Source organism: Nocardia sp. NPDC049149 (assembly GCF_043197455.1).
Taxonomy (GTDB): domain Bacteria; phylum Actinomycetota; class Actinomycetes; order Mycobacteriales; family Mycobacteriaceae; genus Nocardia.
Genome location: NZ_JBICTD010000012.1, coordinates 228,066 through 285,354 on the forward strand (window position 1 = coordinate 228,066; position 57,289 = coordinate 285,354).

At 67.9% G+C, this 57,289-nt stretch carries 52 protein-coding genes and 1 riboswitch (1 of these 53 running past the window's edge); of the genes, 17 read left to right on the forward strand and 35 right to left on the reverse strand.

Features of this window, described 5'->3' with window-relative positions; genetic code table 11:
- The 9 genes from hisH to ACGFNJ_RS37740 all read right to left on the reverse strand — a co-directional run.
- Positions 1-366 carry the 5' portion of an imidazole glycerol phosphate synthase subunit HisH gene (gene hisH, locus ACGFNJ_RS37700; protein ID WP_393459838.1) on the reverse strand. Its footprint begins 270 nt before the window's first position, so only the first 366 of its 636 coding nucleotides appear in the window; the start codon lies at positions 364-366; the stop codon falls past the left edge of the window.
- Entirely contained in the window at positions 363-977 is a 615-nt protein-coding gene (hisB, locus tag ACGFNJ_RS37705) for an imidazoleglycerol-phosphate dehydratase HisB (RefSeq protein ID WP_141717813.1), read from the reverse strand. Before hisB ends, hisH begins: the two co-directional genes overlap by 4 nt.
- A 23-nt stretch (positions 978-1,000) precedes the next feature.
- A complete protein-coding gene (locus ACGFNJ_RS37710; RefSeq protein WP_393459842.1) occupies positions 1,001-2,131 on the reverse strand; it encodes a histidinol-phosphate transaminase in 1,131 nt (376 codons plus the stop codon).
- Complete coding sequence (gene hisD / locus ACGFNJ_RS37715; protein ID WP_393459845.1) at positions 2,128-3,465, reverse strand: histidinol dehydrogenase; 1,338 nt, start codon at positions 3,463-3,465, stop codon at positions 2,128-2,130. The genes ACGFNJ_RS37710 and hisD overlap by 4 nt, the downstream gene beginning before the upstream one ends.
- 158 nt (positions 3,466-3,623) lie before the next feature.
- Positions 3,624-5,198 (reverse strand): serine/threonine-protein kinase, encoded by a 1,575-nt coding sequence (locus tag ACGFNJ_RS37720; RefSeq protein ID WP_393459848.1) that lies wholly within the window; start codon positions 5,196-5,198, stop codon positions 3,624-3,626.
- A gap of 156 nt (positions 5,199-5,354) precedes the next feature.
- Complete coding sequence (locus ACGFNJ_RS37725) at positions 5,355-7,103, reverse strand: penicillin-binding transpeptidase domain-containing protein (protein WP_393459851.1); 1,749 nt, start codon at positions 7,101-7,103, stop codon at positions 5,355-5,357.
- Positions 7,104-7,157: 54 nt separating this feature from the next.
- Positions 7,158-8,042 (reverse strand): arylamine N-acetyltransferase, encoded by an 885-nt coding sequence (locus tag ACGFNJ_RS37730; protein ID WP_393459854.1) that lies wholly within the window; start codon positions 8,040-8,042, stop codon positions 7,158-7,160.
- 69 nt (positions 8,043-8,111) lie between these two features.
- Positions 8,112-9,104, reverse strand: coding sequence for an alpha/beta hydrolase family protein (locus ACGFNJ_RS37735; protein ID WP_393459857.1), 993 nt, complete (start codon positions 9,102-9,104; stop codon positions 8,112-8,114).
- Positions 9,105-9,129: 25 nt separating this feature from the next.
- Positions 9,130-10,356, reverse strand: a complete 1,227-nt coding sequence (locus ACGFNJ_RS37740; RefSeq protein WP_393459860.1) for an MFS transporter — start codon at positions 10,354-10,356, stop codon at positions 9,130-9,132.
- A 103-nt stretch (positions 10,357-10,459) separates the two neighbouring features.
- Here ACGFNJ_RS37740 and ACGFNJ_RS37745 point away from each other — a divergent pair, with 103 nt between their 5' ends.
- The 3 genes from ACGFNJ_RS37745 (at position 10,460) to ACGFNJ_RS37755 (ending at position 12,630) form a co-directional block, all read left to right on the forward strand.
- Positions 10,460-10,807: an ArsR/SmtB family transcription factor gene (locus ACGFNJ_RS37745; protein ID WP_393459863.1), complete on the forward strand. Its 348-nt coding sequence runs from the start codon at positions 10,460-10,462 to the stop codon at positions 10,805-10,807.
- A gap of 111 nt (positions 10,808-10,918) precedes the next feature.
- Positions 10,919-11,404, forward strand: a complete 486-nt coding sequence (locus tag ACGFNJ_RS37750) for a tellurite resistance TerB family protein (protein WP_393459866.1) — start codon at positions 10,919-10,921, stop codon at positions 11,402-11,404.
- Between the two features lie 47 nt (positions 11,405-11,451).
- Positions 11,452-12,630 carry a winged helix DNA-binding domain-containing protein gene (locus tag ACGFNJ_RS37755; RefSeq protein WP_393459869.1) on the forward strand — a complete coding sequence of 393 codons (1,179 nt, stop codon included), beginning with the start codon at positions 11,452-11,454 and terminating at the stop codon, positions 12,628-12,630.
- Positions 12,631-12,637: 7 nt separating this feature from the next.
- Here the strand turns inward: ACGFNJ_RS37755 and ACGFNJ_RS37760 are convergent, their stop codons facing one another.
- From ACGFNJ_RS37760 to nadA, 4 genes are all read right to left on the reverse strand, one after another.
- Positions 12,638-13,642, reverse strand: coding sequence for an alpha/beta hydrolase family protein (locus ACGFNJ_RS37760; protein WP_393459872.1), 1,005 nt, complete (start codon positions 13,640-13,642; stop codon positions 12,638-12,640).
- 126 nt (positions 13,643-13,768) lie between these two features.
- Positions 13,769-14,629 carry a carboxylating nicotinate-nucleotide diphosphorylase gene (gene nadC, locus ACGFNJ_RS37765; protein ID WP_393459875.1) on the reverse strand — a complete coding sequence of 287 codons (861 nt, stop codon included), beginning with the start codon at positions 14,627-14,629 and terminating at the stop codon, positions 13,769-13,771.
- A gap of 139 nt (positions 14,630-14,768) precedes the next feature.
- A complete protein-coding gene (locus ACGFNJ_RS37770) occupies positions 14,769-16,328 on the reverse strand; it encodes an L-aspartate oxidase (protein ID WP_393459878.1) in 1,560 nt (519 codons plus the stop codon).
- A gap of 260 nt (positions 16,329-16,588) precedes the next feature.
- On the reverse strand, positions 16,589-17,650 hold the full coding sequence (gene nadA, locus ACGFNJ_RS37775) for a quinolinate synthase NadA (RefSeq protein ID WP_393459881.1): 1,062 nt from the start codon (positions 17,648-17,650) through the stop codon (positions 16,589-16,591).
- An 89-nt stretch (positions 17,651-17,739) separates the two neighbouring features.
- Here nadA and ACGFNJ_RS37780 point away from each other — a divergent pair, with 89 nt between their 5' ends.
- Positions 17,740-18,501, forward strand: coding sequence for an NUDIX domain-containing protein (locus tag ACGFNJ_RS37780; protein WP_393459884.1), 762 nt, complete (start codon positions 17,740-17,742; stop codon positions 18,499-18,501).
- 5 nt (positions 18,502-18,506) lie between these two features.
- Here the strand turns inward: ACGFNJ_RS37780 and ACGFNJ_RS37785 are convergent, their stop codons facing one another.
- The 7 genes from ACGFNJ_RS37785 to bioB all read right to left on the reverse strand — a co-directional run bounded on the left by ACGFNJ_RS37785 (position 18,507) and on the right by bioB (position 23,105).
- Positions 18,507-18,692 carry a hypothetical protein gene (locus ACGFNJ_RS37785; RefSeq protein ID WP_393459887.1) on the reverse strand — a complete coding sequence of 62 codons (186 nt, stop codon included), beginning with the start codon at positions 18,690-18,692 and terminating at the stop codon, positions 18,507-18,509.
- Between the two features lie 126 nt (positions 18,693-18,818).
- On the reverse strand, positions 18,819-19,940 hold the full coding sequence (locus tag ACGFNJ_RS37790; RefSeq protein ID WP_393459890.1) for a DUF6545 domain-containing protein: 1,122 nt from the start codon (positions 19,938-19,940) through the stop codon (positions 18,819-18,821).
- Between the two features lies 1 nt (position 19,941).
- Positions 19,942-20,445 carry a CUE domain-containing protein gene (locus ACGFNJ_RS37795; RefSeq protein ID WP_393459893.1) on the reverse strand — a complete coding sequence of 168 codons (504 nt, stop codon included), beginning with the start codon at positions 20,443-20,445 and terminating at the stop codon, positions 19,942-19,944.
- Positions 20,446-20,536: 91 nt separating this feature from the next.
- Positions 20,537-21,070: a DUF1353 domain-containing protein gene (locus ACGFNJ_RS37800; protein ID WP_393459896.1), complete on the reverse strand. Its 534-nt coding sequence runs from the start codon at positions 21,068-21,070 to the stop codon at positions 20,537-20,539.
- A gap of 93 nt (positions 21,071-21,163) precedes the next feature.
- On the reverse strand, positions 21,164-21,844 hold the full coding sequence (locus ACGFNJ_RS37805; RefSeq protein ID WP_393459899.1) for a DUF2567 domain-containing protein: 681 nt from the start codon (positions 21,842-21,844) through the stop codon (positions 21,164-21,166).
- Positions 21,844-22,053 carry a hypothetical protein gene (locus tag ACGFNJ_RS37810; RefSeq protein ID WP_141717815.1) on the reverse strand — a complete coding sequence of 70 codons (210 nt, stop codon included), beginning with the start codon at positions 22,051-22,053 and terminating at the stop codon, positions 21,844-21,846. The genes ACGFNJ_RS37805 and ACGFNJ_RS37810 overlap by 1 nt, the downstream gene beginning before the upstream one ends.
- Positions 22,054-22,079: 26 nt before the next feature.
- Positions 22,080-23,105 carry a biotin synthase BioB gene (bioB, locus tag ACGFNJ_RS37815; protein WP_393459902.1) on the reverse strand — a complete coding sequence of 342 codons (1,026 nt, stop codon included), beginning with the start codon at positions 23,103-23,105 and terminating at the stop codon, positions 22,080-22,082.
- Positions 23,106-23,262: 157 nt separating this feature from the next.
- On the opposite strand from bioB, the gene ACGFNJ_RS37820 reads away from it, so the two are divergent.
- Together ACGFNJ_RS37820 and ACGFNJ_RS37825 are read left to right on the forward strand one after the other, a co-directional pair.
- Positions 23,263-23,847: a TetR/AcrR family transcriptional regulator C-terminal domain-containing protein gene (locus tag ACGFNJ_RS37820; RefSeq protein WP_393459905.1), complete on the forward strand. Its 585-nt coding sequence runs from the start codon at positions 23,263-23,265 to the stop codon at positions 23,845-23,847.
- A 796-nt stretch (positions 23,848-24,643) separates the two neighbouring features.
- Positions 24,644-25,816, forward strand: coding sequence for a hypothetical protein (locus ACGFNJ_RS37825; RefSeq protein WP_393459908.1), 1,173 nt, complete (start codon positions 24,644-24,646; stop codon positions 25,814-25,816).
- A gap of 807 nt (positions 25,817-26,623) precedes the next feature.
- On the opposite strand, the gene ACGFNJ_RS37830 is transcribed toward ACGFNJ_RS37825, so the two are convergent.
- The 6 genes from ACGFNJ_RS37830 to ACGFNJ_RS37855 form a co-directional block, all read right to left on the reverse strand.
- Positions 26,624-27,784 carry an MFS transporter gene (locus tag ACGFNJ_RS37830; RefSeq protein ID WP_393460024.1) on the reverse strand — a complete coding sequence of 387 codons (1,161 nt, stop codon included), beginning with the start codon at positions 27,782-27,784 and terminating at the stop codon, positions 26,624-26,626.
- A 271-nt stretch (positions 27,785-28,055) separates the two neighbouring features.
- Positions 28,056-29,405 (reverse strand): LLM class flavin-dependent oxidoreductase, encoded by a 1,350-nt coding sequence (locus tag ACGFNJ_RS37835; RefSeq protein WP_393459911.1) that lies wholly within the window; start codon positions 29,403-29,405, stop codon positions 28,056-28,058.
- Entirely contained in the window at positions 29,402-30,172 is a 771-nt protein-coding gene (locus ACGFNJ_RS37840) for an ABC transporter ATP-binding protein (protein WP_393459914.1), read from the reverse strand. Before ACGFNJ_RS37840 ends, ACGFNJ_RS37835 begins: the two co-directional genes overlap by 4 nt.
- Complete coding sequence (locus ACGFNJ_RS37845) at positions 30,148-31,008, reverse strand: ABC transporter permease (protein ID WP_393459917.1); 861 nt, start codon at positions 31,006-31,008, stop codon at positions 30,148-30,150. Before ACGFNJ_RS37845 ends, ACGFNJ_RS37840 begins: the two co-directional genes overlap by 25 nt.
- A complete protein-coding gene (locus ACGFNJ_RS37850; RefSeq protein ID WP_393459920.1) occupies positions 31,008-32,102 on the reverse strand; it encodes an ABC transporter substrate-binding protein in 1,095 nt (364 codons plus the stop codon). Before ACGFNJ_RS37850 ends, ACGFNJ_RS37845 begins: the two co-directional genes overlap by 1 nt.
- Before the next feature lie 63 nt (positions 32,103-32,165).
- The gene (locus tag ACGFNJ_RS37855) at positions 32,166-33,335 is read right to left on the reverse strand and encodes an alpha/beta fold hydrolase (RefSeq protein ID WP_393459923.1); all 1,170 of its coding nucleotides are present in this window, start codon (positions 33,333-33,335) and stop codon (positions 32,166-32,168) included.
- A gap of 59 nt (positions 33,336-33,394) precedes the next feature.
- A riboswitch (cobalamin riboswitch) is annotated at positions 33,395-33,525 on the forward strand.
- 32 nt (positions 33,526-33,557) lie between these two features.
- Between ACGFNJ_RS37855 and ACGFNJ_RS37860 the strand changes: the two genes are divergently transcribed.
- Genes ACGFNJ_RS37860 through ACGFNJ_RS37870 form a run of 3 tightly spaced genes read left to right on the forward strand, consistent with a single transcriptional unit; the run spans position 33,558 to position 36,462 of the window.
- Complete coding sequence (locus ACGFNJ_RS37860) at positions 33,558-34,589, forward strand: FecCD family ABC transporter permease (protein ID WP_393459926.1); 1,032 nt, start codon at positions 33,558-33,560, stop codon at positions 34,587-34,589.
- Positions 34,586-35,404, forward strand: a complete 819-nt coding sequence (locus tag ACGFNJ_RS37865; protein ID WP_393459929.1) for an ABC transporter ATP-binding protein — start codon at positions 34,586-34,588, stop codon at positions 35,402-35,404. Before ACGFNJ_RS37860 ends, ACGFNJ_RS37865 begins: the two co-directional genes overlap by 4 nt.
- Before the next feature lie 32 nt (positions 35,405-35,436).
- Positions 35,437-36,462, forward strand: coding sequence for an ABC transporter substrate-binding protein (locus tag ACGFNJ_RS37870; RefSeq protein ID WP_393459932.1), 1,026 nt, complete (start codon positions 35,437-35,439; stop codon positions 36,460-36,462).
- Positions 36,463-36,520: 58 nt separating this feature from the next.
- Here the strand turns inward: ACGFNJ_RS37870 and bioD are convergent, their stop codons facing one another.
- From bioD to ACGFNJ_RS37885, 3 genes are all read right to left on the reverse strand, one after another.
- On the reverse strand, positions 36,521-37,195 hold the full coding sequence (bioD, locus tag ACGFNJ_RS37875) for a dethiobiotin synthase (protein ID WP_393459935.1): 675 nt from the start codon (positions 37,193-37,195) through the stop codon (positions 36,521-36,523).
- Between the two features lie 74 nt (positions 37,196-37,269).
- Positions 37,270-38,439 carry an 8-amino-7-oxononanoate synthase gene (locus ACGFNJ_RS37880; RefSeq protein ID WP_393459938.1) on the reverse strand — a complete coding sequence of 390 codons (1,170 nt, stop codon included), beginning with the start codon at positions 38,437-38,439 and terminating at the stop codon, positions 37,270-37,272.
- A 43-nt stretch (positions 38,440-38,482) separates the two neighbouring features.
- A complete protein-coding gene (locus ACGFNJ_RS37885) occupies positions 38,483-39,760 on the reverse strand; it encodes an adenosylmethionine--8-amino-7-oxononanoate transaminase (RefSeq protein WP_393459941.1) in 1,278 nt (425 codons plus the stop codon).
- A 162-nt stretch (positions 39,761-39,922) separates the two neighbouring features.
- Here ACGFNJ_RS37885 and ACGFNJ_RS37890 point away from each other — a divergent pair, with 162 nt between their 5' ends.
- The gene (locus ACGFNJ_RS37890) at positions 39,923-40,867 is read left to right on the forward strand and encodes a GNAT family N-acetyltransferase (protein ID WP_393459944.1); all 945 of its coding nucleotides are present in this window, start codon (positions 39,923-39,925) and stop codon (positions 40,865-40,867) included.
- On the opposite strand, the gene ACGFNJ_RS37895 is transcribed toward ACGFNJ_RS37890, so the two are convergent.
- Entirely contained in the window at positions 40,847-41,326 is a 480-nt protein-coding gene (locus ACGFNJ_RS37895) for a MarR family winged helix-turn-helix transcriptional regulator (RefSeq protein WP_393459947.1), read from the reverse strand. The two genes, ACGFNJ_RS37890 and ACGFNJ_RS37895, sit on opposite strands and share 21 nt — an antisense overlap.
- A 30-nt stretch (positions 41,327-41,356) precedes the next feature.
- On the opposite strand from ACGFNJ_RS37895, the gene ACGFNJ_RS37900 reads away from it, so the two are divergent.
- From ACGFNJ_RS37900 to treY, 3 genes are read left to right on the forward strand one after another with little or no spacing between them, the layout of a single operon-like run.
- Positions 41,357-41,905 (forward strand): cupin domain-containing protein, encoded by a 549-nt coding sequence (locus tag ACGFNJ_RS37900; protein WP_393459950.1) that lies wholly within the window; start codon positions 41,357-41,359, stop codon positions 41,903-41,905.
- Positions 41,906-41,964: 59 nt separating this feature from the next.
- On the forward strand, positions 41,965-44,085 hold the full coding sequence (gene glgX / locus ACGFNJ_RS37905; protein WP_393459953.1) for a glycogen debranching protein GlgX: 2,121 nt from the start codon (positions 41,965-41,967) through the stop codon (positions 44,083-44,085).
- A gap of 59 nt (positions 44,086-44,144) precedes the next feature.
- On the forward strand, positions 44,145-46,529 hold the full coding sequence (gene treY / locus ACGFNJ_RS37910; RefSeq protein ID WP_069164469.1) for a malto-oligosyltrehalose synthase: 2,385 nt from the start codon (positions 44,145-44,147) through the stop codon (positions 46,527-46,529).
- Here treY and ACGFNJ_RS37915 read toward each other — a convergent pair.
- Positions 46,482-47,657: a DUF2235 domain-containing protein gene (locus ACGFNJ_RS37915; protein WP_393459956.1), complete on the reverse strand. Its 1,176-nt coding sequence runs from the start codon at positions 47,655-47,657 to the stop codon at positions 46,482-46,484. The two genes, treY and ACGFNJ_RS37915, sit on opposite strands and share 48 nt — an antisense overlap.
- Positions 47,658-47,796: 139 nt before the next feature.
- Positions 47,797-48,411: an MspA family porin gene (locus ACGFNJ_RS37920; RefSeq protein WP_393459959.1), complete on the reverse strand. Its 615-nt coding sequence runs from the start codon at positions 48,409-48,411 to the stop codon at positions 47,797-47,799.
- A 152-nt stretch (positions 48,412-48,563) separates the two neighbouring features.
- Here ACGFNJ_RS37920 and ACGFNJ_RS37925 point away from each other — a divergent pair, with 152 nt between their 5' ends.
- Entirely contained in the window at positions 48,564-51,260 is a 2,697-nt protein-coding gene (locus ACGFNJ_RS37925; RefSeq protein WP_393459962.1) for an AAA family ATPase, read from the forward strand.
- 89 nt (positions 51,261-51,349) lie between these two features.
- Here ACGFNJ_RS37925 and ACGFNJ_RS37930 read toward each other — a convergent pair whose 3' ends face one another.
- On the reverse strand, positions 51,350-51,574 hold the full coding sequence (locus tag ACGFNJ_RS37930) for a hypothetical protein (RefSeq protein ID WP_393459964.1): 225 nt from the start codon (positions 51,572-51,574) through the stop codon (positions 51,350-51,352).
- A gap of 88 nt (positions 51,575-51,662) precedes the next feature.
- Between ACGFNJ_RS37930 and ACGFNJ_RS37935 the strand changes: the two genes are divergently transcribed.
- From ACGFNJ_RS37935 to ACGFNJ_RS37945, 3 genes are all read left to right on the forward strand, one after another.
- Positions 51,663-52,097, forward strand: a complete 435-nt coding sequence (locus tag ACGFNJ_RS37935) for a nitroreductase family deazaflavin-dependent oxidoreductase (RefSeq protein WP_393459967.1) — start codon at positions 51,663-51,665, stop codon at positions 52,095-52,097.
- 153 nt (positions 52,098-52,250) lie between these two features.
- Complete coding sequence (gene ilvA / locus ACGFNJ_RS37940; RefSeq protein ID WP_393459970.1) at positions 52,251-53,606, forward strand: threonine ammonia-lyase IlvA; 1,356 nt, start codon at positions 52,251-52,253, stop codon at positions 53,604-53,606.
- Positions 53,607-53,647: 41 nt separating this feature from the next.
- Positions 53,648-53,965 (forward strand): hypothetical protein, encoded by a 318-nt coding sequence (locus ACGFNJ_RS37945; protein WP_393459973.1) that lies wholly within the window; start codon positions 53,648-53,650, stop codon positions 53,963-53,965.
- Positions 53,966-53,976: 11 nt separating this feature from the next.
- Here ACGFNJ_RS37945 and ACGFNJ_RS37950 read toward each other — a convergent pair whose 3' ends face one another.
- Both ACGFNJ_RS37950 and treZ read right to left on the reverse strand, forming a co-directional pair.
- A complete protein-coding gene (locus ACGFNJ_RS37950; RefSeq protein WP_393459976.1) occupies positions 53,977-55,224 on the reverse strand; it encodes a serine hydrolase domain-containing protein in 1,248 nt (415 codons plus the stop codon).
- 160 nt (positions 55,225-55,384) lie between these two features.
- On the reverse strand, positions 55,385-57,109 hold the full coding sequence (gene treZ, locus ACGFNJ_RS37955; RefSeq protein WP_393459979.1) for a malto-oligosyltrehalose trehalohydrolase: 1,725 nt from the start codon (positions 57,107-57,109) through the stop codon (positions 55,385-55,387).
- Positions 57,110-57,289 lie beyond the last annotated feature (180 nt).

Sequence of the window (57,289 nt, forward strand, 5' to 3'; positions counted from 1 at the left end):
GCCCATGTGCGGCAGCACTGGCGCGGTCAGCCGCGCCACCGTGCCGGGCCATTCCGCGCAGCCCTCGGTTTCGACGCCGAATTCCACGCCGCGTTCGAACATGATCTGCATGCCGACGCAGATGCCGAGCACCGGGCGGCCACCGGCCAGCCGCTGGCCGATGATGCGCTCCCCCCGCACCTTTCGCAGCCCGGCCATGCATGCGGCATACGCGCCGACGCCGGGCACGACCAAGCCGTCGGCGGCCAGCGCGACCTCGTGATCGGCGGTCACCTCGACCTTGGCGCCCGCCCGGACCAGCGCGCGCTCGGCCGAGTGCAGGTTGCCGGAACCGTAGTCGAGCAAAGCGACAGACCGCAGGCTCACAGCGTGCCCTTCGTCGACGGGACGCCATGCACCCGCGGATCCCACTCCACGGCGGCGCGCAAAGCCCTTGCCACCGCCTTGAATTCGGCCTCGGTGACGTGGTGCTGGTCGCGGCCGTAGAGCACCCGCACGTGCAGCGCGATCCTGGCGTTCAACGCGATCGACTCGAAAACGTGGCGGTTCAGCACCGTCGAATACGGTGCGCCGGGCCCGGAGCCGGGGATGACGGCATGCAGCAGGTGCTCCGGTTCGCCGGTGTGCACGCAGTACGGCCGACCGGACACGTCGACCGCGGCGTGCGCCAAGGTCTCGTCCATCGGGATGTAGGCGTCGCCGAACCGGCGGATACCCGCCTTGTCGCCCAATGCTTTTCCGAGCGCCTGGCCGAGCACGATCGCGGTGTCCTCCACCGTGTGGTGTGCCTCGATCTCGATATCGCCCTCGGCGCGCACGGTCAGGTCGAAGCTGGCGTGGGCGCCGAGCGCGGTCAGCATGTGGTCGTAGAACGGGACGCCCGTGGCGATCTCGGTCTTGCCGGTGCCGTCCAGGTCCAGCTCGACGACGATGCTGGACTCCTTGGTGACGCGCTCCACCCGCGCGGTTCGAGTCATCTTTGCTTCCTCCACAGGTGGTTTCATCGAGGGGTGAGGTCGGTCTGCACCAGGAGCCTGCTGACCTTCAGCAGCTCGTCGTTCTCGGCGGCAAGGCCGATCGTGGTGCGCAGGTAGCCGGGGATACCGACATCGCGGATCAGCACGCCGTGGTCGAGGTAGTGCTGCCAGGTGGCCGCCGCGTCGGCGAAACGGCCGAACAACAGGAAGTTCGCGTCGCTGGGGATCACGTCGAAACCCATGTCGCGCAATGCGGCCGCGACCCGATCCCGTTGCGCGGCGAGTTCCGCGACGCTGCCGAGGGTTTCGTCGGCATGCCGCAGCGCCGCCCGCGCCGCCGCCTGGGTGACCACCGACAGGTGGTACGGCAGCCGCACCAGCAGCATCGCGTCGATCACCGCGGGCGCGGCGACCAGATAGCCGAGCCGCCCGCCCGCGAAGGCGAACGCCTTGCTCATGGTTCTGGTCACGACCAGCTTGGCCGGAAACCGGTCGATCAACGCGATCGCGCTCGGCTGCGCGGAGAACTCACCGTATGCCTCGTCGACGACGACGATGCCGGGCGCCGCCTCGAGGATGCGCGCCAGATCATCCGGCGAAATGCTGTGCCCGGTCGGGTTGTTCGGGCTGGTCACGAAGACCACGTTCGGCGAACGCTCCCCGATCGCGGCGACCGCGTAATCGATGTCGAGCCCGAAATCCGCCTTGCGCTCGGCTTCGATCCATTCGGTGTCGATGCCCTCGGAGATGATCGGGTGCATGGAGTAGGACGGCACGAAACCCAGTGCGCTGCGGCCCGGCCCGCCGAACGCCTGCAGCAGCTGCTGCAGGATCTCGTTGGAACCGTTTGCCGCCCAGACGTTGTCGGTGTCGACCGCGACACCGGTCTGCCTGGTCAGGTAGTCGGCGAGGTCGCTGCGCAGCGCCACCGCGTCCCGATCCGGATACCGGTGCAGATCGGCGGCGGCGGTGCGAATGGATTCGGCGACATCGTCGATCAGCGCCCGGCTCGGCGGGTGCGGGTTCTCGTTGGTGTTCAGCTGCACCGGCACCGTCAATTGCGGTGCGCCGTACGGCTTCTTGCCGCGCAGGTTGTCCCGCAGCGGTAGGTCGTCCAGGCTGATGTCCGCGCCCGGCACGGTCGCCTGGTTCATGACAGCGCCTCGAACCGCGCCTGCACGGCCTGGCCGTGCGCGGGCAGGTCCTCGGCATTCGCCAGTGCGACAACGTGACCGGCGACATCCTTCAGCGCCGCCTCGGTGTACTCGACGACGTGGATGCCGCGCAGGAACGTCTGCACGCTCAAACCCGAGGAGTGCCTGGCACATCCGGCGGTCGGCAGCACGTGGTTGGAGCCTGCGCAGTAGTCGCCGAGGCTCACCGGCGCGTAGGCGCCGACGAAAACGGCGCCTGCACTGCGCACCCTGGCCGCGACCGCGGCGGCGTCGGCGGTCTGGATCTCCAGGTGCTCGGCCGCATATGCGTTCACGACGCGCAGGCCCTGGTCGAGGTTGTCGACGAGCACCGTCCCCGACTGCTTGCCGCGCAACGCTTCCGACACCCGGTGCGCGTGCTTCACCACATCCAGCTGCCGCGTCAGCGCCGCGTCGACGGCATCGGCCAGCGCCGCGCTGTCGGTGACGAGCACGCTGGCCGCCAGCACATCGTGTTCGGCCTGGCTGATCAGGTCCGCCGCGACATGCACCGGATCGGCGGTGGCGTCGGCCAGAATCGCGATCTCGGTGGGCCCGGCCTCGGCGTCGATGCCGACCAGGCCGCGGCACAGCCGCTTGGCGGCGGTCACATAGATATTGCCAGGCCCGGTGATCAGGTCGACCGGCTCGAGCTGCGCGCCGTCGGTGTCGAGGCCGCCGTAGGACAGCAGGGCCACACCCTGCGCGCCGCCGACCGCCCACACCTCGTCGACGCCGAGCAGCTGCGCGGCGGCCAGGATCGTCGGGTGCGGCAGCCCACCGAACTGCGCCTGCGGCGGCGAGGCCACCACCAGCGAGCCGACGCCCGCCGTCTGCGCGGGCACCACATTCATCACGACGCTGGACGGGTACACGGCATTGCCGCCGGGCACATACAGCCCGACCCGCTCCACCGGAACCCACCGCTCGGTCACGGTGCCGCCGGGCACCACCTCGGTGGTTTTGTCAGTGCGCCGTTGATCGGCGTGCACCTTCCTGGCGCGCGCGATGGACTCCTCCAGCGCGGCACGCACCGCCGGGTCCAACTCCTCGAGCGCCTTGACCAGCTCGTTCGCTGGAACGCGCACGCTCGCCGGAATCACACCGTCGAACTGTTCGCTGTATTCCAGCGCCGCCGACACACCGCGATCCCGGATCGCCTCCACCACCGGCCGCACCTGATGCAGCACCGAGTCGACGTCGACTCCTCCGCGCGGCAGCGCGGCGCGCAGCTCGGCAACGGAAGGAGTGCGACCGCGCAGATCAACGCGGGCGAGCTCGATGCGGGATGTCATGTGGTGTCGATCCTTGTCCTCAGCTGAATCCGCAACAGGAAAGTTGCAGCTACCAGCCTATCGTCCGGACGCCACCGGTTATCCGCGCGGTCCGCCCACCCCGGCTACCCTGCGGCGCAACTCGGCCACGGCCAGGTCATCGCCCGCGACCGGCGTACTCAGGTCCCCGCGGCGAATCGGGTGTCGCTGTCGAGGAGCAGGCGGCCACCGGATTTGATCACATGCAGGGTCATCTTCTTGCTCTGCCCATCGACGACGAGGCTGGCCAATTTCACGTCGAGCGAGCCGTCCGAGTTGGAGCCTTCCGAGGAAAGCGTCCGGAAATCGTCGACCCCGTGCGTGCTCCAGTACTGATGGAAAGCCGCCTCGGTGCCATAGAGCTTCTGCGCCGCGGGCGTCAGCAGCGACCACGAATCGGTCGCTTTGTCCTTGGTGAGGTTGTTGTAGAAATCGACGACCGCCTGGTACGCGGGAGACTCGTCGACCTTGCCCTGGCTGGCTGTCTTGCCAGGGGTGCCGACCGACGCGCTGGTGCTCGGCCCCGCCGACACGCTCACCGACGGCGTATTCGCCTGGGCCGGTGACTGTGTCGTGTCTTCCTGGGTCATCGCGACGATGATCAGGCCGACGATCGCGATCACCGCGCCGATCGAGGCGCCGACGAGCACGGCCTTGCGCTTGCCGCCGGACTGGCGTGGCACGGGGCGCGAGTGGGCCGCAGTGCGCGGATGGGTCGCCGTGTTCTGCTGCTGCACCGGACGGGGTGCCGGGCGCGGGGCAGGCTGCGGGCGGTGCTGGCGTTCAGTCGGCTGGTGCATCGGAGCCGACGAAGGCGGCAGGGCGCGGGTTGCCGATTCGGCTGCGCCGTTGTTGTGGCGTCGGCCGAAATGCTCACTGGCCGGGACGAATCCGACCGACACCGGCGTGGGGCCCGAGTCGGCGAACGCGGCGAGGTGATCGAGCGCCATGCGCATGGTCGGGCGGTCCGCCGGTTCCGGGCTGAGCAGGTCGAGCAGGAAATCCGTTGCTGGACCGGCGTTTCGCGGCTCGCTCACCTGACCGTTGGCGGCCGCGTAGAGCACCGCGAGCGGGTTGGCGTTCGCGCCGTACGGCGGCTCGCCTTCCAGCGCGTGGAAAAGGGTTGCGCCCAAGGCGAATACGTCCGAGGCCGGAGTCGGGTCGGCGCCACGGGCCATCTCGGGGGCGAGGTAGGCGGCGGTGCCGCAGATCAGGCCGGTCTCGGTGAGCGTGGCATCGCCTGCGGCGCGCGAGATACCGAAATCGGTGATCTTCACGGTGCCGTGGTCGTCGAGCAGGATGTTGCCTGGCTTGACGTCGCGGTGCACGATGCCCGCCTGGTGCGCGGCGATCAGCGCGGACGCGACCTGCTCACCGATCCGCGCGACATGAGTCAGGGGCAGCACGCCCTGCGCCGAGAGCACACCGGCCAGGCTCTTGGATTTCAGGTACTCCATCACCAAACACGGGTCGCCCATGTGCTCGGTGATGTCGAAGACGACGATCGCGTTGGGGTGCTGGAATCGAGCGGCGTTGCGCGCCTCGCGAATCGCACGCTGCCGCACCACGTCCCGCTCGGCCTCCGGCAGGCTCGGCTTGATATGGATCTGCTTGACGGCCACCGACCGCTGCAGGCGCTCATCGATCGCACGCCAAACAACGCCTGTGCCGCCGCTACCAATCCGCTCGACCAGGCGGTAATGCTCCGCGATCAACTGACCGGTATCGATGGCGCCTACTCCGAACCTTCTCGAAATCGTGACATCCCGCATATTGCTTACAGACGCGGTCCGGGGACGAGTGTAGCTGGCCTTAGAACTTCCGTACGCGCCAGCACGGGCATATTCTCCGCCCAGATGGCCGCGGCGACGCTAGCGCCCCGCGCGCAGCATCCGTCCAGCCGCCTCGACTGCGGGGCCGGAACTGTTCGCGTCGTTGACGAAAACGGCAAACGCCAGGTCACCGGCGATGCCGACGAACCAGCCGTGCGCGTGCTTGTCGTCGATGAATTCGGCGGTGCCGGTCTTGCCGAGCAGACCGGGAATATCACGCAATTGGGTCGCGGTTCCGTTGGTCACCGTCTCTCGCATCATGGCCTTGACCTGGTCGGCAACGGTGGCGGGCAGCGGCGACGGCGTCCGATCGGGGGTGCCTGGCATGCCCTTGACGATCGCCGGGTTCGGCACCGAGCCGCGCGCGATGGACGCCGCGACCAGCGCCATACCGAACGGCGTCGCCGTCACCTGGCCCTGGCCGATCGCCCATTCCACCCGCTGGGCCGGTGTCTCGGCGGGCGGCACCTTGCCGGTCACGGTGGTCAGGCCGGGTGTGACGTAGTCGACGCCGAGGCCGAGCTGCGCGGCGGCATTCGTCAGCGCGTCGGCGGGCAGTTTCACCGCGAGCGCGCCCATGGTGGTGTTGCAGGATCGGGCGAACGCGGTGTGCAGCGGTACCTGACCGAGATCGAAGTTGTTGTCGTTGGGAATCTTGCGGCCTTCGATGTTCGCTTCACCGGGGCACGGCAGCACCGTGTCGGGCGTGACCGTGCCTGCCTGCAGCGCCGCGGAAACGGTGACCGTCTTGAAGGTGGAGCCTGGCGGATAGAGACCGGTGAGCGCGATCGGGCCTTGCCCGTCGGCGGCGTTGTTCTGTGCCATCGCAACAACATTCCCGGTCGACGGTTGCAGCGCGACGATCGTCGCAGGCTGGGTGATCGGCGCGAGCGCCGCCTCGGCCGCGTGCTGCAGATCGATGTCGAGGGTGGTCGCGATGTCGGTGGTCGGCTTCGGATCCTGGCCGCCGACCCGCTGGGTGCCGTCCTTGGTCTGCGCGCGCACCGCCCAGCCCGCGTTCGCGTCGGCGTGCTGCTGCCACAGCTCGGTGAGCCCCGAAAGGGTCGGCGCGGCAAGGGTTTTGTCGGTGACGAGCAGGCGCGTCTGCGGGGCGAGGGTGACGCCCGCGATGGCCGCGAGCTGTGCCTGGATCGGCGCGAGATCGGCGTCGCGCAGGCTGATCGGCGTGATCGGCTTGCCTTGCGCCGCAGCGAGATCGCTGTGCAGGGAGGCCGCGGTGATGCTGGGGTCGAGCGGCCCGAGCAGCGCGGCGAGCGCGGCGGTGTCGGCACCTGGACTCACGTTGACCAATGTGACCACCTGCTGGGTCATCAGGTCACCGCCGCTGGCGTCGAGGATGCGGGCGGGCTGCGGGTACACCGGGCTGTAGGTCAGCGGGCCTGCGCCGAGGCCGGGCGCGACCGTGTCCGGGTTCCACTTCACCTTCCAGCCGCCGTTGTCGCTCGCGGTGCCGACGGTGGTGTAGGTCCACTCGGATTTGCCGTCCTTGCCGAGCTTCCAAGTGGCGGCCAGCGTGAAGGTGTTCTTCTCGATCGAGCGCACGTCGAAGCGCACCTCCTTGCCGAGCCCGTCGTAGAGCTTGCCGAGGACGGCCGAGGCCAGCGCCGGATCGTCGGTGAGCGCGGCGGCCGCGGCGACGTCGTCGCGGTTCAGCGCGTCGGCGAACTGGCCAGCGACCGTGTCGGGCTGATCAGGGCCCGAGGAGCAGGCGGCAAGGACGAGCGCGGGTGCGGCGAACAGGACGAGGTACTTCCGGTGGGTACGCACCCAGCCGACTGTAATGGTGCCGCGACCAAGCGTGTCGCGGCACCGCCGAGCCGTTTAGCTGGGACTGACGAGATTGTTATGCCGCCATGCCCCATCCACAAGGGCCGCCGCGTCGGCCGGGTCGAGGTCGATATCGAACGTCTCGGCCAGGATCTTCGGCAGATCGGGCACTTCGATCTCGCGGACCTCGCTGGTGCCGTCCGGACGCTCCTCGGTCAGCGTGGTTCCGTCGATCGTCAGGTGCAGCTCCGGCAGGAACCGCTGCGCGTAGGGCCGGGTGGTGAACGGCGAGCGCGGCGAGGTGGAGACGAAGTGGTTGCCGACCGCGAAGTCGATGCGGTACTGCGGGTTCGTCGTGAAGGCGTAGCGCTCGATCCAGCCTTCCTTGCCGAACTGATGCAGCACCCACAGGTCGTTGTCCAACTCACCGACCGTGCGCTCCAGCCGGAACTGCCACTGGCCGAGCGCGAATTCGCCGAGGCCGGTGGTCAATTCGAACGGCGCGAGCGGGCCGGAGCCGAAGCCGACATCGCACAACCACACTCGATCGTCGTCATCGGTCGTCACCCGCAGCAGTGCGTGGGTGGCCGGTCGCAAGCCGGATTCCGCGCCCATGGTCACTCGCCCGCTCAGGGCGGTGATGCCGAAGCCGAGCCGCTCGAGCACGGCCGCGAACAAAGTGACGTTCTCATAGCAGTAGCCGCCGCGACGCCGGCGAACCAGCTTGTCCTGCAACGTTTCCAGGTCGAGTGGGATCGGCCTGCCGAGGATGATCTCCAGGTTCTCGAACGGGATCGACGTGGTGTGCAGGTACACCAGCTTGTGCAACGTCGCCACCGTCGGCGCACGGTCACCGTCGAACCCGATGCGCGTCAGATACGCGTCCAGGTCCACCTCCGCGCCGTTCCAGTGGTACGCAGGATCCGTCGGCTTCCCCATGTCACCCTCACTTCATCACTCGGTTGCCACCATAAACTCGCCGGGCACCTACCGTGTTCCCTGCGCCGGTCAGGCCGCGCATTTGGCGTTCGGCGGCGCGGGCGGTGCGGTGACAACGCCGCGAGCGACGTCGACCAGGTAGTCGCGATCCGGCCCTTCGGCCGGTTCGGTGCCGAGCAGCAGCCGCTCGACCACGCAGCCGCCCTCGAAGAAGGCCGGGCCGACGCTGTGGTCGCCGGGGACGACCGCGCCGTTCAGGTCGCGGCCGGTGACGATGGTGTACATCGAGGTCGGCTTGCCCGCGGCGAGCAGCCCTGCGCGCATCTCCAGGGTGGTCGGGTACGGGACGACATCGTCGCCGGTGCCGTGGATCAGGAACGCGCGCCGCACCTCCATCCGGTTGGCCAGCAGCGCGGGCGAGCGCTCGACGTAAGCCTGCGGGCACACCACCGGCGGGCAGCCGCCCGCGTCGCGCTCGATCTGCGCAGGCAGTTTCGGATCGATGATCGACGACCCGAGCCACATCGTGAAATCGTCTGCGGGACCGTAATTGTCGACCCAGTAGTCGAACAGTCCGCGCGGCCCATGTGCCACCGCGAGCCCGCTCATGATCCCGCCCTGACTCCAACCCCACAGCACAGTGCGCGCGATCGAGGGATGCTCACGTCGATACCACCGGGTCGATTCGACGATGTCACGCCACCCGGCCCACAGATTCCACTCGCCGGTGCGCCACACGCCGGTGTCCGACCGCAGATCCATCGAAAGCACGGGCGTTCCGGTGCGCAGCGAGATGGAGGTCAGATATCCCGCATAGTCGGAGGACGCGCCATCGTGCCCGTGCACCGCGACAAGCAACGACCCCGGCGTGAGATCGCCTGGCGCACACCGGTACGGCTCGTACACCCGCCCCGTCGCCTCCTCCCCGTCGACGGTCAGCGACACCGGCCGGACCGCGACCTGCGGCATGCACTCCGGTTCGGCCGCTGCCTGCGGCACGACCGCGCTGGTCACCGCCGTCAACAACCCCAACACCACGAGCAGTACCGATGCACGCTTCATCGTCGAATGATGACACGGAAGCCGGCTAGGTCCGCGCGGCCACCTGCCCGCCCGGCGCCCGTCGCACGACCAGCGCGCCACCGGCGACCGCGGCGGCGATCACGACGACCGCGAATGTCGTTGCCCCGCTGGTCATGCCGATGGCGTCGCTGAGGAAACCGGTGCTCAGCGGCAGGATGGCGGCCGGGAGGTAGCCGCCGACGTTCTGGGCGGCATTCGCCTCGGCGAGCCGGTCGGCGGGCACGCTCGCGCTGATCGCGGTCAGGCCGCCGAGTTGCCCGAGGCCCTGGCCGATGCCCGCGAGCACCGCGGCTGCCGCGAAGATCGGCAGCGAGGACAAAGACAACGACAGCAGCAAAGTCAGCATGCTCGCGACCGTCGCGCCCGCACCGCCGAGCAGGATGGCGCACACCCGCAGCCGCCGAACGGCGAACTGAATTCCGGTGGCGCCCAGAAACATCACGAAGGCCAGCGCGCCGGCGAGCATGCGGTTGCCGGTGCCGAGCACCTGTGTAAGCAGTGAGGGGCCGAGCGAAAGCACGAACGAGGTCGAGGTGATCCCCGGCGCGAAGACCGCGATGCCGAGCAGCACCGCCGTTCGCCCGCCCTGCGCTACCGAGGGAACCCTGATCCACGGTCCGCGACCACCCGCGCCTGCGGGCAGGTCCAGTCGGGCGACAACCACGAAAGCCGAAGCGAGCACCACGATCTCGACGACGAAGATGGTCACCGTCGGGCCTGGCACGGTCTCCGCCAGGATGCCCGCGAGCAGCGGCCCGAATCCGGCACCGAGGACCATCGCCGACGACGCCGCCAATGCCGCAAGCCTTTTCCGAGCGGATCCGCCGAGGTCGGTCACCGCCGCCATGCCCGCGGAAACCGTCGCGCCCACCGCAATACCGGTCAGCAGGCGCGCCACCGCGAGCACCACCACCGAACCCGCGGTGGCGAACAGCACGCACGCGAGCACCGCCAAGCCGATCGCGGGCAACAGCACCGGCTTGCGGCCGACCCGGTCCGACACCACACCCGCGACCAGCAGCGCACCGAGCAATCCCGCGATGTAGCTGGCAAAAATCGCCGTGAGCACACCAGCGGAGAAGCCGAGTTCGCCCTGCCACACCACATACAGCGGCGTCACCGCGTTGGACAGCACGAAAACCGCGAGCACCGGCCAGGCTGCCAACCACACGATGCCGTTCTTCGGCCGATCCGTGGTCGCGGATTCGCCTTCCGCAGTGAGCATCGCCATGCCATCCTCCTTGTTCGACTTTTCTCGTACTGATACGAATGAAGTCGAACTTAGCATCTAGTACGATAAAATACGTACTGAGCAGTCGAGCCAAGGAGACCCGATGCCATCGGCCACCCACGCGGCGGACCCGAACACCCGCCTGCCCGAACCGGACCGCGCCGACCTGCGGCTCGACCAGGTGCTCGCGGCGCTCAGCGATCCACTGCGGCTCACCATGATTCAGAAGCTGCTGCGGGAATCCCCCGACACCGACCGCTCGTGCGGCTGGTTCGGCATCGACCGCCCGAAATCCACCCTCACCCATCACTTCCGGGTGCTGCGCGAAGCGGGCGTGACCAGGCAGCAGCGCTACGGGCTCGAGCGCCGCAGCAAAGTCCGCATCGACGACCTCGATGCCCGCTTCCCCGGACTGCTCGACCTGGTCCGCGACTGGCAGTCCGCTGACTGATACCGAACCTGTTGCCTCCGAGACTGTTCGGCGCTCGGTCTGCTACCGTCCGGGTATTCGTCCTAGTTCGGGTGCCGCGCGCCTGCCCGAACCCTGCTCTGGGAGTCGGTCATGGCCTTCTTGCGCCGCCTGATGTCCAACGCCACCTTGATCAGCACGCTGGTGGAGAACGCGCCGAAATGGCAGGCGCAGTTGCTGGCCAAGAAGAACGATCTGCGCGGCGGCTCCTTCCGCGACGCGAGCATGGGCATCTGCGCGCTGGTCGCGGCGGCCGACGGGACCATCGACCAGGCCGAGCGGATGAAGGTGGCCAACCTCATCGCCGCCGATCAAGTGCTGCAGAACTTTCCGACCGACGAGCTGCGCGCCCTGTTCGACGACAACTGCAACCGCCTGACCAGCGACCCCGCGTTCGGCCGCGCGTATGTACTGCAGCAGATCGGCAAGGCCGCGAAGAAGCCGACCGAGGCGAACGCGGTCATCCAGATCGGCATCATGATCGGCAGCGCGGACGGCAACTTCGATCAGGCCGAGATCGCCGCCGTCCGCGAGGCCTGCCAGACACTGCGATTGAACCCACAGGACTTCGGGCTCTGACCCGCGCCATCGAACACGGTTCCGCAACGCGGGACTAGGCTTCGCCTATGCGTTCGATTGATGTCGCCGAGCGGCGGGCCAGGCTCGCGATCCGGCACCGGCTCACGCCGGCCACCCGGGCTGATCAGGTCACCGAGATCGCCCGATCGTTGGTCGCGTTGCATGCGACCGATCCGGCGACGGTGTTCCTTTCGGTCGGTGCACGCAGCGACACGCTCACCCCACCCGATATCGAGCAGGCACTGTACGACGATCGCACGCTGCTGCGGATGCTGGCCATGCGGCGCACCATGTTCGTCGTCCCGGTCGATCTGGTGCCGGTGCTGCAGTCGTCCTGCGCGGAAGCCTTGGCGCACAAGCAACGTCGCACTTACGGCAGGTATCTGGAGCTGGCAGGCATCGGCGACGGCGATGTGCAGAGCTGGCTCTCGGCCGTGGAAGCCGAAACCCACGACGCGCTGCTCGCCAAGGGCGCCGCCACCGGAGCACAGTTGAGCAAGGAAGTGCCTCGGCTGCGCACGCAGGTGAATCCCGCTCCGGACAAGGCGTATTCGAAGCCGACGAACATCACCACCTGGGTGCTGGTCACGCTCGGCTGTGAGGGCCGCATCGTGCGCGGGCGCCCGAACGGCAGCTGGTCGAGCAGCCAGTACACCTGGTCGCCGGTGGAATCCTGGCTGCCCGACGGTGTTCCGGCGATCCCCGCCGAGCAGGCGCGGGTCGAACTGATCCGGCAGTGGTTGCGCGCGTTCGGCCCCGCGCCGGTCTCCGACATCAAATGGTGGACCGGCTGGACGCTCGGCGAGGTGCGCAAGGCGCTCACCGATCTCGAGCTGGTGGAGGTCGACCTCGACGGCACCACCGGGCTGCTGCTCGCCGACGACACGGAACCCGTTGCGGCGCCGGAGCCGTGGGCCGCACTGCTGCCCGCGCTCGACCCGACGCCGATGGGCTGGCAGTCCAGGGACTGGTATCTCGGCCCGCACGCGCCGATCCTGTTCGACCGCAACGGCAATGTGGGGCCGACCGTGTGGTGGAACGGCCGCATCGTCGGCGGCTGGGCGCAGCGCAAGGACGGCGAAATCGTCTATCGCCTGCTGGAAGACGTCGGCGCCGACGCCATCGCGATGATCGACGCCGAGGCGGCGAAGATCGGCGCGTGGTTCGGCGAGGTCCGGCCCATTCCCCGCTTCCGCACCCCGCTGGAGCGCGAACTGACGGCGTGAGCCGCCCTCATCCGGCACACGTTGCGCCCGGCGGTGTTTCGGGTGCGGTGTCGATCCCGGCGAGCACATCGGTGTAGTACTCGCGAACCGCGCCGTCGGTCGGCTCGGTGTCCGCGAGCAACCGCTGCACCACGCAGGCGCTTTCGAACCAGACCGGGCCGATGCCGTGCGTGCCGAGTTGCACTGTGCCGTCCCGGCCGCGGCCGGTGACCACCGTGTACATCGACAATGGCTTGCCCGCGGCCTCGAGCGCGCTCTTCAGATCCAGCGAATGCTGGTACGGGACAATCGGATCGTGGGTTCCGGCGAGCAGGAAGATGCGCTCGGTATTCAGTTTCGCCGCGAGCGCCCTGGTCGAGCGGTCGGCATAGGCTTGCGGACACTCCTGGGGTCGGCAGTCGCCCGCGTCCCGCTCGATCTGCTGCACCTGTGGCAGGCCGAGTGCGTTGCCGAGGTTCCAGTAGTCGAGGGTGTTCGACGGGCCGTAGGTGTCGATCCAGTAGTCGAACAGTCCGGCGGGACCGTGTGCCACGGCAAGCCCGCTGGTCATCCCGCCCTGACTCCAGCCCCACAGCACGGTCCGGCCGATCGAGGGGTGCTCGGCCTGATACCACTGGGTGGCGGCGACGACATCGTGCCAACCGGCCCACGGATTCCACTCCCCCGGCTTCCACATGCTGTCGCCGCCGCGCTGGTCCAGCGTCAGCAGCGCGGCGCCGGTGCGCTGCGCCAGTGCGGCCATGATGTCCGGGTAGTCGGCGGCGTGCTCACTGAAGCCGTGTACCGCGACGATCAGACCGCGCGGCGCGAGATCGCCTGGGCTGCACCGATAAGGCTCGTAGGCCCAGCCGCTCGACCACTCGTCGTCGACGGCGAAGGTGATCGGTCGCGCCGCCACCTGGCCTGCCGCACAGTCCGATTCGGCCGCGGCCGTCGGCGCGCCTGACCAGGGCAGCGCCGACAACACCGCAATGGATACCAGCAGGGCAAGCAGTCGACACTTGCCGTTCATCGTTGGATCGTGACACGTGCTTGCGCGATTGTGCCGCGTATCAAGGAAAACTGAACACTGTTAAGCAATCGGGTAATTTTGAAAACAGACAACACGGTCTGTTCATCGACACCGGCCGCCGCAGTGCTACATGTCGAGCCCGAGATCGAGCACCCGCACCGAATGGGTGAGCGCACCGACGGCGAAGTAGTCGACACCGGTCCTGGCGTAGTCGGCGGCAACCTCGAGGCTGAGCCCACCCGAGGATTCCAGCTTGGTGTTCGGCGCGACGGCGTTGCGACGCTGCACGGCTGCCTGGGTCTGCCACAGCGGGAAGTTGTCCAGCAGCACCAGTTCCACGTCCTCGGCGAGCACGGCATCCAGCTGGTCGAGGCTGTCCACCTCGACCTCGCAGGCGATATCGGGCGCAAGCGCACGAACCGCCCGCAACGCCGCGACCACCGAACCCGCGGCGACGACATGGTTGTCCTTGATCAACGCGGCGTCGCCCAGACCCATGCGGTGGTTCACGCCACCGCCGAGGCGGACCGCGTACTTCTGCAATGCGCGCAGACCGGGCAAGGTTTTGCGGCTGTCCCTGATCTTGCAGTCGGTCCCCGCGACCTCGTCGACCCAGGCGGCGGTCGCGGTCGCGATGCCGGACAGGTGGCAGACCAGGTTGAGCATGGTGCGCTCGGCGGTGAGCAGTCCGCGCGTCGGTGCGACGACGGTCAGCACGGATTGCCCAGGGGCAACCCGGGTTCCGTCGGCAACCCGCCCGGCGACCTCGTAGTTCCCCGCGCCGATCACCTCGTCCAGCACCAGCAGCCCCACGTCGAGCCCGGCCACCGTGCCCGGCTGCCGCGACACCACCGACGCCTTGACCACCGCGTCGGCAGGCACGGTCGCCGCGGTCGTGATATCCGGCCCGTACCGCAGATCCTCATCGAGCGCCGTCCGGATGAGCGTCAGCACCTCATCCCGATCGAGCCCACTATCCAGACCCATCAACTCACTCCTCAGTTAGATACGCGCGCAACCACGCGCCCAGTTCGTCCATGCCCACGAGTGGCACATCATGGAGAGCTCTTCTCGCACTTTGCCGCAGCCATGTGCCACTCGTGCTCGACTATTCGCGTGCAGGCGCTCATGACGCCGCCTGTGGGTGACCGCGCTCGTCGAGGGTGAGCGAGATGCTGTGGCGGAGGCGGGGATCGGCGTCGGGATGGTCGGATCGGGTGTGGCAGCCGCGACTTTCGGTGCGGGCGCCGGCCGCGAGCAGCAGAGTTCGGGCGGCCAATGTGAGTGCGGCGTCCTCGATCCCGGCGATCCGTGCGGGCAAGGTCGACGCGGTGGTCGGCGGCGTGACGGCGTCCGCCAGCCGCTTGAGCGCCTCGGCGAGGCCTGCGCCGTCACGGACGACGGAGGCATGGGTGGTCATCAGCTCTTGCAGCACGTCGCGGTCCACGTACTCGGTTGCCCGGGTGGACACTTCGGTGACGCGGGTGTGCGCACCGAGCCGCTCGGCCGCCGCAGCGCCGACCCGTTCGCCGACGACGAGACCCTCCAGCAAGCTGTTGGACGCCAACCGGTTCGCACCGTGCAGTCCGGTGCGTGCGACTTCGCCTGCGGCATAGAGGCCGGGCACGGCGGTGCGGCCCGAGGTGTCGGTCACCACGCCGCCGCATTGATAGTGCGCGGCCGGCGCGACCGGGATCAGGTCGGTGCTCGGATCGAGACCGGCCGCCAGACACGAAGCAGTGATCGTCGGGAACCGTTGAGCGAAGCCATCGATCGCCCGAGCATCGAGATAGACGTGATCGGTGCCGAGCGCGCGCATGCGAGCCGCAATGGCCCGCGACACCACATCGCGCGGCGCCAGATCGCCGCGCGGATGGATGCCCGCGGTCACCGAATCCCCTTCGGAGTCCACGAGAATCGCGCCTTCGCCGCGCACCGCCTCGCTGATCAGCGGCCGCCGCCCCACGCCACCCGGGGTGTACAACACGGTCGGATGGAACTGCACGAACTCCAGGTCGGACACGCTCGCGCCCGCCCACAGCGCGAGCGCGATGCCATCGGCGGTCGCACCTGGCGGGTTGGTGCTCAGTGCATAGAGCTGGCCAAGACCCCCGGTCGCGAGCAGCACCGCAGGCGCGTGCACGACACCGAATCCCTTGTCGGACACCGCGAGAACGCCCTGCACACCGTTGCCATCGGTCAAGATCTCGCAGGCTGCCGCGCCGAACAGCACCGGCAGCCCGGCTGCGTTCAACGCCCGCTGCACCTCAGCACCCGTCGCGTCGCCACCCGCGTGGATGATGCGCCGGGTGCTGTGCCCGCCCTCGCGGGTCCGCGAAATCTGCCCGTCCCGGCCCAGATCGAAGACCGCTCCCAGATCGGTCAGCGCCGCCACCGCGGCCTGCCCGCCTTCGACGATGGATCGGACGGCGGCGGCATCACACAGCCCGGCACCGGCCGCCACCGTGTCCTGCACGTGGGATTCCACCGAATCACCGTGCGGCGCAACAACAGCGATCCCGCCCTGCGCATACTGCGTCGAGGTGTCGGTGGCGCCGCCTTTACTCAATGTCAGGACCCGCAGCCCCCGTAAGGACGCGGTGCGCGCCGCCGTCAACCCGGCAACGCCGCCACCGATCACCACCAGGTCGGCGTCGGCTTCCCACTCGATCGACATGTGGGTCATCTGCTGACCCCTCTCTGTGCGTTCGCGACAAGAGCAGGCGCAACGCGGCCGACCGGCGATCGGGCCTTACCGCTGCCGATCATCACGTCGGCCCCGGTGTCCCCCTCGATCGATATCGGAGTCATCCGCACACGCCTCTCTGCGCGTTCCACGGCGAAAATCGTTGACCGGGTGGCCGTCCCGGATGCACCGGGCCGACCGCGCCGCTCGCGTTCCCGCCGACTAACTGTCCGACCACCGCCACCAGGGCAGCGGTCGGGTCATTCACCACCGCCCGGAGTGCCGATCTCGATCATGCGTTGGACCGAGTTACGGCCGCGGGCTGCGGTTTCGGGGTCGACGTGGACCTCGTCACGGCCCTCGACCAGGCAGCGCAGCAGCGCGGCGGGGGTGATCATCTTCATGTATTTGCACGAGGCCCGGTCGTTGACGGCTTGGAAGTCGATACCGGGAGCGGCTTTCCGCAGCTGGTGCAGCATGCCGATCTCGGTAGCCACCAACACCTGAGTAGACCCACCGCCACGGCGCTGGCGTACCTCACGGGCGGCGTCGATCATGCCACCGGTGGACAGAATGTGTACCCGCTCGGCCGGGAACACGCCCTCCCCGGCCAGATACAACGCGGAGGTGGCACAACCACATTCGGGATGCACGAACAACTCCGCATCCGGGTGGGTGCGGGCCTGCTCGGTGAGCTCCTCGCCGTTGATCCCCGCGTGCACATGGCACTCACCAGCCCAAATATGCATATTCTCCCGGCCGGTGACCCGTTTGACGTGCGCGCCCAGGAACTGATCGGGCAGGAACAACACCTCACGGTCGGGGTCGATCGAGGCGACCACCTCCACCGCGTTAGAAGAGGTGCAGCAGATATCGGTCAACGCTTTGACTTCGGCGGTGGTGTTCACATACGACACCACCACCGCGTTCGGGTACTCGGCCTTCCACGCCCGCAACTCCTCAGCGCTGATCGAGTCCGCCAGCGAACACCCCGCCCGCTGATCCGGGATCAGCACCGTCTTGGCCGGGCTCAGGATCTTGGCGGTCTCGGCCATGAAATGCACACCACAGAACACGATCGTGTCCTCAGCCGCCTCGGCCGCGATCCGCGACAACGCCAGCGAATCACCCACGTGATCGGCCACGTCCTGAATCTCGGGCAACTGATAATTGTGCGCCAGAATCGTCGCGTTCCGTTCGCGAGCCAATCGCTTGACCTCCCGCGCCCACTCCGGAGTCGCCTCGACACCCGTGAACCCTGATGGCCCGTCGAACACCTGTCCCATCAGCGGAGGCGCCAGTTTCGCACCCATCGTCGCCATGATGGCTCCCTTCGTCGTGCGGTCGACTTCATGCCCCGTGCACTGCGCCGATTCGCACCCAACCAGGTTTTCGACTTATAATCGAAAACGTGCCCCATAGTAGCACCATCCACGAAACGCTCACCGCGGTGTTCCAGGTTCGCCGCTTCCCCGACAACGTCGCCGCAGGTCAACGACCCGCCGACGGCAAAAACACGATCATCGGCCGTTGCCCACCTGGACAATGGACCGAATTGGCGGTGCTGTTGTGGGAGCGCGCGCTCGACCCACAGAAGGGCACCTGGTCGCTCCCTGGCGGCCGTCTGCGCGACGACGAGGACCTCGACACGTCCGCGCGCCGCCAGCTCGCGGAGAAGGTCGATGTGCGCGAGCTGGCCCATCTCGAACAGCTCTCGGTGTTCAGCGCGCCCGATCGGGTCCCGGCGCCGCGGCGCATCGCCTCGGCGTATCTCGGTTTGGTCCCCCTCACAGCAGACCCGCAGCTACCCTCCGACACCGCCTGGCATCCGGTGTCCGCGCTGCCGGCCCGGATGTCGTTCGACCACGGGACGGTCGTCGACCACGCGCGCACCAGGCTTGCCGCCAAGCTCTCTTACACGAACATCGCGTTCGCGCTCGCGCCCGCCGACTTCACCATGTCCACGCTGCGTGAAATTTACTGTGCGGCACTGGGTTACGACGTCGACACCACCAACCTGCAGCGAGTTCTCTCGCGCCGCAAGGTGATCACCCCCACCGGCGAGACCCGAGCTCCCGGCCGAGCGGGTGGTCGTCCGGCCGCCGTCTACCGCTACACCGACTCCGGCATTCGAGTCACCGACGAATTCGCCGCATTGCGGCCACCGACCTGACCGACCTACGAGTCGATGGTGGCCTTGCGGTGCTTGCTCCCCCGTCGGTACCGCCGCTTGTTCGGCAACGGCTGCGCGGCATTGCTGCGCCGCAACGCATCCCGGCGCCGCCAGGCCACCAGATCCGCGCGCTCGCCTGCTTGCTCGCCAGCGAGGTCCGGCACGGATGCCGCCCGCTTGTCGTCACTCATTCCGGACCTCCCTTCTGCTCTGCGATCGTGTCCGGCCGCCAACGGTACGGGCGCGGATGCCGCCGTACCAGCGAATTTCCGCGCGCTGTCGACAACAACGCCGACCTCGTCGGCTATTCCGGCGACCTACTCCATTGTCCGCGCGTAGCCCGCGACCGCGCGAGCCCGTTTCCACTGCGCGGCAAGCGCGGTGAGCTCGTCGATCTCCGCCTCGACGTCACCGGCGGTGGAGGGCAGTGCGTAGGCGCTGCCGACGGGCGCCGCTCCGGCCGATTTGGCGCGACAAGCCTGGGCGAGTCGCACCGCGTAGTCGGCCACCGAGTGCGCGTCGCCGCGCTCACCTTCGGTGTACAGCGACAGCGCGCGCAGACAGTCCCTGATCTCGATCACGGTGCGGTGCAACAGGAATCGGCTACCGAGGCCGTCGACGACCGGGTCACGGTAGACGACTTCAGGACAGACGGCGGTCAGATCCGCCCACAGCGGAAGCAACCGTTTACGACTGCGCGAGGCCTCGTCGAGGCCGAGCCGCGTGGCTACCCGCAGCAGCGACGGCACGGTGAGTCCGAGTGCGATGACGGCAGCTTGATAGAGGAGGCTGTCGCGGTCACCCGCGGCGAGCACCGAGGCAAAGACTGTGTGCTCGTTGCGAACCAGGAACACCGCCGCGATCGGCGCCGCGCTGAACGCGATGAGGTGGATCAGCGGGAACAACGCGAGCCCCGCGTGCACCAGATACTCGCGGCCGTCGGGCTGCCTGCGCAGTTCCGCGAGACACACCTTCAGCATCAGGACGTCCAGCCAGACCGTCATCGGCAGCAGTGCCAACCAGAAACCCAGTTGGCCCCAACCGGTGACGTCCTCGATGGCCACCCCACGCGCGCGGGCTTCGGCGCCGCACAGGGACGCGGTCAGCGCGCTCGCGAGCGCGAGTCCGTGCACGAGCACCGGTCGATAGTCGCGCCCGAGCGCGGCGGCGAAGGTCAGCACATTGAAGCCGACGGCGGCGCCCATCAGGATCATCGCGAACTGGAAGTAGAACGCAGGCGAAAGTCCCGACAGCGTCACCAGCGCGCCCTGCAACGTCGGCTCGCGCATACCGCATGTCAGAGCGAGCATCCCGACCGCGAAGGTGGCGGCACGATCGATGGCCGTCGCGTGAAAGCTGAACACGCGCAACACAACCAGCAACCAGAGGTAACCGACCAGCGCGAGCGACAGCGCGGTCGGCCACGACGAGTGCAGCACGTCAGTCGAGGAACATCGTCCGACGGAACGGCGAACCCGGTGGCGCCGTGCGTGATTCGGACATCACCAGCGAGGCGAACAGCTCCGCCTGCCGTTCGGCGGCGTCGTCGTAGTCGCTGCGCTGCAGCACCCGCAGCACCGTGTCCGGATCAATATCGGGGAACAGGAGCTCGAGCGTGCCGCGCTGAGTGCGTGCCCCCGCGTCGGGGCCGTGGTCGAGCAGCAGATGCCCGATCTCGTGCAGCACAATATGATCCGCGTGGTAGCCGGAACTCTCCGCGTCGTACGCGATCACGATGTCCTCGGCCTGCTCGACCACCAGCCCGCACGGCAGCCCACTGCGGTCGGGCAGCGTGACCAGCCGAATCCGCTTGCCGACCAAGCCGGGAATCTGCTCCAGAAAGACGGTGAGATCCCACGGTTCCGGAACCACCAGCGCATCCCGCATCCGGCGTGCCTGCTCGACCATCGGATCGGCGCGGCGTCGCCCTATCCGTTCTCGCACGCCGAAACGGTACCGCAGCAAGGGTTGTGCACCGAGGCTCGTACCGCAGTCGTTACCTCCGAACACTCGCCACGAAAGCAACGCTGTGGGGTCAGGCGGTCTTCAGTTGCGGGTTCGGCGGCGGGGCCGTGGTGCGGCGAGTGAGCCGAGACGCGCTCCAGAAGGCCAGTTCCACGAACCAGAACAGCAGCAGAAATGTCTGTACGACGATCACCGGGACGGCAAGGAACACCACTGAGGGAACGGCTATCACCAGCCAGATCGCGATATCGCCGAGGCTCGCGCCGCGCAGCCCGCTCGCCAATCGCACTGCGGCCCACATCATCCAGCGGCGCGGCAGCGAGACGCCGAACTCGTGCAGGCAACGACGGAAGAGCCCGTCGGCGTCGACCGTGCTCACCACGTTGGTGTTGCGCAGGAAGTCGTGCAGGATGGCGGCCCTGGTGTAGGCGCCGTAGCGCGGCACCAGCCAGACCAGTGCGCGTGGCACTGAGGCGAAGTCGGTACGAAATCCGGCGGGGATCACGAATTCTTCGCTGTCACCCTGGTAAACGAGTGGGTTGACCACTCGCCAGAACTTGGCATCGAGCTCCTCGACGACCAGCCCGCTATCGACGAACGCCACGTCTCGTTCCTCTCTGAACGCACAGCGTGTCCCATAATTCTAGGCTTTTCCGGGACGACTGTACTGTCCTGCGGGCAACGGTTCGGCCAACGCTCAGCGACGGGGTCGAGACTCCGGCATCGAACCGGAACCGGCTTCCCTGGCCGGCTCGTACCCACCGTAAGGCCGACTGCCGCCGCCGGCCGGATACGGCGGCGAGGTCGCGTCGTCCTGCGGATACGCGCTGGCCCCGAATGCGCCTGCCCGATCGTAGATTCCGGCCGGCGCGACAATGCCGGTGCCGAGATGCTCCGACGGGTTCAGCGCCGCGAAGAACAGCATGACCAGCGACGCGATCAGCGGCTGCATGATCAGCGCGAGCCAACCGCTCACCTCGACCGGCAACGAAACGAACTGTCCGATCGGCGGATTGTGCGGCCGCGGATGCAACCACTCGGTGACCTGCTCGCCGAGCAGCTCCATCGCCACGGCGCCGAGGACGGACCCGAAGAACACCCCGGCCTGCATCAGCGGCCCGCGCACCGTGCGCCACCGCCATGCGGCCACCGCCGTCAACACGCCGACCACCGCGCCGAAGCACAGGAACATCGCCAGCCCGTCGAACTGGTGCGTGCTCTCGCCGGTCAGCAGCGCGCCACGGCCCTGCTCGACCACGAACAGCTGCTCGGTGGGCGCAACCAGTCCCCATCCGATGCCGGCGAGCGCGCTGAACAGCACGATGGCGACCGCGATCAGCACGGCCGCCCGTGCCTCACGCCGCAGTTGCGCGTCCACTAGCGCCGTTCCAGGCTGGTGGCGTCGATCACGCCGTGCCGGGAGCACTTGGCCCACCAACCGTCGGGGCTCACCTGCACGACCATCCGCCTGCCGCACTCCACGCAGAAGCGCGGCGGCTCGAGACCGAGCGCGGCGGCCGCGGGCACGGCGTCTTCGAGCCCGGGCACGATCCGCTTGCCGGTGAACGGGTTGTAGCGCTCGTCCATGTCCATGACACTACTCATGGGGGGTGTCACAAGGTTTCGTTGAGCGCCTTGATCGGCATCTTCAACTCGCCGAGCAGATCGAGATCGGCCTCGGCGGGCCTGCCGAGCGTGGTCAGGTAGTTGCCGACGATCACCGCGTTGATGCCGCCGAGGATGCCCTGCTTGGCGCCGAGGTCGCCGAGGGTGATCTCGCGACCGCCCGCGAAGCGAAGGATGGTGCGCGGCAACGCAAGCCGGAACGCGGCGACGGCACGCAGCGCGTCAGCGGCGGGCAGCACCTCGAGGTCACCGAAGGGGGTGCCCGGCCGCGGGTTGAGGAAGTTCAGCGGGACCTCGTCGGGCTCGAGCTCGGCCAGGTTCGCCGCGAATTCGGCGCGCTGCTCCAGGGTTTCGCCCATGCCGAGGATGCCGCCACAGCAGACCTCCATCCCTGCCTCGCGGACCATGCGCAGGGTGTCCCAGCGCTCTTCCCAGGTGTGCGTGGTGACCACGTTGGGAAAATAGGAGCGCGAGGTCTCCAGGTTGTGGTTGTAGCGGTGCACGCCCATGGCGGCGAGCTGGTCGACCTGCTCCTGGGTGAGCATGCCGAGCGAGCACGCGACCTGGATGTCGACCTCGTTGCGGATGGCCTCGACGCCTGCGGCGACCTGCGCCATCAGCCTGGCGTCCGGCCCACGCACGGCGGCGACGATGCAGAACTCGGTGGCGCCGGTCTTGGCCGTCTGCTTCGCGGCCTCGACCAGGCTGGGGATGTCGAGCCATGCGGCCCGCACCGGCGACTGGAACAGGCCGGACTGGGAGCAGAAGTGGCAGTCTTCGGGGCAGCCGCCGGTCTTGAGGCTGATGATGCCCTCGACCTCGACCTCGGGGCCGCACCACTTCATCCGCACGTCGTGGGCCAGCGCGAGCAGTTCTTCGAGGTGGTCGTCGCTGAGGCGGAGGACCTCGAGGACCTGGTCCTGGGTCAGGCCGTGACCGCGCTCGAGCACCTGTTCCCTGGCGAGTGCGAGAATCTCGGGGTTGCCGGGCGGCTGCGGAGTCGGTGCACCCACCTTCGCCTTGACAGGGAAGGTCGGTGAAGCGATGTCAACGGGAGCCTGGGTCACTGCGCGAATCCCTTCGTTCGGCCGACGTGGCCGCCCAACTTGAACGGTGTTCAGGCTAGGGTAGTGGTACCAATGAGTCAAAACATCGGCGGGAGGAATTCGGGTGCAGCTGCACAGGGCGGACGTGGTCGCGGGCGCGATCGCGATTCTCGATCAGTACGGCTTCGCCGACCTGACCATGCGCAGGCTCGCCGGCTCGCTTCAGGTGCAGCCGGGCGCGCTGTACTGGCACTTCCCCAATAAGCAGGCGCTGCTCGGCGCGGTCGCGGACAAGATACTCGCGCCGATGGAAGACCCGATCACCGCGACCGAATGGTCCGGCCAGATCAGCGAACTCGCGCACCGGCTGCGCGACTGCCTGCTCGCCTACCGGGACGGCGCCGAATTGGTCTCGGCCACTTACGCTTCCCGCCTCACCACCAGCAAGGGCCGGGAACGCATGGCGAGCGCGGCAATTCGCGCGGGCATGCCGCGGCACGAAGCCGAGAACGCCTCGTTCACGCTGCTGTACTACGTCCTCGGCCAGACCGTCGACGAGCAGTCGCGGATGCAGATGGATTCGGCAGGCGCGCTACCCGACGACGAAACACCCCTCGCCGACACCCCCGACCCCACCGCCCGTTTCGACTTCGGCCTGCAACTGTTCATCGCAGGCATCCACCACCTGCTCGGCACCCGAGTCCGCTGAGCCGTCGCCCAGCGACTCATCGAGGTGAGTCAAATGGTCGTCTCAACGATCTTCGACAGCGAACATATGACTACCTCGATTTTCAAGATCACTAAACCGGACCGCCGATGAGCCTACTGGAACAACACAACGCGCACCTGACGCGCGCCTACGGTCGGGGGCACTCTGGTCGCGGCAGCCCGCACGCTTTAGATGGTCATATGGCGCCGATACCGTCGACAGAATTTTCGCGTGCTTGCAAGCGTTTCGGCACCCTCGCGGCAAGAAACTCGTTCCTTGGATAAATATCTGAAGACTACTTATGCCCCGTAATGGAACAGGTCGCGTTTGCCCGGGATTGAACAGCATTATAATCGCGGCATTAGATCGAAGATCAGGATGTAAGTCTGGGCAGTCGCTGTCCGAGCCGGTACGGATAGGCATCAGCGAATTCCGGTATTGGTTCGGCGCGGTAAATGCGCGAACCTACCCGCTCGGCGAGGCGGGAGTCGATCGAGTTGCCCTACGGTGCGGAGCTATCCAGTGCGTAGGTGGGTGGCGGGTTTTATCTGTGCACGAGGGTAAATGGAGTCCACTCCGCTGTCGATCTGAACCATTGATTTGGTGTAGTCCCGCATTTCTGGTTGCGAGGGATAAACGGTCCGGAGCTGAATCCAGGTGAGCCCTTGACATGGCGAATTCCCACCCGTGAGGGCATGCGGCCGCGCCATGGCGCGGCTAGGGTGAGGTCGTGCTCACGCGGGCTCCTCGTATGGTCAGTCAGGCTTCCCGTCGGGGCCGCGTCAGAGTGAGGTCGATGGACGACATTGCCGCTCAACTGCTCCGTCAGCTCAGGATGCGGTTGCAGAATGAGTTGATGCCACCGTACGGCAAGGCTGCTGCAAGCCCAATTGAGCACGCGAGTAAGAAGCTCGAGCGTATCATCGGTGAAATTGAAGACGTAGACAGGCAGGGGTCAGCCGGTATACGCGCGTCAGGCGATCCGTCAACGCTCCGTCAGCTGATCGTACACCGTTACATTCCGGCTGCGTTGAAAGTGCGTCCCGAACCCGAGGCCGCGTTGGCATTGAGGTTCGCTCTCCGCAAACTGTCCGCGGAGATCGGACAGGAATTGGCCGCAGGTAACTCATCGGCAGACATAGCGCGGCGCTTCCGATTGACAGAAGACAACGTGCTGGAATTCGCTGGAATAGGCAAGGGGATTAGGCATGTTGCACACAAATATAATTTGCCTGGAGATAAGGCGTTGGCGCTCGCTGATACTCGGAAATTGCGCCTGGAGGTTGCCCGACGGGCTGTGGTGGACGAAATGGAGAGAATGCTCGGTGCAGAGGCGACTTGGGTCAGTTTTCTGGACAGGGATCGGACACTGGTTCGTTGGGCGAGAAGGCCTGAGAACCCCTTCCCCGAGTTCAACCGGGATGCGCGCATAATTTGCTGGGATGCCATCCTCATCGCTGGTGTTCGCGCGGGTAGCCTCAGCCCGGCCGATATCTGCAAGTTCTATGGTGGCCTGGATGATCTGGGCCGTGACCGGCGTATGGCTTGGCTCAAAGGCCTCCCGCAGAGGTTGATTCAAGACCCATTGCCGTACCCGGTGGCCGGACTCGATCCCGTGAAGATGCAGCGATACGCCGATGAGCTCTCCGTGTCACCGGAAGATTTGGCTGCCGAATTAAAGGTGGCGCGAGGGGACGTTCTTCTCTGGAATGACAACGATCACGCAGCCTTGGCCACCGGCACAATGGTCGACACCAGCGCGGGCCCGTCACCCGAGGTGCTTACATTCTGGCCGCCGCCGGGAGAACACAATCCTGACCCGGATACAGGCTCCTGGGCCAGAGTGGATAAGGTAAAACGCAGCAATCTCCATGAGCTTACCGATTTTATTGAGAATCCACCCCCGACTACGGCCCTGGGGGCGAAACCGGTGTGGACGGTATGGCAAGGCCGTGGGCCGTTCTATTGAACACGCTTACGGTGGATCGCCGATGCGTGGACCTTTGGGCAGGCACAGGCCGTCGACGGCATCGGCTCGAGACAGTTGTCCAGCGCCGGCGCCGCCGGGGTGTCACGCCTACCGCGCGAGCAAATTAGTCTATTTACAGTATTTCACCCATGCCTCATGCGGTCAGTCGGCATTCCCATTCGCCCTGAGCATGTGACATACGAAATTGGTTATATTCGCGACCCCTGTATCGGATTGTTCGGTGGACCACCAGTAGTGGTCTCCGCGGTGCTCACTGATTCCCGTCGATGTGTCGCCCGCGCACGTAGTGATCGCGGAGTCCGGGCTGAGGCATCCCCAGCACCGTGGCATCATCCGGGGGATGATTGTGACGATCGACCCGCCCAGCTAAGTTTCAACGAATCCTGCTCGCTGCGGAGGGTTTTCAACGACCGTACGAGTCCGGCGATGGTGTGATCACCCGACCGCCCCTGCATCGCGCCTGTGGCGCCTTCCTCGGTCATCCGATCTCGAGGGTGGCTCCCGCAGGGCTTACGCGCCACTGCGGCCACGCGCAGAACTGGACCCGGTCATCGCAACCGTGTGCGAACGCGGCACAACCCTTCCGTGCCTGCGGCCTCCCTGACGTCTACAACTCCGCGGCGCGGTGACCACTTCCGCAAAGCCTCCGGGCCGTGGTCGGCGCGTTGAACGGCCAACGCACCCTGAGGTATTCGCCGACGAAGTCGATCGGATGGATCTTGTCCGGGTCGGCCTACACTCCGCCCGCCTGGTCGAGCAGGATGGCGTCGCCTCGTTCGCACGCGATCACGCTGACGTTGGGTCGGGTCGTGCCAGAGGCGGAAGCTGTTTGAGGCGGGGGTGGTGCACGCCGGGGAACCAGCGGTACATGGCGGCGGCGCCGACGGCGGCGGCACCGGCCAGCGCGAGCGCCGAAACACTCAGCAGCGCAACGGCACTGATCGCACCGGCGACGAGCGGTCCGGCGAACATGCCGATGTCGTGGGTCAACCGCCATGCGCCGAGAAACTCGGCCCGCCGTCCGTCCGGGGCCGCGTCGGCGCCCACGGTCATGATCACGCCGTTGCCGACACCGTTGGCGAGCCCGAGTATCACGGCGACCGCGCCCAAGCCGAGGATCGAGGACGTGAGCGGCAACGCGCCGAACCCGATCGCGAACAACACCATTGCCGGTACACCGACTGCCCGGCTGCCGCGACGGTCCAACCAGATGCCCGCCGGATACGACATCAGCACGTCCACCGCGCCGGCAATGCCGAAAACCACGCTCGTTGCCGAGGCGCTCAGCCCGATATGCGCCGCCCACAGCGGAAGCACCGCGACCCTGGCCGCCCGCACCGCACCCATCAACAGCGCCGCCGACCCCAAAGTGCCGAGCACTCCGATGTTTTCGACGACCACCGAGCGCAGCGTGTGGCCGCCCTCGACCTGGTCGCCGTCCGGCGACGGTATCGCCACCATCGCCGCACCGGAGAGCACCATAGTGGCGAGCTGCAACCACAGTGCGCCACTCGGTCCCATCCCATGCACGAGCACGGCACCGAGGAACGGTCCGCAGAAGTACCCGAGCCGATGCGAGCCCGCCAGCGTCGACATCGCCCGGCCCCGGTCTGCAGCGGGCACCACCGCCACGATGTAGGTCTGACGAGCCAGACCCCACACCGCACCGGCCGCACCGTTGAGCAACATCCCGACTGCCAGCACCCCCAGATTCGGCGCGACAATCGCCAACAGCACACCGATGACGCCGAGTGCCGAACCGACACCGATGGCGCCCCGCTCCCCTATCCGCGCGACGATCCGCCCGGCAGGCAGATCGGCCACCACCATCCCCAGCCCGCTCAACGCGACCAGCACGCCTGCCAGCCCGATCGACGCCCCTAGATCCAGCGCGCGCAACGCGTACATCGGAGACGCCGCGCCGGCTCCGGTGCCGTACAACACCATCGGGACGAACACCGTCCAGGTGAGCGAACGCAGCCGAACGGGCTGGACGACAGGCCCGGTTCCGACCTCGGCGCTCACCGGGCCGACGCCGGACAGGCGTTGACGAGTTGCTCAGCGCCCGAACCTCGTTCGCAGAACACACCCGTCACCTGGCGTCGCGGACGGATCGCCGCGATGGATCGCGCTGCGACACAGTGCGATCCATCGGACCTCGACGGGCCGCGGCGCGCGGACCGACTCGAAGGGGAAGTGCGATAAGCGGGATCGACCCTCACTGCGCTAGCGCGGGGTGGCGGGCGAACCGACTCTCCGGGCGAGGCAGGCCGAAGTGGTCGCGCAGGGTGGTGCCGGTGTATTCGGTGCGGAACAGGCCGCGCTGCTGAAGGATCGGCACGACGGTTTCGGCGAAGACCTCGAGGCCGCCAGGGTAGTACGGCGGCATCACATTGAAGCCGTCGGCGGCGCCGCTGCGGAACCACTCCTCGATGGTGTCGGCGACCTGTTCCGGGGTGCCCGCGAAGACCCGGTGGCCACGCGCGCCGGCGAGGCGGTGCAGCAGGCCGCGCACGGTCGGCCGTTCCCGCTGCACGATTCCGGCGACGACCTGCAAGCGGCTGCGGCCGTTGTCGGTGACGTCGCCTGCGTCGTCGAACAGGTCGACGGGGACGTCCCCGTCCAACGGGAGATGCCGCAAACTCTTGCCGACGATGTTCTCCAGTTGCGTCAGACCGTATTCCGGCACCGTAAGCTCGTTGAACTCGCGTTCCAGTCGCTTGGCCGCCGCCTCGGTGTCACCGATGAACGGGCTGATCCCCGGCAGGATCTTCACGTGCTCCGGGTCGCGCCCGAAACCCTGTGCCTGCGACTTGATATCGGCGTAGAAGGTCTGCGCGTCCTCCAGCCGCTGGTGTGCGGTGAAGATCGCCTCCGCGTATTTGCCTGCGAACGAGCGACCTTCGTTGGACGCCCCGGCCTGCACCAGCACCGGATATCCCTGTGGCGTGCGCGGCGCGTTGAACGGTCCACGCACCCGCAGGTATTCGCCCGCGAAGTCGATCGGGTGGATTTTGTCCGGGTCGGCGTACACCCCGCTCGCCTTGTCCAGCACGATGGCGTCGTCTTCCCAGCTGTCCCACAGCGCGACAACGGCGTCCACGAATTCCCTGGCCCGCGCGTACCGTTCGGCGTGATCGGGGTGCTTGTCCAGGCCGAAGTTGGCCGCGGCCAGGTCGGTGCCCGTGGTGACGATGTTCCAGCCGGCCCGGCCGCCGGAGATGTGATCGAGCGTGGAGAACAACCTGGCCAGGTTGTAGGGCTCGTAGTACGTCGTCGACGCGGTCGCGATCAGGCCGAGATGTGTTGTCGCCGTGGCGATCGCGGTGAGCAGGGTGATCGGCTCCAAGCCGGAGCCCGCGTTGTGCTTGACGTTGGTGCGCAGCGCGGGACCATCGGCGAAGAACACCGCATCCAGCTTCGCGGCTTCGGCGGTGCGGCCGATCTCCTGGTAGTAGGCGGCGTCGTAGATCCGATGGGGCTGGCTGTCGGGATGCCGCCACGCCGCCTCGTGATGACCGGACGGGTAGATGAACGCATTCAGGCTGAGCTGACGAGGGCTACTCATGAGGCTTGTTTCTCTTCTGCACGGTGGGTCGGCTGGTCGGCTTGACCGACGCCGAGGCTGGCCAACAACAGGGACCGGTAGTCGCTGAAAGCCGGATCACTGTGGTGGCGTGGACGTTCCAGGTCGATGCGCAGATCGACCGCGATGCTGCCCTCGTCGAGCACGAGCACCCGGTCGGCGAGCAGCACCGCCTCGTCGACGTCGTGGGTGACCAGCAGCACGGCGGGCTTGTGCCTGGCGCACAGGTCCTGCAGCAGCGTGTGCATCTTGATCCTGGTCAACGCGTCCAATGCGCCGAACGGTTCGTCGGCGAGCAGCAGTTCGGGCTCGCGCACCAGCGAGCGGGCCAGCGCGACGCGCTGCTGTTCCCCACCGGAAAGCTGTTTCGGCCAAGCTTTTTCGCGCCCGGCAAGGCCGACCTCGCTCAGTGCCGCACGACCGCGCTCTGCGGCGTCCGAGCCGGTCAATCCCAAGGTCACGTTCTCGAGCACCCGCGACCACGGCAGCAGCCGGGAATCCTGGAACACGACGGCCCGTTCGGCGGGCACGGTCAGCTCGCCGGAGCCCGGCACGTCGTAGTCGAGCTCCGCGAGCGCCCGCAGCAGCGTGCTCTTGCCCGAACCGCTGCGCCCGAGCAGCGCGACGAATTCCCCGCTTGCGATGTCGATATCGAGGTCGCGCAGCACTACCCGCTCGCCGAAGCCGCGGCGCAGCGCACGGGTGCGGACAACGCCCGAGCCGCTCAGTCGCCCAATGTCTGTCGCCATGACAGCGCCTTCCTTTCCACCGCACGCACGGCGAGATCACCGAAAAGTCCGAGCAGCCCATAGATCACGAGCCCGACCACGATCACGTCGATCTGCCCGTAGGTCCGCGCCTGCGTCATCAGGTAGCCGATGCCGCTGGTGGCGTTGACCTGTTCCACTACGACCAGCGCCAGCCAGGAGATGGTCACCGCCAAGCGCAATCCGGTGAAGAAGCCGGGCAGCGCGCCGGGCAGCGCGACCCTGCGAACGAAGGCCAGGCGCGAAAGTCCCACCGTCTGAGCGAGTTCCACATATCTGGCGTCGACGCTGCGCAGCTGCGCATGCGTGTTCAGATAGATCGGGATGGCCACGCTGGTCGTGATGACCAGCAGCTTCATCTCCTCGCCGATGCCGAACCAGACAATGAACAGCGGAATCAGCGCGAGCGTGGGAATCGCACGCTTGATCTGAATCGGCCCGTCCACCAGCGCTTCACCGATCCGGCTCAACCCCGCGATCAGCGCGAGGACTAAGCCGACGGCGACGCCGATGCCGAGCCCGATCCCGGCCCGCTGCACCGAGGTGAGCAGATTCGACTGCAGCCTGCCGTCGGAGATCAGACCACCGGCGGTCTCGGCGACGGTCCACGGCGCGGGCAGCGTCTCCGGATCCAGTGTGCCGGAAGCCGATCCGAGCACCCAGGCGGCGATCAACAGGGTGGGCCCGATGGCGACACCGAACGGAATGGGGCGGCCTGGGCCGAGTCGCGGCCGGGCAGGCTTGCGTTTGCCGAGCACGTGCGCCGGTGCGCTGCCGCGACCGAGCCTGCTCAATACGCCGGCGTCGAGGGTCGCCATCAGCGTTCCTTCGGGGCGAAGGCGGCACCGCTCGCGGTGACCCCCTCGGTGATCGGGGCGTCGAAGCGCAGGTCGAAGCCCTTGGCCGCCTGCACCTTCTTCGGCAGCTCGCCCGCCTTGTCGATGGCGTCGATGGTGGCCTGCTGGCGCGCGACGAGCTGGTCGTCCAGATGCGGGAAGGTGAAGGTGCCGAGCGATTCCACGATGCGCTTCGCGTCCTCGGCGCTGACCTTCTGGTTCTCCACGTAATACCGGCGGGCCCACTCGTCCTGGTGGGTGTTGATCCACTGGTTGGCCCGGATGTAGGCGGCGACCAGGGCCCGAGTCGCGGCTGCCTTGGCCGGATCCTGCACCACGGCACGGCGGGCGTACAGGTAGGCGAGCCCTGGATAGATATCCTTGGTCTGGTCGGCCGGGATCAGCGAGGCGCCCGAAGTCCGCAGGAAGCGTGTGATATTCGGTTCGATGAGCGGTGCGACGTCGACCTGACCGGTGCGAATCGCGTCGGGGAACTCGCCGAGTTGCAGCCGGATCAGCTGCGCGTCAGCGGGTTTGAGTCCCACCTTGTCGAGTGCCCGCAGCACTGCCGCCTGCTGGGCAGTGCCCTCGGCGTAAGCGATCTTCTTGCCCTTCAGCTCGGCGAGAGTGGTGATCGACTTGCCGGGAGCCACCGCAAGTCTCAAGGCGGTGGTACTGGTTTGATAGGCGGCGACGATGGGCACGTCCTGGCCTGCGACCAGGGCGTGGATCGGTGGGACGTCGCCCACTGAAGCAACGTCCGCGGCCTCGGCGCGGAACGCCTCCAGAACGGCAGGTCCGCCAACGAAATTGGCGAACTCGACCTTGAACGGGAGCTTGTCGAGCTCGCCGGAGAACCGCAATACCGACTGCAGGCGTTCGGACTGGTCGGCGAGGACGAGCTTGGTGCCCGCCGGAATCTCGGTGGGCAGCGGGGTATCCGCGGCGACGGGACCGTCCGACTTCTCGGTGTTCGAGCAGCCGGTGAGTCCGAGGGTCGCAACGGTTGCCACGGCGAGCAATGCGGCGGCGGTGCGGCCATGGCGGCCGAACAGGGAGGTGCGTGGTCGGTACATACTCGGATTCAAACAAGACAAAACCGGCCCGAACACCGTTTGTCTCAGGCTGGTTCGAACTGCTCAGCGCGGTGCGGCCGAGGTCGCGGGCGCCCGAACCTGCTGCTGATAGCGCTGGATGAACGGCAGGATCTGCTGCTCGATCACCGTGTTGTACTCGACCGGGCGTTGCATCGGATTGGCATGCCCCGTGTTGCGCGCCAGCACCACCGACAAGGTGCCGTCCACACCGCCCGACACATCGATCAGCACCCGATGCGAGTACTCGACATCGACAACCCGGTCCCGATCCGGATCCCTCGGTCGAATGAAAACGATAGCGGGCCGCGGCTTTTCGTCCTTGGGCTCGGCGAGTGCGCGCAAGTCACCGGCCGCACCGCCCGCCACGATCGCGGTGAACTGCGCCTCGATCAGGCCGTTGCTCGCCGCGTTGCGCGAAAAGATCTTCTCGCGCAGCACGTCTCTGAGCACATCGCGCAGCTCGGCGACGCGGATGCCGGGCGGGAGGCCGTTGCCGCCGTCGGAGACGAACCGGTCCCGTCGCGCGTAGGTCTCCACCGCGATGCGCAGCAGCCGACTTTCACGCGCGCCGGGCAGCCAGCCCATCCAGCGGACCATGTCCTCGCCGCGGCCTCGGCTCTCCGGCCGGACTGCGTTCAGGTCCACCGGCGTGCAGTCCAGGATCACCCCGACCACCCGGCGGTCGCTGTCGAGGTGGATGTGTTTGGCGACCTCGAGCGCGATCACGCCGCCCATGCTGTGCCCGACGAGCACGATGTTGCGCAGCCCCGACAATTCGGCGGCGCGGATGATCAGGTCGGCGATTACCTTGGTGTCGATACCTTCGTTGTCGTAGCGGATCGCCCACACCACACCCATTCGGCGCAGCGCGGGCAATGCGCCCGCGGTCGCGCTGGCGTCGAGCACGCCGAGACCGACCATGTCCACCACGACGGTGTCCCAATCCTTGGGGTCGGCGGGCGGGCCGACCGGCAAGATCGCGGGGTCGGTTTGCGCGAGCCGTTCCTGTTCGGGTTTCACGTCATGGGTCAGGTACTGCGCGTAGCCGATGAGCACGGCGACGAGCAATACCAGCACTCGAACCGCCACGGACCTGGTGCGGCGCAACGTCTTCCACTCGTGCCACGGGCTGGTGTCCCGTAGCCGGGCTCTGCGTCGCGCGTCGTCCCAGTCCGCGATGGTGGACGGGTGCCGATCTTGCAGCGGCGACATCTTTTCCACTGTAGGCACGGCTGTGGACGATTGTCATTCCACAACCCGACGATCTGATGAACCCGACCGAACGGTAGAGTTCCGCCGTCCTACCTGGCAGGTGCGGGAATCCGGTGTAATTCCGGAACGGTCGCGCCACTGTGATCGCCGCCCGGCGAAAGTCAGACCTCCCCTGCCGCGATCACTCTGGAGAGGCCGCGACTTGCCTGTGGAGCACCACCGATGACCCGTGTCCGCACGGCGATCGTCCTGCCCGTCCTCGGGGCGCTGTTGATCTGCGCGATGATCCTCGCCACGGGTTTCGGCGCGGAGACGCTGCCGGTCTCGTCGGTCCTCGAGGTCCTGCGGCACCGCGTCACCGGACACGCCCCCACCGACTTCGGGCTGGACACCATCGTCTGGCAACTGCGGGTGCCGCGCACGGTGCTCGCCGCGATCGTCGGCGCGGGGCTGGCGCTTGCGGGGGCCGCCATGCAGACGCTCGTGCGCAATCCGCTCGCCGACCCCTATCTACTCGGGGTGTCATCCGGAGCAGGCGTCGGCGCGGCCGCGGTCATCACCTCCGGGCTGTTCGCGGGCGCGGGCGTGTGGGCGTTGTCCGGCGGGGCGCTGGTCGGTGCGTTGGCCGCCGCGGCGTTGGTGTTCGTGATCGCGGTCGCGCAGGGTGGGCTGACACCGCTGCGGCTGGTGCTGACCGGCACCGTGCTCGGCTCCGCGTTCGCCGCGTTGAGCAGCTACCTGATCTTCCGTCGCCCCGATCCCTCGGCCGCGCAATCGGTGCTGTTCTGGTTGCTCGGCAGCCTCGCAGGCGCCGATTGGACGCGCATCGCGTTGCCGCTGAGCGTGGTCGCGCTCGCCGGTGCCGCACTGCTCAGCGCCAGCGGCTGGCTCGACGCGCTGACCGTCGGCGCCGATACTGCTGCGTCACTGGGGGTTCCGGTCAAGCAATTGCGCATCGGCCTGTTCCTGCTGCTTTCGATCCTCGTCGGCGTACTCGTCGCGGTGTCGGGCGGCATCGGCTTCGTCGGCTTGGTTGTGCCGCATGCCGCCCGGCTCCTGGTCGGCCCGCGCCATCGCATCCTGTTGCCCGCCAGCGCGCTCTGCGGCGCCTTGTTCCTCGTCGTCGCCGACGCGGCGACCAGAATCGTGGTGCGCCCCACCGAGATTCCCGTCGGTGTCCTCACCGGTCTCATCGGCGCCCCCGCGTTCCTGATCCTGATGGGCAGGCGGCGCTATCGGTTCGGTGAATCGTGAACCGCGCCGAGAGCGCAGCGGAGCGGCCACTGGCCACCGGAGCGGTGGTGGTCGAAGGGCTCGCGTGTGCCGCGGGACGACGGACCGTGATTGCCGATGTGAGCTTCGCGGTGCGTGGCGGGGAGACGATCGGGATCGTCGGGCCGAACGGGACAGGCAAAACGACGCTGCTGCAGGTACTTGCCGGCGTGCGTCGTCCGGTGCACGGCCGGGTGCGCGTGGATGGTCTTGTGCTGCACGATTTGTCGGCGCGACAGCGCGCACGGACGGTGGCGCTGGTCGCGCAGGACGAGCGGCCACCCGCCGATCTGCGCGCCGGCGAGGTGGTCGCGCTCGGGCTCACCCCGTACCTGCCGCCATGGGGCGCCGGTTCACCGCGCGAACAGCAGCAGATCGAAAAGGCCTTGGCCACCGTCGATCTGGCCGGTTTCGCCGAGCGACCGGTGCACCATCTTTCCGGCGGTGAGCGGCAGCGGGTGCTGCTGGCTCGTGCGCTCGTGCAAGACACCCCGGTGCTGCTGCTCGACGAGCCGACCAACCACCTCGACATCACTCATCGCCTGGAACTGCTCGCCCTCGCTCGCACCCTCGACCGCACCGTCGTCATGGCGCTGCACGATCTGACGTTGGCCGACCGCTATTGCGACCGAATCCTGGTGTTGCACAACGGCGCCGCCCACCCCCTCGCGGCGCCGGAGACGGCACTCGCGCCCGATGTCGTCGACACGGTCTTCAACGTGCGTGCCCTGCGCGTCGCGCACCCGGAGACCAACCACTCGCATCTCTTGATCACCCCGAGAGAGCCGACCCCGTGACCAGCGCTGTTGTTGAATGGAAAGGCGAACGAATGAGGCATGTTTCCCGGGTGCTCGCGGCGGTTGTCGTCGCGGCGGCACTGGCCGGATGCGGCGCGGACAAGGCGGCCGGCGGGAATCTCACGCTCCGCAATTGCGAAGAGGACGTGCAGTTTCCGACGCCGGCCAAGCGGTTGTTCGTGAACGACGGGAACCTGATCTCGATGGCGCTCGCGTTGGGCGTGCAGGACCAGGTGGTCGCGGTGTCCAGCGTGCAGCGTGACGCGGACACGTTGCGCAGGCACTACGGCCCGGCCGTCGATCAGCTGAAAGATGTGGCGCCCGAATACCCCTCGCGGGAGACGGTGTTGGCGCAGGGTCCCGATGTGATGGTCGCAGGCTGGAGTTACGGCTACGACGAAGCGAAAAACCTCACCCCGGACTCGTTGCGCAAGGCCGGCATCGCGGCCTACACGCTCACCGAGAGCTGCCGTCAGCGCAATGGCGAACGGCCGCGCGGCATCGTCGAACCGTGGACCGCGCTGCGCACCGACCTCACCAACCTCGGCGCCATCACCGGCCGCGCCGACCGAGCAGGCGAACTCACCGCCGACCTGGATCGGCGACTTGCCGCACTGAGTGCCGCGCCGCGCGGCGAGCGCACACCCACCATCTTCCTGTTCGACAGCGCCACCGATTCGCTCATGTCCAGCGGGAGTTTCGGTGCCCCCCAGGCGATCCTGGACGCCGCAGGCGGCCGCAACGCGCTGTCGGATGTGGCGGACACCTGGACACGGGTGTCCTGGGAACGACTCGCCGCCGCCGACCCCGACGCCATCATGTTCGTCGACTACCCGCCGCAAACCTTCGCCCAGAAGGTCGAGGCGCTGCGCGCGAAGCCGGGCATCAACCAGCTGCGTGCCGTCACCGAGGGCCGCTTCCTCAACCTGCCCTACGCGATGTGGACCAGCGGGCCGCTCAACATCGACGCCGCCGAGCAGATCCGCAAACAGCTCGAGAACTGGCACCTGGTGCCCGCCTCCACCATTGCGCCGAAGGCCGACGACGCCATCCGCTGACGATCAGCCGACGGCGCCGTTCTCCGCGAGGGCAGCGAGCTTGGTCACCCGGTCGGGATCAGGCGAAGGGTGACCAGGTCGGCTCGAACCAGCCCGGCGCCGCGGAGGCGAAGCCCTCCCTGGTCCAGGCGCCCGCGCCCGCGGGAATCGCACCGACGATGTCGACGCCGGTGACGCGCGGTAGGTCGACGCGGTTGCACGCGGCGGCGAGATCGGGCTCGACCGGCCAGGAGCCGATGACCAGCCCCGAGCAGCGCACGCCCGCCGAATGCAGTGCGCGAGTGGTCAATTCGGTGTGGTTGAGGGTGCCGAGCCCGGCCGCGGTGACCACGACCACCGGAGCGTCGAGCTTCTCGGCGAGATCGAGCAGAGTGAAATCGCCGAGCCGGACCAGCAATCCGCCCGCGCCCTCCACCAGGGTGAGGTCCGCGTCGGCGAGTGTGTCGATGGCGGCGACCGTTTCGGCCAACGTCAACTCCGGCAGGCCAGCGCGGCGTGCTGCGGTATCGGGCGCAAGCGGGTCCGGGTAGCGCGCCACCTCCAACGTCCGGGTCACGCCGCTGAGCTGCTCGATGGCCGCGATATCGCCGGGTTCGCCAGGGCGGACACCGGTTTGACCCGGCTTGCACACCGCGACCGTTTTGCCTTCGGCCAACGCCGCCGCCGCAATCGCGGCCGTGACGACGGTCTTGCCGACTTCCGTTGACGTCCCGGTAATCAGCAGAACACTCATACCCACACCTCACTCAGTTCGACTCTTGATCCCTTGCCGCAGGCACATAATCGGCAGCGCCCGCGGTCTACCTCTCACACCGGCACGGTCACCGATTCCACATCGACCCCGCCCCGCGCCTCGGCCAGCACCTCGCCGAGAACCGTTGCAATGGTGTCCAGTTCAGCAGCGGTCAGGTTCGCCCTGGCGGTGAGCCGGAGCCGTGATGTGCCCTCCGGCACCGAGGGCGGACGGAAGCACCCGACATCGAGGCCGCGGGCCCGACAGGCCTGCGCCGCCTCGAACGCAATCTGTGCCTTGCCGAGCACGACCGAAACAACCGCCGAATCCGGCTTGTCCACTGCGGCAATGCGCGCGATGTCCGCGGCGCGCTCCAGCACCCGGCTCGCCAGTTCAGGCTCCCGCCGCAGCACACCGAGCGCGGCGCGGGCGGCACCGACGGCCGCGGGCGCGAGGCCGGTGTCGAAGATGAAGGTGCGCGCGGCATCGATCAGGTGGGCGCGCACCCGCTCGCTGGCGAGGACGACACCGCCTTGCGCGGCAAGGGATTTCGACAACGTCGCGGTGATCACCAGATCCGGCTCGCCCGCCAGCCCGAGCTCGTGCACCAGCCCGCGCCCGCCGTCGCCGCGCACACCGAGCCCGTGCGCTTCATCGACGACGAGCACCGCCCCGCGCGCCCTCGTGACCCGGTGCAACGCGATCAGCGGCGCGAGATCACCGTCGGCGCTGAAGACCGAGTCGGTGAGCACCAACGCCCGTTCCTCGGTGCGCGCGGCCAGGATTCGGTCGACCGCGTCGACATCGCCGTGCGCGGCGACCGCCACCCGCGCGCGAGACAGCCTGCACGCGTCGACAAGTGAGGCATGACTGCCCGCGTCGGACACCACCAGCGCGCCGCGTCCGGCCAGCGCGGTGACCGCGCCGAGGTTTGCCGCATAGCCGCTGGCGAAGACCAATCCCGCTTCGGCGCCGACGAATTCGGCGAGCTCGCGCTCCAGCAGCTCGTGCTCGGCGGTGGTTCCGGTGACGAGGCGCGAACCGGTCGACCCGGCGCCCCAGCGCCGAATCGCCTCGACCGCACCGTCGATCACCTCGGGATGGTGAACCAGCCCGAGGTAGTCGTTGGAGGCCAGATCGATCGACGGCGACTGCGCCGCCCTCGGCCGCAGTTCGCGGCGCAGCCCAGCAGCCACCCGCGCCGACGCACGCTCATCCAACCAACTCAACGGATCGGTAGTCACAGCTCCGCAGCATACTTGAACACCGTTCAAGGTGCACGGCGCGCTAGGCAGACTGCGCGACAACAGCCGCGCGGATTCCCGCCGCGATCGTCGCGATCTCCGCAGAGCTGCTGATGAACGGCGGCATGGCATACACGAGATTCCGGAACGGCCGCAGCCAGACACCCGCCGCCACCGCCGCATCGGTGGCGGTGCGCATGTCCACCGGCCGGTCCAGCTCGACAACGCCGATCGCGCCGAGCACCCGCGCCTCGACGACCCCCGGCAACGCCCGCAGCGGGGCGAGCCCGGCCTCGAGCTCGGTCTCGATCCGCGCCACGTCCGCGCGCCAGTCGCCTGCCAGCAGTAGCTCGATGGAAGCCACCGCGACGGCGCAGGCCAGCGGGTTGCCCATGAAGGTCGGCCCATGCATCAACCCGCCGTGGCCCGCACTGATCGTCTCGGCGATCTGCGCGGTGCACAGTGCGGCGGCCAGCGTCAGGTAGCCGCCGGTCAATGCCTTGCCGACACACATCACGTCGGGGCGAACGCCGGCCTGATCGGCCGCGAAAAGCGTTCCGGTGCGGCCGAATCCGGTCGCGATCTCGTCGAAGACGAGCAGCACGTCATGCGCGTCGCACAGCCTGCGCAGATCGGCGAGATAGCGCGGATCATGCCAGCGCATCCCGCCCGCCCCCTGGACGACCGGTTCCACAATGACCGCCGCGAGGTCCGCCGCGTTGGTGCTGATGGCCCGTTCGAGCTCCGCGACATACTCGGGCCGATAGTCGCTCGGCGGCATCGGCGCGAATACCTGCTCCACCAGCACATCGGTCCACAGCGAGTGCATGCCGCCCGTCGGATCGCACACGCTCATCGGCGTGAAGGTGTCCCCGTGATAGCCGCCGCGCCAGGTGAGCAGCCGCCGCTTCTGCGGCCGATCCAGCGCGCGCCAGTACTGCAGGCACATCTTCACGGCGACCTCGACCGACACCGACCCGGAGTCGCACAGAAAAACCTTGTCCAACCCGCCCGGCGTCAGCTCGACCAGCAGCTCGGCCAGCCGCGCCGCGGGTTCGTGAGTGAGCCCGCCGAACATCACGTGGCTCATCCGCTGCGACTGCGCCACCAGCGCGGCATCGAGCACCGGGTGCCGGTAGCCGTGGATGGCCGCCCACCACGAGCTCATGCCGTCGATCACCGTGCGCCCGTCGCCGAGCGTCAGCCGGACGCCCGCGGCCTCGGTGACAACCAGCGGTTCGGTGGTCGCGGGGAACCCACCGTAGGGATGCCAGACATGCTTGGCATCGAGGGCGGTGATCTCGTCAGGAGTCAGTGTCACAGGAATCCTCGCGGTCGCGCAGCACAGCTTGAACGGCGTTCAAGTTACCAGTCGAGCCTGCGACCGAAAGGCGTCCGCCCGAATTTCCATACGCGACGCGACCGCGCGTCGTATTCTTTGACTTAGTCAACGATTGCCGAGTCATCGAGAAAGAGAGCCGTCGTGACCGTCGCCGCTGCCGCCGATATCGCCGCCGTTCGGGAGTTCAACCGCCGCTACACCCGCATCATCGGGGTGCTCCGCGAAGGGCTACTGGGCAGCGAATATTCGCTGACCGAGGTGCGAATCCTGTTCGAGCTGGCCAACTCCGGGATCACCGAGGTGGTTGCCCTGCGCCAGGCACTCGACCTCGACGCCGGCTACCTGAGCCGGATCCTGGCCCGCTTCGAGAAGGCAAACCTGGTGCAGCGCAACCGATCCGACAGCGACGGCCGCCGCCAGGAGGTCCGGCTGACCGCACGCGGCAAGGAGATCTTCGCCGTGCTCGACCAACGCTCCAGTGACGAAATCGGCCACCTGCTCAACGCCAAACCGGCGGCGTCCAGGGCTCGCCTGGTCGCCGCGATGCGCACCATCGAGCAGATCCTCGACCATCCGGCCGATGCGGCCGCCGCGCCCGAGCTCGTCGTCCGGGCGCCGCGACCGGGCGACTACGGCTGGGTCATCGAGCGGCACGCCCGGCTCTACAGCGACGAATACGGTTGGGACGGAACGTATGAGGAGTTGATCGTCCGGATCGTCGCCGACTATCTGAACGCGCACGACGAGGAGCGCGAGCGCGCCTGGATCGCCGAATCCGGCGGCCAACCGGTGGGCAGCATCTTCTGTGTCGCCGAGAACGAGTGCACCGCCCGGCTGCGCCTGCTGCTGGTCGAGCCGACCGCCCGCGGCCTCGGTGTCGGATCAGCACTGGTCGAGGAGTGCCTGCGTTTCGCGACCGCCGCCGGGTACCGGGAGATGGTGCTGTGGACCAACGATGTCCTCAGCTCGGCCCGGCGCATCTATCAGCGCGCCGGATTCGAACTCGTCGAGGAGCAGCCGCACCACAGCTGGGGCGCGGACCTGGTCGGTCAGACCTGGCGCCGCTCACTCGGCCCGGCCGACTGACTCGGCTTGTGCCCCAACGGGTTCGTCGGCGAGCTCCGCGCGCACCGTGACCAGCGCGCGGCGGAGTTCCGCGAGGCCATCGGCGCCGAGCGCCTCAGCGAGCGCGCCTTCGATGCGCCGGATCTGCGCTGCCGCGGTGCCGAGCGCGGCCCGGCCCGCTTCGGTCAGCAGCACCAGTCGCACCCGCCGGTCGGCGGGATCGACCTGCCGTTCGACCAGTCCGCAGCGTTCCAGATGCGTCACCAGCTCCCCCATCGACTGCTGGGTCATGTACGCCGACTCCGCCAGCGCCGAGATCCGCGAACCGGCCGGGTCCAGGTGGCGGAAGACGGCGTAGTGCGCGGGGCGGAGCTGATCGTCGAGGCGCGCCCGCAACTCCCGGTCCAGCGTGCGCTCGTAGGCGGCGGTGGCCTGGAACAACAGTTTCAGCAGGGTGGCGTCCGAGTCGACCGTTGACATATTACGAAGGTTACCTTTATATCTTGGGTCATGGAAGACGAAACAACGCTCACCTTCCGCAACGGACACCAGGTCACGTTCGTCGCCAGCGGCGAGGACGAGCGTGGACCGTACCTGCGGCTGCGGCACACACTGCCGCAGGCCGAACGCCAGGCCGGACCGCACTGGCATCCCGAACTCACCGAATGGTTCACCATTCGCCAGGGCCGCGTGCGGTTAAAGATCGACGGAGTCGAGACCATCGCCGACCCCGGCGACACCGTGACCGCACCGGCCCGCGCCGTGCACGAATTCTGGACCGAAGCGCCGAATACCTTGTTCGACCACGAGATTCGGCCGCCGCTGCGGCACTGGGAGATGTTCCAGCTCTGGCACAAGCTCGACGTCGCGGGCAAGACCACCCGCGCGCGCCTGCCCCGCAATCCGCTCGCGCTGGCATTGCTGTGGGATTACCAGGACGGCTATCTCGGCGGAGTGCCACGGTGGGCACAACACCTCGTCCTCGGCGGCCTGGCTCGCCTGGCCACCCTGCTCGGCTATCGGCGACGGTGGGCGCCCGCACCGCCGGTTCCCCGATGACCCGCCCGATCTCCCCCACCCACACCGAGTGATAGGCCGCTGCCGCTAATGTCGTTGCTATGGCTCAGCCCGACACAGCGTCCGGTGACGCGACACCACTCGGTGTGTGGCCCGGCACCGCCTACCCGCTCGGCGCGACCTACGACGGCGCAGGCACCAATTTCTCCGTGTTCTCAGAAGTTGCCGACGCCGTCGACCTGTGCCTGATCGCCAGGGACGGCACCGAATCCAGGATCGCGCTCGACGAGGTCGACGGCTACGTGTGGCATGCCTACCTGCCCGCGGTCGGGCCGGGCCAGCGCTACGGGTTCCGGGTACACGGCGCCTACGACCCGGAGAGCGGATTGCGTTGTGATTCGAGCAAACTCCTGCTCGATCCGTACGGCAAGGCCTTCGACGGCGCGTTCGACGACGACCCGTCGCTCTACACGCACGGCCTCGATTCGCTCGGCCACACCATGACCTGCGTGGTGATCAATCCGTACTTCGACTGGGGCACCGATCGCGCGCCGAACCGGCCGTATCACGAGACGGTGATCTACGAGGCGCACGTCAAGGGCATGACCGCCACCCACCCCGATATCCCGGAAGAGTTGCGCGGCACCTACTCCGCCATCGCGCACCCGGCGATCATCGAGCATCTGAAAGGCTTGGGCGTCACCGCGATCGAGCTGATGCCGGTGCACCAGTTCTTGCAGGACCGCGTGCTGCTCGACCAAGGGCTGCGAAACTACTGGGGCTACAACAGTTTCGGTTACCTGGCCCCGCACAACGAATACGCCGCGATCAAGCGCGCCGACAGCGCGGTGACCGAGTTCAAGGCGATGGTCCGTGCGCTGCACGCCGAGGGCATCGAGGTGATCCTCGACGTGGTCTACAACCACACCGCCGAAGGCAATCACCACGGACCGACCATCGGTTTCCGCGGCATCGACAACGCCGCCTACTACCGCCTCGTCGACGACGACCCTTCGCGCTACATGGATTACACCGGCACCGGCAACAGCCTGAACGTGCGCCACCCGCACACGCTGCAGCTGATCATGGACTCGCTGCGCTACTGGATCCTGGACATGCACGTCGACGGCTTCCGCTTCGACCTGGCCGCCACGCTGGCGCGCGAACTGCACGACGTCGACCGGCTGTCCACGTTCTTCGATCTGGTGCAACAGGATCCGGTGGTCAGCCAGGTGAAGCTGATCGCCGAACCGTGGGACGTCGGCGAGGGCGGCTACCAGGTCGGCAACTTTCCAGGCCTGTGGACCGAGTGGAACGGCAAATACCGCGACACCGTGCGCGATTACTGGCGCGGCGAGCCAGCGACCCTCGGCGAGTTCGCTTCTCGGCTCACCGGCTCCTCGGACCTGTACGAGGCGACCGGCCGCAGGCCGAGCGCGAGCATCAACTTCGTCACCGCGCACGACGGATTCACGCTGCGGGACCTGGTGTCCTACAACGAGAAACACAACGAGGCCAACGGCGAGGACAACCGGGACGGCGAGAGCTGGAACCGGTCGTGGAACTGCGGCGTCGAAGGCCCGACCGACGACCCGCACATCCTCGCGCTCCGCGCGCGGCAGAGCCGCAACCTGCTGGCCACCCTGGTGCTCAGCCAAGGCGTGCCGATGCTCGCGCACGGCGACGAGATGGGCCGCACCCAGCACGGCAACAACAATGTGTACTGCCAGGACTCCCCGCTGGCCTGGATGGATTGGTCGCTGATGCACACGAATTCGGACCTGCTCGAATTCACCCGCAACGTGATCGCGTTGCGGACCGAGCACCCCATCTTCCGTCGCCGCCGCTTCCTCGACGGCAGGCCGGTGCGCTCCAAGGACCGCGCCCGCGACATCGCCTGGCTCACCCCGGAGGGCGCGGAGATGACCACCGCGGACTGGGACAGCGGATTCGGCAAGTCGCTCACCGTGTTCCTCAACGGCAAGGGCATCCACGAACCCGACCCGCGCGGCGAGCGGGTCACCGACGACTCGTTCCTGTTGTGCTTCAATGCCCATGACGAGGCAATGGACTTCACCTTGCCCGACACCGACTACGGCCTGGAATGGACTGTGGCACTGGACTGCTCGACACCGACCGGCCTGACCGAGGCACACTACCCCGCCGCGGCGACGGTGCCCGTCGAATCCCGTTGCCTGCTCGTCCTCCGTCACGTCGCATGACCCGAACGCCCATGACGCCACCGGAACCCGCCAAGACGCACGTGACCGACCCGCTGTCGATGCGCCGCACGCCGGCCAGGCAGACCACGGTCCGCAGCACCTACCGGCTTCAACTGCGTCCCGACGCGTTGACCTTCGACGACGCCCGCGCGATCGCGGAATACCTGCAGCAGCTGGGCATCTCGCACCTGTATCTGTCGCCGATCCTGACCGCGACACACGGGTCGACGCACGGCTACGACGTCACCGACCCCACCACCGTTTCGGCGGCGCTCGGCGGCCCGCTCGGGCTCAAGGCGCTGGCCGACGAGGTGCGCAGCCGGGGCATGGGTCTGCTGGTCGACCTGGTGCCCAACCACGTCGGTGTCGCCGATCCACGGCAGAACCCGTGGTGGTGGGACGTGCTGCGCAACGGCCGCGAATCCAGCTTCGCGCACTACTTCGACATCGACTGGAGTCCGGCCAACGGCGCGGGCGGGCGCCTGGCGCTGCCGGTGCTGCAGAGCGAGAACGACCCGGCCGCACTCACCGTCGACCGGTCCGGCCCGGAACCGACGCTGGCACTGCACGATCTGCGCTTCCCGATCGCGCCGGGCACCGACGGCGACAACGCGCTGCGCATCCACGACAAGCAGCACTATCGCCTGGTGAGCTGGAAGGCGGGCGTCTGCACCTACCGTCGATTCTTCGCGGTCAGTAGCCTCGCCGCGATCCGGCAGGAGGACCAGGAGGTCTTCGACGCCACCCATCGTGAGCTCGCCGCCTGGTGCGAGCACGACCTCATCGACGGCGTGCGGATCGACCATCCGGACGGATTGTCCTATCCCGCCGCGTATCTGGCGAAGGTGCGCAGGCTGATCGGCCCGCACCGGCTGCTGCTCGTCGAGAAGATCCTGGCCAACCGCGAGCCGCTCGACTCGACCTTGCCGGTCGACGGCACCACCGGCTACGACGCGCTGGCCGACTACGGCAACGTGCTCATCGACCCGGACGGCGAGCAGGCGCTCACCGAGCTGTCGCGCCGCATCGCCGGGCATGGCAGCGACCGCTCCTGGATCGGCGAGACCGAGCACCGGATCAAGCGCGCTGTCGCGGAAAATCTGCTGGCGCCGGAGATGCGGCGGCTGGTCGCGGCGATCAAGCGGGACGCGAACGCGGCGAGCTTCGACACCATGGCGCTGACCAACGCCACCATCGAGGTGCTCGCGTTCATGCCGGTGTATCGGGCCGACTATGCGCCGCTGGCCGGCATGATCGGCGCGGTCATCGCCGAGGTGGAGAAGCGCAACAGCGAGCTCACCGCACCACTCGCGGTGCTGGTCGCCGCGCTCGCCTCCGACGGCGAGGCCGCGGCACGGTTCAGCCAGGTCTGCGGCGCGGTCACCGCGAAGGCGGTGGAGGACACCATGTTCTATCAGGCCGCGCGGCTGGTCTCGCTGCAGGAGGTCGGCGGCAACCCGGCCCGATTCGGCCACTCGCTCAACGAGTTCCACCTATCGAACAGCGAGCGCGCGCAGCGCTGGCCCGCCACCATGACGACGCTGTCCACCCACGACACCAAGCGGGGCGAGGATGTGCGGGCCCGCATCGGCGTGCTCTCGCAGGCCGCCGACACGTGGGCGCGCAACGTGGAGTCATGGACGGAGACCGCGCCGGGACCCGACGCCGCGACCACACTGTTCTTGTTACAGAACATGTTCGGCGTCTGGCCTGCGGACGGCAGGCCCGCCGCCTCGGTGCCAGGCCTGCGCGAGCGGCTGCACAGCTTCGCCGAGAAGGCGATTCGCGAAGCCGACCGCAAATCCTCCTGGGAGGAGCCGGATGCCGACTTCGAGTCCGCGGTGCACGCCTGGATCGACACGGTGATCGACGGCCCGGTCGGCTCCGAACTCGGCGACCTGGTGCACGAGCTGGCGCCGCACGCGTGGTCGGATGCGTTGTCGCAGAAGCTGCTCCAGCTCTGCGGGCCCGGCATTCCGGACATCTATCAGGGCTGCGAGCTGTGGGAAGACACCCTCGTCGATCCCGACAACCGCCGTCCGGTGGATTTCGCGGTCCGCGCTGGCATGCTGCAATCGCTCACCGGCACACCAGCATTGGACACCACCGGTGCGGCGAAGATGTGGATCGTCGCCTACGCCCTGTGGCTGCGCCGGGAACGCCCCGACTGCTTCGTCGGCGGCACCTACCTGCCGCTGTTCGCCACCGGCGAGCAGGCGAGCAGGTTGGTGTCCTATGCCAGGGGCCGGGTCGGCGAGGCCCCCGAGGTGATCGTCGCGGCCACCAGGCACAGCGTCGACCTCGCCGAAACCGGTTGGGCAGACACCACGTTGGATCTGCCGCAGGGCAACTGGACCGACCGGCTCACCGGGCACACCTTCCAGGGGCGGGCCCGGTTAGAAAAGCTCTTTGCCCGCCTGCCCGTCGCCCTGCTGGTGCGCTGAGACCGGGCTGACCTTCTCCAGCAGCTCCTCGGGGAACATCCCGCCGAGCCGCGTGCGCCAGCGGCGCAGGTTGGGCGGGTTGTAGTCCGCGTTCTCGTTGACCAGCGTGGCCAGCCGGATCCCCTGCTCGTGACCGTTGGCCAGCTGCCGCCACGAGTCCAGGTAGAATCGGGTGCTGCGCGGATGGCGCAGGGTGCGAATGACATTCAGGATGCGGTAACCGGGACCGAGCGAGGGATGCGGCCGCATGTGCGACTCGTCCTTGGCGCGGCACTGCTCGGACAGGTGCGCGAGCCGCTCGCGGTCGAAGGCGAGCCCGACGGACTCGGCCTCGCGCACCATCCAGCGCAGGGTGATGTCGGAGAGCCCGCATTCCTTGTAGCCGCCGCCGATATCGCTGTGCACACCCTCGAACCAGACCTGCTTCACCCGCTGGAACCCCCTGCGGTACTTCACATTCGGCTCGATCGGCACCTCCCACAGGCACGGCTCGAAATTGCGCCGCCGCTCGTCGATGGCCAGCGCTTGCCTGGCACAGAACACGCTCGGTGCGAGCTTCACGTCGTGGAACTTGTACCGCAGCGAGGTCAGGCCTGGCACGCCGAGCGCACCGACGGTGTCGAAGACGCCGAGAAAATCGATCTTCGGCGCTTCCCTGTGACAGTTCTTCTTGCGGAAGTCCTTCCACGCCTGCGGAATCGAGCCGTCGGCGGGCGGCACCTCGTGATGGATCCGCAATGCCTCCGGATACTTGCCGTTGATCATGGCCTCGGGCGTCAGCAGCCCGATGCGGTCGATCAGGCCCGCCAGGCTGCGCGCGGTGAACGCGCCGCGGCTGAAGCCGAAGATGTAGATCTCGTCGCCCGGCTCCCAGTTCAGGGCCAGGTGCCAGTAGGCCGACGACAGATTCGCTTCGAGCCCGAGGCCGAAGGCGCCGCCCATCAGGCGGTCGGCGAGGAATCCGCGCGCGCCGGGCCCTGAGATATAGGTGACCCACTGCTGGATCTTCTCCCCCGTGGGACCGGGCGCGTCGAACCGGATCGTCTGCGCGATCTTGATGATGTTCGAAACCGTTGTGCTCGACTCCGCTTTCCAGGTGCCGTCACAACACACGACCAGGCGTTTCATGGACCCAATCCTCCCGCCGGAATCCTGATGAAACCCGCGTACTCGACTACTCGAATCATCGAGCAGCCGCTACGCGACGTTAATGAAAAACGTCTGTTTCAACAAGTTTTCGGCGCGGAAGGCCGGTCCGAACTACCTGTCAGAGCCAGGTGGGATCGCCGAACACGGCGCCGGAGTCATCGACCTCCGGTGACTTCGCGTCGACGTAGGCGTATTGCCGGATCATGACCGGGCCGGTGCAGGAGTTCACCTTGATGTGGAAGTCCCGGACGCTCACCTGGATGAGCTTGCCGGGAATCATCTCCTTCTCCGCGAGCGCGACCTCGCCGACCTCGCCAGGAGAGAGGTTCAAGGTGGCGAGCGGGTTCGGATTGAAGGCGGGATTCTGCGCGATGATGATGTCGGGCGACATACCCATGGTGCCCGCGCCGATGGTCACCGCGCAGCCGACGTGGTACCCCATCCGCAGCTTGCCGCCCGTCGCACCGTTGAGCCGCCCGTAGGCGACCGTGCTCACCAGCGCTTCGCGGGTGGTGCCCATGAAGTTCAGCGGCGGGATCCGGTTGATCGTCTCGTCCCTGCTGCCGACGGTGAATTTCATCGAGGCCTCACCGGGCGCGGTGAAGGTCCGCTCGTGCCCCGGCATGCTTAGGATTTCGGCGTCCACCGACGGCGTGAGGGCAGCAACAGTCGCGCAGGCCACGGCAGTACCGGCCAGTGCCCGCGCAGCACTCTTCACGTTCTTCGACGCCATAGCCGAAACTGTAGTAGCCGATCGCTATGCCAGTGGCGCGCGACACGGCGTTGATCGCGAAGAGATCACGCCCGCGACCGGCAGCTCGGGTCCCGAAGTCCGCAATCGACGACCGACTGATCGCCTATCGAGTCGACGGCTACCGTGTGGACATGCTCCACGGACGCGAAGCCGAACAACAGCGGATCGACCAGCTGCTTGCGGCGGCACGCGACGGACGCAGCGGCGCGCTGGTCGTGCGGGGCGAACCGGGGATCGGGAAGACGGCGCTGCTGGATTATGCCGCTGCGCAAGGGATCCCGACCGTGCGTAGTGCAGGGATCGAGTCGGAGGCGGAGTTGCCGTTCGCGGCGCTGCATCTGTTGGTGCGGCCGGGCATGGCGCTGGTGGACACGTTGCCCGAGCGACAGCGGGCCGCGTTGCGCGGCGCTTTCGGGCTCGGCGCGCAGGATCCGGGCGATCGGATGTTGATCGGCCTCGCAGCGCTGTCACTGCTCGCCGAGGAGTCGGCGGACGGTCCGCTGCTCTGCGTCATCGACGACGCACACTGGCTGGACCGAGCCACCGCGGAGACGTTGTTGTTCGCGGCGCGACGGCTCGACGCCGAGGGCGTGGTGATGATCTTCGCGACCCGCACCGGCGCGGACGACTTTCCCGCGCCAGGCCTGCCCGAATTGACGCTGACGGGCCTGCCGCAGGAGGCGGCGGCCGCGCTGGTGGACAGCCGCGACCCAAACCTGTCCCCCGCGCTGCGGTACCGGCTACTCAGCGAGGCCGGTGGGAATCCGCTGGCGTTGCGAGAACTGCCCGCCGTGCTCGCGGCGGAATCGCCTGGCGCAGGGCCGAATCCGCTGCCGTTGACCCAGCGACTCCAGGTCGCCTTCCACGGACAGGCGAGCAGGCTGCCCGCGCGCACCAGGCTGCTGTTGCTCGTCGCCGCTGCGGCGAGTACCGCCGATCTCGCCGCGGTGCTGCGCGCAGGCGCGGCCCTCGACGCGAACCTGCCCGATCTGCAGCCCGCCGAGGATGCCGGACTCGTGCACAGCGACGGCCTGACGCTCAGCTTTCGTCATCCGCTGCTGCGGTCGGCGATCTATCAGGGCGCGCCACTCACCCAGCGCCTCGCGGTGCACCACGCTCTCGCCGCCGCGCTCACCGCGCCCGAGGACGCGGACCTGCGGGCCTGGCACCTGGCCTCCGCGGCCACCGGCCCTGACGAAAACACCGCTGCCGCACTGGAACACACTGCCGACCGGGCCAGACAGCGCAGCGGCTATCACGCCGCCGTCGCTGCCTACGAACGTGCCGCCGGGCTGAGCACCACCACGGCCGACCGGGCGCGCAGATTGGTGCTCGCCGCCGAGACCGCAGGCGAAACCGGACTGCCCGAGCTCGCGGGACGATTGGCCGACCGGGCTGCGGCGCAAACCACCGACCAGCAGGTGCTCGCCCGCCTCGACCAGGTTCGCGGTATCGCGGAATTCGGTGCGGGCAAACCGCTTTCGGCCCATCGCCTGCTGCTCGGCGCTGCCGCGGCAGTGCGCGAGTCCGATCCGCTGCGGGCCGCGCGCATCCTCGTTCAAGCGCTGCACACCGCCTGGTACCTCGGGTCGGCGGAGCTGGCGGAGGCCAGCGATTTCCTGACCACGCTCGCGCTGCCCGACACCGAACCGATGGCGCCCATCACGCGCTATGTGATCGCCGCGATGGCGGGCACGCGCACCGTCGACCTGCGGACGGCCGCCACCGCGGCCAGAGCCGCGGGCGCGGACAGTCCGCGCGACCTCGTGCAGATGTGCGGGATGGGCCTGGTCGTCGGCCAGGACGACCAGGTCGCCGCGCTGGCGGGCGAGCTCATCGCCGAAGGCCGGGAACAGGGCAGGATCGCGCTGCTGCCGACGCTGCTGTTCTTCCGTGCCGAGGCTGAGACGTTCCTCGGCAGGCCAGGCGAGGGCAGGGTGGCCGCGACCGAGGGCTTGCAGATCGCCACCGATCTCGGGCACGGCCAGTGGATCAGCCAGCTGTCGGCCTATCTCGCCTATCTGGCCGCGTTGGAAGGACGGGCGCAGGACTGCCGGGACCTGGTCGACCGCGCGCTCGCCGAGGAGCTCGGCGGCAGCGCGGCGCCCGGTGCACCGTGGACTCAGCTCGCACTAGGACTGCTGGAACTGGGTCTCGGCAAGATCGAAAATGCGCTCACCCGGCTGGATGTGCTCACTGTTGAACCCGCGCGACATCATGTGGCCGGCCTGCGGGCATTGCCCGAACTGATCGAGGCGGCGGTCCGGCTCGGCGCCCCGGATCGGGCGGGTGACGCGCTCGACCGGCTGGCCGCGTGGTCGGCGAGCGCTGGGCAGGAGTGGATCGCGGCGCTGCTGTCCCGATGCCGCGCGCTGACCGCGACGGACGCCGAAGCCGAACCGCACTATCTCGCGGCGCTGCGACTGAGTGGCAGGCCGTTCGAACAGGCCAGAACCCAACTGCTGTACGGGGAATGGTTGCGCCGAACGCGCCGCAAGGCCGACGCACGGACCTATCTGCAGTCCGCATTAGAGACCTTCGAGCGGCTCAACGCCGAACCGTGGGCCAAGCGTTCTCGCACCGAACTCGGCGCGCTTGGCTTGCGCACGAGTAGCGCGGCCGCGCCCGTGCAGGGTGCGCTGGCGCGGCTCACACCGCAGGAGCTGCACATCGTGCGGCTGGCCGCCCAGGGCATGTCCAATCGCGATATCGCGGCGCAGTTGTTTCTCAGCCCGCGCACGGTCGGCCATCACCTGTACAAGGCGTATCCGAAGTTGGGAGTGGTGTCGCGGGGTGAACTCGCGGAGTTACCGCTCGACGCGACCTAAGGCCGGTGCCGACGTCCCGGTCGGATGCGGGCCTGCTGTCGGTCGACACGACCTAGGGCCTTTGTCGACCTCCCGGTCGGATGCAGGCCCTACTGCCGGTCGGACGCGCGCCGAGTCGCTGCGACGCCGACGAGCCAGCGGCCGACGCCGACCGCGGCGGCGATCAGCACCGCGAGCTGAGGCGAGCCGGTGATCATGGCAAGAATCAGGCAGGTCACCAGCCCGGCGACGAGCGCCTCGAGCTTGTAGACGGGCCACGCGCTGCCCGCGATGTCAACCGTCGCGGAGCGGACCGAAGGGTGAACAACTGCCATCTACTGAGGATAGACGCACAGGGAAGTTCGGTCCACCGAACTTTGTGTTGCCGGGAACACAGCACTCCGCGTCGGCGTTGGCGGGAATATGCCACTGACAGGAGAGTACGCACCGAGCACATCCGGTTGGGCCCGCGAGCAGGCCGAGACGTATGAGAAGTCCGGCGGCACCGAGGGCGCCGACATGAAGGGCAAGCCGATCATCCTGCTCACCACCAAAGGTGCCAAGACGGGCAAGTTGCGCAAGACCCCGCTGATGCGGGTCGAGCACAACGGTGAATATGCGGTGGTCGCCTCGCTGGGCGGCGCGCCCAAGCACCCCGTCTGGTACTACAACATCAAGGCCGAGCCGCACGTCGAGCTGCGCGACGGCGAGGTCAACAAGGACTACACCGCCCGCGAGGTTTTCGGCGAGGAGCGCCAGCTGTGGTGGGACCGGGCCGCCGAGGCCTGGCCCGACTACAACGAGTACGTCAAGAAGACCGACCGCGTGATTCCGGTCTTCGTGCTGACGCCGCGGTAAAAGCGCCCCGCAGTTCCGCCGTGAAACAGCGCGAGCGCTGTCGCGTTCGGACGCACGCGCCGCAGCAATTCGCCAGCGCGACGGCAGGGCAATTCATCCCAGCACTACCACCCGCCGCATCCACCCGATGCGGCGGGTGGCAGCATATTTCGGGTGTCCAATCCGCTTGATGTCATCGACGCACTGTCCGCTTCTCGTCCCGCGCTGAGCGCGGACGAGATCGACGCTGCCACCAAGCGCATTGCCGACATTATCGAGCCGACTCCGCTGCAGCGCAGTGAGCGGCTTTCCCGGCAGACCGGCGCCAACGTTTATCTCAAGCGTGAGGACCTGTCCGCGGTGCGCTCCTACAAGCTGCGCGGCGCATACAACCTGGTGATGCAGCTGACCGCCAGTGAACGCGCCGCCGGTGTCGTCGCGGCCAGCGCCGGGAATCACGCGCAGGGCGTGGCGTTCGCCTGCCATGCGATGGGCATCAAGGGCCGCATCTACGTGCCGACCACCACGCCGAAGCAGAAGTGCGACCGGATCCGAGTGCACGGCGGGGAATTCGTCGAACTGATCGCCGTCGGAGAAACCTACGATGCCGCCGCCGCGGCCGCCGCGGCCGATGTCCAGCGCACCGGCGCGACCATGGTTCCGCCGTTCGACGACGCGCGGACCGCGGCAGGGCAAGGCACCATCGCGCCGGAAATCCTGGAGCAACTCGGCACCTCGCCCGACCTGGTGATCGTTCCGGTCGGCGGCGGTGGCTGCCTCGCCGGCGTCGGCACCTACCTGCGAGATCGGTCCCCAGGCACCTCGCTGCTCGGGGTGGAACCGGCGGGCGCGGCCTCGATGGCCGCGGCGCTGGTCGCGGGCGGTCCGGTGACACTGCCAGAGATCGACCCGTTCGTCGACGGCGCCGCGGTCCGGCGCATCGGCGCGGTGCCGTTCGCCGCGATCGCCGGATTCGGCGGCCGGGTGGTCTCGCACGCTTCGCTGCCGCTGCTGACCACCACCCAATCCCCCAGCGGCGCAGGGTCGTTCCGGATGATGCAGGTCGACGAGGGCGCGATCTGCACAACCATGCTCGACCTGTATCAGAACGAGGGCATCATCGCCGAGCCTGCGGGCGCGTTGGCGGTCACCGCACTCGACGAGATCGCAGTCGAGCCGGGCTCGACCGTGGTGTGCCTCGTTTCCGGCGGCAACAACGATGTCTCCCGCTACGGCGAGATCATCGAACGCTCGCTGGTGCACCGCGGCCTGAAACACTATTTCCTGGTGGACTTTCCGCAGGAGCCCGGCGCGCTGCGCCGCTTCCTCGACGAGGTGCTCGGGCCCGACGACGACATCACCATGTTCGAGTACGTCAAGCGCAACAACCGCGAAACCGGCTCGGCGCTGGTCGGTATCGAGCTCGGCGCCCCGGATGGGTTGGGCCCCTTGCTGGAACGGATGGACGAGTCACCGATCCAGTGCGAACGGCTGGAGCCGGGCTCGCCCGCCTACCGCTATCTGACCTGAGCCGCTGCGCCGATCGACGGCGTACGCGGTCCCTCCGTGGGATGCTGCGCTACCGCATCCAGCCCGACGCGAACCCCGCTGTGCCGATCGGCGACGTACGCGGTCCCTCCGCGCTACCAACTCCGGGCCTGACGCGAACCCCCGCTGTGCCGATCGACGGCGTACGCGATCCCTCCGTGGTGATGCTGCCCTACCGCATCCGGCCTGACGCGAACGCCGCTGTGCCGATCGGCGACGTACGCGATCCCTCCGTCGTGATGCTGCCCTACCGCATCCGGCCCGACGCGAACCCCGCTGTGCCGATCGGCGACGTACGCGGGCCCCTCCGTGGGACGCTGCGCTACCGCCTCCGGGCCTGACGCGAACGCCGCTAGGCCGCCACCTCGCGGGTCTCCTGAACGGGGACGCGCCGGGTGGCGCGCAGGCAGTTCATCAGCATCGGCAACAGCCAGAACGCCGCGGACTGGTCGTAGCTCAGCTGGCCCGCCGAGAGGCGGTTGTGCACGAACCCGACCGAAAGGCCCAGTCGCGGTTCGGCCCAGCCGAAGGACCCGCCGAGGCCGATGTGGCCGAACCCGGCGCGCGCACCCGGCATCGGCAGCGAGTGGTAGCCGAGGCGCCACATCATGGGCGCATAGAACAGCGCGGAATCCAACCGGTACGTCTGAATTCGCCTGATCGCCTTGATGGTTCGCCTGCTGAGGTACTGATGTCCTGCCGCCATACCGTCATTGGCGAGCGCGCCGTACATGGTGGCGAGCGCGGGCGCGGTGCAGACTCCGTTGCCCGCGCCGAGCTCGGTCCGCAGGATCGGCGGTTCCACGCCCGCCAACAGACCTTCCAGTCCGGGCAGGAACAGGCAGCGGGTTGCGGCGCCGAGCGCACCGGGAATCAGGTGGCTTCGGCCCAATACCATTGCGCTGACCGGGTTTCCGAGCGCGGTGAGTTGTGTTCCGGCCAACGGCGCGTAGGTCGTGGGCGCCTGCGCAGGCGGGCTGCCGAGGTGGATGCCGTCGATGCCGAGCGGGTCGGCCACCTCGGTGCGGAACAGCTCCGCCATGCCACGGCCGGTGATCGCGCGGGCCAAGCCCGCCATCAGCCAGCCGTAGGTGAGCGCGTGATAGGCCGGAACGCCGAGCAGGTGATCGGGTTTCGCGGCGGCGAGCCGCTGCTCCATCAGCTCATGGTCGAGCACGTCGTCCATGCCGGTGGCGATCGGCGCCAGCGCGGACAGGCCGGCGCTGTGCGTCATCGCCTGACGCACCGTGATCTTGTCCTTGCCGTTCGCGCCGAATTCGGGCCAGTATTCGGCGATCGGGGCGGCATAGTCGAGCAGGCCGCGGTCGGCGAGCCGGTGGATGACGGTGGCCGTGACACCCTTGGTCGCGGAGAAGATGATCGACCCGGTGTCATGGGTCCACGGGGTGCTGCCGGTGGATCCGGTCCAGATGTCGAGCAGTGGTTCCCCGTGCAGATGCACCGTCAGCGCGCCGCCCGCGCCCTTCCGATGTCCGAAGGTCCTGGCGAAAGCGCGTACCAGTGGGGCGAATTCGGCGGAGGCGTGGCCTGCCATCCCGGCGGGGATCGGCGCTAAGTCCCCGGAAGCGTCGTTGCTCATCTTTCTACGGTAATGGCGAGGGTCACCCCGGGCAATGTATCTGTCTCGGACAGTGGCGCATTGTGATGTCGCCGCAACCGGATTCGACCCTGGATACCTGGATGTCGCTGATGGTGTGCGGAATCCGTTACCCGAATGCGGCACTACCTCACCACACCGGTTATTCGACCGAGAGGATCGCGAACGAGTGCGCGGGAATCGTCGTCGCCTTCGGGCCCAAGGTCGGCGGCTCCCACGACAGCAGCGAAACACCGGTGACCGGCACCGTCACCTGATCCTCGGACAGATTGCACACCAGCAGCAGCGCGCCGCGGCGCAACACGATCCAGCGGGCGTGCTCGTCGTAGTCGACCGACACATGGGTGAGCCAGGGATCGGTGAGCTCCGGCCTGATCCGGCGCAAGGCAATCAGTTTGCGATAGCAGTTCAATAGCTGAGCGTGCCTGGCCGACTCCGGTTCGGCCCAATCCAGTTTCGAGCGAAGGAAAGTCGCGGGATCCTGCGGATCGGGCACCTCGTCGGTGTGCCAACCATGTTCCGCGAACTCGGCTTTGCGACCGCCCGCAGTGGCGGCGGCAACCACCGGATCGGTGTGCGAGGTGAAGAACAAGAACGGGGTGCGCGCGCCCCACTCCTCCCCCATGAACAGCATCGGCGTGTACGGCGAGCACAGCACCAGTGCGGCTTTGATTGCCAGCTGACCGTCGGTGAGATAGGCGCTCGGCCGGTCACCGACGGCGCGGTTGCCGATTTGATCGTGGTTGCAGGTGTAGGCGAGCAGCGCGCTCGCGGGGATCAGGCTCTCGTCGATCGGGCGGCCGTGGATGCGGCCGCGGAAGCTGGAAAACGTTGCGGCGTGAAAGAATCCGTGCTTCAACGTGCTCGCCAAGCAACGCAGCGAACCGAAATCGGCGTAGTAGCCCTGGCGTTCGCCGGACACGGCGGTGTGGATCGCGTGGTGCAGGTCGTCGTTCCACTGCCCGGTCAGCCCGTAACCGCCCGCGGCGCGTGGAGTGATCAAGGTCGGGTCGTTGAGGTCGCTTTCGGCGATCAACGTGAGTGGGCGGCGGACGTGCGGAGCCAGGCGTTCGGTTTCGACGGCGAGCTCGGCGAGCACGTGCGTGGCGGTGCGGTCGACCAAGGCATGCACGGCGTCGAGCCGCAGTGCGTCGATGTGGAAGTCGCGCAGCCAGCGCAGCGCGTTGCCGATGATGTGCTTGCGCACCTCGTCCGAGCCGGGACCATCCAGGTTGAGGCTCTGACCCCAGGTGTTGCGACCGTCGGTGAGATAGGGCGCGAACCGAGGCAGGTAGTTGCCGGAGGGTCCGAGATGGTTGTAGACGACGTCTAGTGCGACCGCGAGGTTGCGTGCGTGGCAGGCGTCGACGAAGCGTTGCAAGCCGTCGGGCCCGCCGTACGGTTCGTGCACCGCATACCAGAGCACGCCGTCATAACCCCAGTTGTGGGTGCCGTCGAACGCGTTCACCGGCATCAGCTCGACCACGGTGATGCCGAGATCGACCAGATGGTCGAGGCGTTCGATGGCGGCATCGAAGGTGCCTGCCGCGGTGAAGGTGCCGACGTGCATCTCATAGAACACCGCACCCGCCAACGGCCGCCCGGTCCAATCACCATCGGTCCACACCGAGGGATCGAGACTGTGCAGCGCCGACCGTTCATGCACCCCGTCGGGTTGTCGCGCCGACCGCGGATCCGGCAACACCGTCGGATCGTCGTCGAGCAAGAACCCGTACCGCGCTCCCGTCGCCGCCGTCACCTCCGCCCGCCACCAACCACCCCGCGCCCGCTCCATCGGATGAACCGCGCCATCCACCTCAACCCGTACGCGCTCCGGCCGCGGCGCCCACACCTCGAACAAGGTCACCAAGCCAGCATTCCACGCCCACCCATTACTCGCCCGCCACCATCCCCCACCCCCGGCAATCCCCCAATCCCACCTCCCCTTGGGTCCACACCTCTTCTGGAGTTGGTCGGTTGATCACGAGGCACTGGTGGCGGCATCGCCCGAGAGGCCCCCGCCACCACGGCCCTCTCAGCATGAAAC

Coding starts and splice junctions, on each gene's coding strand:
- hisB (WP_141717813.1), bottom strand. CDS start 977: ATGACTCGAACCGCGCGGGTGGAGCGCGTCACCAAGGAGTCCAGCATC.
- ACGFNJ_RS37710 (WP_393459842.1), bottom strand. CDS start 2,131: ATGAACCAGGCGACCGTGCCGGGCGCGGACATCAGCCTGGACGACCTA.
- hisD (WP_393459845.1), bottom strand. CDS start 3,465: ATGACATCCCGCATCGAGCTCGCCCGCGTTGATCTGCGCGGTCGCACT.
- ACGFNJ_RS37730 (WP_393459854.1), bottom strand. CDS start 8,042: ATGGGGAAGCCGACGGATCCTGCGTACCACTGGAACGGCGCGGAGGTG.
- ACGFNJ_RS37735 (WP_393459857.1), bottom strand. CDS start 9,104: ATGAAGCGTGCATCGGTACTGCTCGTGGTGTTGGGGTTGTTGACGGCG.
- ACGFNJ_RS37740 (WP_393459860.1), bottom strand. CDS start 10,356: ATGGCGATGCTCACTGCGGAAGGCGAATCCGCGACCACGGATCGGCCG.
- ACGFNJ_RS37745 (WP_393459863.1), top strand. CDS start 10,460: ATGCCATCGGCCACCCACGCGGCGGACCCGAACACCCGCCTGCCCGAA.
- ACGFNJ_RS37750 (WP_393459866.1), top strand. CDS start 10,919: ATGGCCTTCTTGCGCCGCCTGATGTCCAACGCCACCTTGATCAGCACG.
- ACGFNJ_RS37755 (WP_393459869.1), top strand. CDS start 11,452: ATGCGTTCGATTGATGTCGCCGAGCGGCGGGCCAGGCTCGCGATCCGG.
- ACGFNJ_RS37760 (WP_393459872.1), bottom strand. CDS start 13,642: ATGAACGGCAAGTGTCGACTGCTTGCCCTGCTGGTATCCATTGCGGTG.
- nadC (WP_393459875.1), bottom strand. CDS start 14,629: ATGGGTCTGGATAGTGGGCTCGATCGGGATGAGGTGCTGACGCTCATC.
- ACGFNJ_RS37770 (WP_393459878.1), bottom strand. CDS start 16,328: ATGACCCACATGTCGATCGAGTGGGAAGCCGACGCCGACCTGGTGGTG.
- nadA (WP_393459881.1), bottom strand. CDS start 17,650: ATGGCGACGATGGGTGCGAAACTGGCGCCTCCGCTGATGGGACAGGTG.
- ACGFNJ_RS37785 (WP_393459887.1), bottom strand. CDS start 18,692: ATGAGTGACGACAAGCGGGCGGCATCCGTGCCGGACCTCGCTGGCGAG.
- ACGFNJ_RS37810 (WP_141717815.1), bottom strand. CDS start 22,053: ATGGACGAGCGCTACAACCCGTTCACCGGCAAGCGGATCGTGCCCGGG.
- ACGFNJ_RS37825 (WP_393459908.1), top strand. CDS start 24,644: ATGGACGACATTGCCGCTCAACTGCTCCGTCAGCTCAGGATGCGGTTG.
- ACGFNJ_RS37830 (WP_393460024.1), bottom strand. CDS start 27,784: ATGGTGTTGTACGGCACCGGAGCCGGCGCGGCGTCTCCGATGTACGCG.
- ACGFNJ_RS37835 (WP_393459911.1), bottom strand. CDS start 29,405: ATGAGTAGCCCTCGTCAGCTCAGCCTGAATGCGTTCATCTACCCGTCC.
- ACGFNJ_RS37840 (WP_393459914.1), bottom strand. CDS start 30,172: ATGGCGACAGACATTGGGCGACTGAGCGGCTCGGGCGTTGTCCGCACC.
- ACGFNJ_RS37845 (WP_393459917.1), bottom strand. CDS start 31,008: ATGGCGACCCTCGACGCCGGCGTATTGAGCAGGCTCGGTCGCGGCAGC.
- ACGFNJ_RS37850 (WP_393459920.1), bottom strand. CDS start 32,102: ATGTACCGACCACGCACCTCCCTGTTCGGCCGCCATGGCCGCACCGCC.
- ACGFNJ_RS37855 (WP_393459923.1), bottom strand. CDS start 33,335: ATGTCGCCGCTGCAAGATCGGCACCCGTCCACCATCGCGGACTGGGAC.
- ACGFNJ_RS37860 (WP_393459926.1), top strand. CDS start 33,558: ATGACCCGTGTCCGCACGGCGATCGTCCTGCCCGTCCTCGGGGCGCTG.
- ACGFNJ_RS37870 (WP_393459932.1), top strand. CDS start 35,437: ATGAGGCATGTTTCCCGGGTGCTCGCGGCGGTTGTCGTCGCGGCGGCA.
- bioD (WP_393459935.1), bottom strand. CDS start 37,195: ATGAGTGTTCTGCTGATTACCGGGACGTCAACGGAAGTCGGCAAGACC.
- ACGFNJ_RS37895 (WP_393459947.1), bottom strand. CDS start 41,326: ATGTCAACGGTCGACTCGGACGCCACCCTGCTGAAACTGTTGTTCCAG.
- ACGFNJ_RS37900 (WP_393459950.1), top strand. CDS start 41,357: ATGGAAGACGAAACAACGCTCACCTTCCGCAACGGACACCAGGTCACG.
- glgX (WP_393459953.1), top strand. CDS start 41,965: ATGGCTCAGCCCGACACAGCGTCCGGTGACGCGACACCACTCGGTGTG.
- treY (WP_069164469.1), top strand. CDS start 44,145: ATGCGCCGCACGCCGGCCAGGCAGACCACGGTCCGCAGCACCTACCGG.
- ACGFNJ_RS37915 (WP_393459956.1), bottom strand. CDS start 47,657: ATGAAACGCCTGGTCGTGTGTTGTGACGGCACCTGGAAAGCGGAGTCG.
- ACGFNJ_RS37920 (WP_393459959.1), bottom strand. CDS start 48,411: ATGGCGTCGAAGAACGTGAAGAGTGCTGCGCGGGCACTGGCCGGTACT.
- ACGFNJ_RS37925 (WP_393459962.1), top strand. CDS start 48,564: ATGCTCCACGGACGCGAAGCCGAACAACAGCGGATCGACCAGCTGCTT.
- ACGFNJ_RS37930 (WP_393459964.1), bottom strand. CDS start 51,574: ATGGCAGTTGTTCACCCTTCGGTCCGCTCCGCGACGGTTGACATCGCG.
- ACGFNJ_RS37935 (WP_393459967.1), top strand. CDS start 51,663: ATGCCACTGACAGGAGAGTACGCACCGAGCACATCCGGTTGGGCCCGC.
- ACGFNJ_RS37945 (WP_393459973.1), top strand. CDS start 53,648: ATGCTGCGCTACCGCATCCAGCCCGACGCGAACCCCGCTGTGCCGATC.
- ACGFNJ_RS37950 (WP_393459976.1), bottom strand. CDS start 55,224: ATGAGCAACGACGCTTCCGGGGACTTAGCGCCGATCCCCGCCGGGATG.